This window comes from Kriegella aquimaris (assembly GCF_900103215.1).
Taxonomy (GTDB): Bacteria; Bacteroidota; Bacteroidia; order Flavobacteriales; family Flavobacteriaceae; genus Kriegella; species Kriegella aquimaris.
On the sequence record NZ_FNGV01000006.1, the window covers coordinates 57,672 to 115,342 of the forward strand.

Below are 57,671 nucleotides of genomic sequence, written 5' to 3' on the forward strand. Positions count from 1 at the left end.
GATGAAAAAGTAGATTTGGACGAACATGACTGGTTGCGGATTTTAGAAAAGAAACCATCCGTACTAGCATATCCGATAGTCATAAAAGGCAATGTTTTTTTACCGATCAAGAACCCCTCCGATTATGTGAAGTTCATTGAAAACGATAGTGCCGGAATAGATAAACCTTATGAGGAATAGTTAACAGCGATTCACAATTTTTTAGGCTATTTGGCAACGACCTGGCATTCTTAATAGATATGCTACATAGTTTAGAACATTTTCTAAAAATGGATGGATTCGTTTCTGAGAGGGGGGCGTTAATGATTTTAAATTTAGACAACAGCCATGAAATTAAGCAGATATACAAAGCGTGCCATTGCAGGGGGAATTATATCGATGTTTGTAATTCTCTTAGGTACCTTTCTTTTAGGAGCGTTAAGCGGTTATGAAGCTAAAGTTCTTATTAAAAATTCGTTGGCAGGTATCAATACATTATGTAATACCATTGTCTTGGCCTCCGCAACGATACTTGCCTTGCTACTAACGGTTTTGGGATTAAGTTCGGGGGCTGATTCTAAATTAAAAGCTGATCATTATAAACATATTTTGCAAATTGCCCAGCTCGATACTGTCGTTTTCATAACCTCATTGCTATGCTTTCTTTTATTTAACCTTCCGATTACGGAATCGGAGAATGTGCCCTCAAATTGGTTCAGTACGGTTTATTATATTTCTTTGGGGATAACCAGTATTTTAAGTGCAGCATTAATAGTGGTGGTTTTGATGCTCTATAATACGGTCGTTAATATTATTAAGATAGTAGGTTTGGGAATGCATGATCATCCGTTAGCACAGAACGACGAAGAAAAAGAGGAACAGGAGTAGTTTCTAAATTACAAAAGCAGAATAATTTCAAAGAAAAAAGGTCAAGTCGGGGGAACTTGACCAATGGTAAAAAAATTAATTAACTTTAAGTTCTAGTTGTCATCCACGGCATCATCAACTTCATCTTTGATTTCTTCGGCACCTTCTTCAATGCCATCTCCGACTTCCTCAATACCATCTTCCATCTTTTCACCTGCCGATTTATCTTCCCGACAACTTGATAGGGCGGTAGTGGTTACAAATGCGAACATAAATATATATGCTAATTTTTTCATAGTATTCTGTTATAAGGGTTTATAGTTATTATACTTTTTTTCTTCCGGAAATAAGTGAGATTACAAACAATATCAAGAAGATGAAAAATAAAATTTTAGCGATACTGGCAGCGCCTGCTGCTATACCACCAAATCCAAATATTGCGGCAATAATGGCCAAAATGACAAATGTGACAGTCCAACGTAACATAATTTTTAGTTTTAGGTTTAACAAAATAGCATTCTTGTTTTAAAGAATGTCGTAGCCTCTACTACTAATATTGATGTAAAGGTCTTGAAATAGAGTCGTTTGCCTTAGTCATATCAAATCAAAAATTGACGCATACCATAAAATGTTCATTAGGTTCGGTCAGTTATTCTAAGTTTTTGTGTTACCAAGACGGGAATGGAATAGTAGTGCAAGTAAAAAGGGATGCTTGTTTTGAGCATCCCTTGATTTACTAAGCTTCTTTTTTAAGATTATTTCAAATCTTCAAGACTTTTTATGGTATTAAGTCCACTATTTATCTTGTTCTTTTGAGACACGAGAAGGCTTGCGGTTGAAGGGGGCAAGCTGGTGTCGCCCAAAACGTCATCATATTCTTCAAGCGCAGCTTTTTCACCCTTTATTGCTTCTTCAAGCATGGCTTCGTCATTGTCAGTTGAAAAAAGAGCTTTAATGTCCATCCAAGAACGGTGTGCTTTGCTGGCAAAACTGTCACCTTTCTCCACTTCGGTGCCGAATTCGCTGATTTCCTTTTTTAAGGCATGTCCGAAATCGTAACGCTCTTGTGCTTTGCGCTCGAAATAATTCTTCAAAGGAATGTTATTTGCATTCTCTGCTGCTTTTTTAAAACCCTTTTCAGCGTCATATGTTTTCTCTAATAAGTCATTCAACTTGTTTCCTACTTTTTCTGTATATGTTATCATCTCTATAAATTTAAATTAGCAGTACATTTTATCAAAATGTGGATGCGCACTGCATTACATCCTTCTGATATAATTACAAATTTAGTTTGGGTTCTTAGATTAGATTTGCTCTAAAAGGAAGATTACTTGCTGTATTCGTAAAAAGGAAATATAAAGCTTAGTTTTTTTTCAAACCATTTGAGGAAAGCGTTTTAAAATTATCTTCGGACAGCTAGGAAAGCTAGAACTTTATAGCTGCAGGAATTCAGCCAAGCTTCTTTTCAATCATTTAGAAGCAAAAGTTTAAAAATGACTCCGGAGTATATAGGTTTCCGGAGCCATTCATAACAACCAACTAAATCATCTTATAATCATTCGATATGAACCTCAAATCGAATTGCTTAATCACTATAGCAATTTATGGCACAGGCCATTATATTATGGACTTAATCGATATTTAAATTGACGCTTTTAAATTGATTTTTGATGGTAGCAGTACTTCAGCGCGATTTATTGGGATAATAATCGTAGTGATAGTGTAATGTACTCCTTGTGAAACCACCTACCTTGTATATTGCTAAAGAGGGCATTTGGTTTTGGGATATTTCTAAAGCTTATGGAGCTAGGCTTTTTAGACCAATATCATTAACCTATAAAATTAGAGCCATTGAAAGAGCTACTTAAACCCTTGAAGAAAATTTATCATAATGTGCTAAAAAGCATTGCCTTCTATCCAGTTTTGATAAGTTTCGGGTTCTTTATGCTTTCTATAGTCATTCTAGAGCTTGAAAACACCGAAGCTGTAATGGCACTAAAGAAAAACCTATCATATTTATTTATTCAAGATTTCGAAACCGCCAGGTCTATACTCACAACGTTTATCGGCGGTATACTTTCATTAACGGTCTTTAGCTTTACAATGGTTATGGTCGTGCTCAACCAAGCATCTTCTAATTTCTCCCCCAGATTGCTGCCAAACCTTATCTCGAATAAAAAGCACCAGATTATTTTGGGCGTTTATATTGGCACACTATTATTTTGTACCATCGTACTTATATATTTGGGGGCCTATGGCATAGATTCTGAGTCGATGGGGCTTTCAACAATGTTGGCGGCGTTATTCGCCCTTGTTTGTATTGGATTCTTTGTTTATTTCATACATAGCATTTCAACGGCCATACAAATCAATCATATAACAAATCGCATTTTTGAATCTAGTATGAGACATTTAGATTCAGAGATGAATAGCACATCTGGTCAAGAAGTTTCGCTGCACTATATTGAAACTGAAAACTGGTATACGATTTATGTTACTGAGAATGGGTACTACAAAGATTTTGATGTTTCCTTAATGACAAATGCATTGTTAGAACAGAATAACCAAATAGAAGTTCTGCCATATGTCGGGCAGCATATTTGGAAGGGCATGCCTGTCTTACGAACGAAAAATATTTTCAACGAAGAAGAACAGAGAAATCTTCTTTTTTGTTTGGACATTTCGTCGAAACGGCATGAAGGTGATAAAGGCATAAGTGGTATGATCAAATTAATGGAAATTGCCGTTAAAGCGCTTTCTCCGGGTATAAACGATCCGGGTACCGCAATTGGGGCCATAGGTGACTTGGCCGAACTGCTTAGGGTGAGGTTACAGTTTTCAAAGGTCGTCTCAACTTATGTGCGCGATAGTGAAACACTATTGATAAAGAATAATATTTCGGCCTATGAAATCATGCGTATCATTGTGCAGCCCATCAGAAACTATGCTAAAAAAGACAGTGCCGTGCTCTTTGAACTAGTAGCCACCCTTCATTTTATTTCAAAGGCTCCGAATCTCTCAGAAGAAGACATGGCTGCTATTGCCGAGGAAAAAGAGGCACTACTATTTGATATTAAAGAGAATGTTAGCAATCCGATAGACCAAAAACGGATACTCGATTATTTACAGAACGGTTAATGTGAAAAAGATTATTTGCTTATTTATTTTGAGCCTATCATGGACATTTACACGCTCGTGTATTTAGGGTTGGTGTCTCACTTTTTTATATTTCAGTTCACTTTTTTCAAATATTCTTCAATACATTTAGCCTTTCATGTCAAAAGCTGGCGAATGGTGATTTCGGTTCAATTTTTATTCAGATTGAGATTGTCCTTTTAAAATAGCCTTAGGTTGCAGCATCGATATTTCAATTTTTTGTTTTTGGAATAATTTGTTAGCAGATTGAACGACCTAATGGTTATTAAGACGGATAGAAAGTGAAAATACGTCCTACCATACTTTATTAGGTCGATTTCCATTAGGGCATGTTATATTCTTGTTATTTTACCTTCATACGGAAGTATGATAGTATAAAGTGAAAGGGTTGAACAAATGAAATATCAGTTATAGAAATGCTAAAGATGCTTGATTTAAAAATGAACCATAAAGTTGTTCTTTTATTTATAATTAAGGTAGGAATCTGTTCTACAGTTCTATCCCAGACTTCGGTCGATGTTGGTGATTTGGAGATTGCATTGGGCAATCAGACCTATAGTGCCCCTATTAAAAACAAATCGATAACAGGAGAGGGATTATCTGTCGCTGGTGAAAAATTTAAGAAGGGCATTGGTGTTCACGCCGAGTCGCTGATTAAGATAAAAATGAACAACGGCTATCGATTTACTTCTAAAGTAGGCGTAAACGATTCTCAAATCGATTATTCGGGACCTCATGTGAAGACCATTCCTTTAACTGATGGCAAACGTATATTCTATAACGTCACCCCCACCTTAAAACAGTTTATAGGCGTAGAGGGCCAACAAGGCAAGGTTAACAAAGGCAGCGTTGTTTTTAAGGTTTTGCACGATGGTAAGGAAGTATTCAACAGCGGTTTGATGCATCAGGGTGATAAGGCCAAGAAGATTGATCTAGAGGTAAAACGCGGCGTATTGGAACTTGTGGTCGAAGATGGTGGTGATAGTGCAAGCGGTGACCATGCCGTCTGGATCGATCCTCAGATTGAATACATGGAAATTGCTCCAGCAATTGCCGAACAAGAATATACGGGGGAAAAACAAGAACTGTCTTCTAAGGTAAGCACCGCCTTAAAAAAAGCCATAGGAACACTTTCCGAAATTGCATTGCCATTAAAACAGCCCGATTACGATTGGCTGATCGATAATTCCAAGGTCAAAGCGAACGCTTACAAAACGGATACGGACGTAGATATTGTATTCTCCAATGGGTTGATTTCAAGAACATTTCGGTTGCTCCCAAATTTGGCGACCATCGATTATATGAACCAAATGACTGGGGAGAGCCTTTTGAGAAGTGTTTCCAACGAAGGTGTGCTGACCATTGATGGTATCAATTACTCTATAGGTGGACTAAGTAAACAACCCGAATACGGCTACACCCTAATGAAATGGGTAGATCAATTGTCCGTCGTGAACAATTCTTTTTTAATCGATAATTTTGAGGTAAAGGAACTGACCGACCGTATGGCATGGAAACGTGTACGATGGGCTTCCAACAAAGAAATGCCCAAAGGCAAGGAACTGGTCTTTACCTTAAAAAAAGACGACATAATCGTCAAAGTACATTTTGCCCTCTACGATGGTATACCGACCCTATCCAAATGGATAGAAGTAATCAATAAGGGAGAGCTGTTGGTACAGCTCAATGCCTTTAAGCTAGAACAGCTTGCCATGGTTGAAGGTGAAAATCTTGTGGGAATGCCAGATCACTGGATAAAACCGAACATCCATATCGAAAGCGATTATGCGTTTGGTGGCATGCAACAGAAAAATTCGGACAAGACCACCTATTGGGAAAGAGACCCGAGGTATACCTCACAGACAAATTATCCCTTGAATTTGCCCTGTTTGTTAGAGATAAAACCACCTTTGGGCCCCGATGTGGCGATACAGCCGGGTAAATCTTTGACCACCTTTAGGGTCTGGGAAACCCCAATCGACAGCAGGGATCAGGAACGTCGTGGGCTGTTTCTGAGAAAAATGTATCGTACCATATCTCCATGGGTTACCGAAAATCCAATTTTTCTACATTTGGTCAGTTCCGATGAAGAAGTAATAAAAACAGCTGTAGATCAATGTGCCGAAGTGGGTTATGAAATGATTATTCTAAGTTTTGGTAGTGGTGTAAATATGGAAGATGAGTCCGAAGCCAATTACGAAAAATATAAAAGGATGGTTGATTATGCCCATAGTAAAGGTATCGAACTGGGCGGATATTCGTTGCTATCGAGCCGGTGGATAAGCGATGAGGTCGATGTGATCAACCCTGAGACCGGTAAACGGGGTGGAATGATATTTGGATCTTCCCCTTGCCTGGCGAGCGATTGGGGCTATGACTACTTCAGGAAAATTAAAAAATTCTTTACAAAAACAGGGATGAACGTTTTTGAAAATGATGGCTCGTACCCAGGAAATGTATGTGCATCGACGACCCATGCCCATCACAACGACCTAGAAGATTCGCAATGGAAGCAATACGCCCAAATTCAGGATCTTTACAAATGGATGCGGGGCGAGGGAATTTACATGAACGTCCCCGATTTTTATATCAACTCGGGCAGCAATAAAACCGGTATTGGATATCGGGAGGTGAATTGGTCGCTGCCCCGCGACCGTCAACTGGTGCTGGGGCGTCAAAATATATTCGATGGACTATGGGATCGAACGCCTAGTATGTGCTGGACCTTTACTCCACTGACCCAATACCACGGTGGGGGCGCCGCGGCAACCATTGAGCCGTTGCATGAGCATTTAACCGACTATAAAAACCAAATGATCCAGAATTATGGTTCAGGGGTACAATCGTGCTATAGGGGTCCAAGGCTCTATGATACAGATGAGACCAAAGAAGTGGTAATCGAAGTAATTGATTGGTACAAAAAATATCGTGATCTATTGAACAGTGACATCATTCATTTAAAAAGGCCTTCAGGAAAAGACTGGGATGGTTTTATGCATGTAAACCCCAAACTTAAAGAAAAGGGGTTTGTCATGGTTTTCAATCCGACCGATCAACCAATGGAACGAAACCTAAAATTACCGTTGTACTATACGGGCCTGACCAAAACGGCAAAGGTTACCGAAATGGAGAAAAAGTCCAATTCGCATACTCTTGATCGAGCGTATACTATAAATGTATCGGTCAACATACCGGCCAACTCCTATACGTGGTTGGTGATTGAATAGTGGTGGTTAAAGAATGAAGGTAGTATGGTTAATTTTAAAAAAGAGTTTCAGAACTTTGAGTTTCAATGGCTACTTATTCGGTAGTTACACGACTATTTGTATATTCGATTGAAAGTTCGGCAGATGCAAAGAGATTATCTTATCCGCTTATTTTTTTATTTACTGACCTGTTCTCTTTCATGGGCTCAAGACTATAATTTCCAACACATTACGACTGTTGATGGTCTTTCCCATAATGAGGTTCGGAAAATTGTAAAAGATAGCAAAGGGTTTTTATGGTTTGGTACGCAAAATGGTCTCAACAGATTTGATGGTTATCGTTTTAAGATATTTAAACATACCCCCAATGATAGTACTACGATAATTGGAGATAAGATTTTTTCGCTGGTTTCTTCCGATGATCAGTTATGGGTAGGTACCGTTACTGGTCTAAGTATTATAAATACTAATACCCTTGATGTAATTCCTTCCAATGAATTGCTGAATACCATTGGGCGCAAAGAGATTTTACAACTTTTTTTTGATGGTGTGGGTAAAGTATGGTTGTCGACAGATACCACCAATTTTATAATCGACACCAAAACCTTTGAATCCCGTCCTATTTTAGAAGAATACATAATTGCCTGCATGGCAAAAGGGTATGGAAGTACCTATTGGATTGGAACCGATAAAGGGTTGTTATTGTATGACAATGAAAAATCTTCGATAGTAAAAGTATACGAAATCGGAAGTTTTAGCGGGTATGGTCTCGACAAGATATATACAAATTCTTATGGAGAAGTATGGCTAACCTTCGGCGATTATATTTTTAGATACGAATCAAAACAAGATAGATTTGTTCGAGAATACAATTCAAAGTTGTTAAATGCTATTGCCGAGAGCAATCATAAATCGATTTTTTTTGCAAGCTATGGTAATGGCCTGTTGAAATATGATAGGTCTACCGAACAATTTACACGATTTTTGGCAGACCCTGAGAATCACATGTCTTTAAGTAGTAATGATGCATACGAAGTCTATATCGACAGGGAAGACATTGTATGGGTAGGCACTCAAGAAGGGTTGGATTATTATGATTTTTCACGACATAAATTCAAAAGTTTAACCCATCTCCCGAATAATGAGAATAGCCTACGGAGCAGTTTCGTGCAGACGATATTCGAAGACACCGATGGTATTTTATGGGTAGGCACTCGGGAAGGTATCGACCAAGTAAGCTTTGAAAAGGGCTATACAAATCCGAAGATTAATCATTTTGAAATAAAGGAAAAGGTTTTTCAAGAGCTTAATGGCGCCTACGTATCCTGTATCTATCGAGACTCAAAGAATAGAATGTGGATTGCCACAATGAACGACGGACTGTTTTTGTGTCAAAATGGTAAGAAGGTTTCCAGGCAGTTCAAGAATATTGAAAACGATGGCAAGAGTATAGCCTCTAATTCTATTCGTTCGATATTGGAGGATCATCAGGGAAGGTTATGGTTTGGTACAGGTGGCGGCCTATCCTTATTAAAGGAAGAAGATGGTGATGACTATACTTTTGAAAACCTTGGTTATACGAAATATAATACTGGTTCGCTGCCATTGAATGATATTTACTCCGTATTTCAAGATAGCAAAAGAAGAATCTGGATTGGGATGAACAAGGGCGGTCTGGCTTTGTTACAAGAGCAGGGGGAGGGTAAAAGTTTTCTTCGATTTACAAATATTCCCGATGATCCGAAATCACTGAGTAATGATGATCTTTTCATTATTTATGAAGATACCGAAAACAATGTTTGGTTTGGTACCTCGGGTGGCGGAATTAATCTTCTTATGGAAGACGGTAGGCAAACAAATAACAACGGGTACTACTTTAAAAGATATACAGAGCTTGACGGACTTTCAGACAATGAGGTTAATGCCATTTTAGAGGATGGGGAAAAAAATCTATGGATTGCGACGAATAAAGGATTGTCGAAATTCAACCCCGATAAGGAAAGTTTTACAAATTATACCACTTATGACGGCGTTCTAAAAGGAAAGTTTAGAAAGAATGCCAGATGGAAAGCGAAAGATGGTACCTTGTTTTTTGGGGGTACCGCCGGAATAAATTTCTTTAACCCAGATGCTTTCGAAAAGAATACGATTGCCCCCAGACCGGTGTTTACCAGTTTTTTGATAGACGGAAAGAAAATTAAGGTAGGTGAGAAACTTGATGGTAGCATTGTCATGTCAAAACCTCTGGCCTCTGGATCACGGTTGACATTGCCACCTGATGATAATAGATTTGAAGTCGAATTTACATCGTTGTCCTATGCCTCTCCTTATCGTAATCAATATGCTTATAAAATAGAGGGTATTGACACTAGCTGGAATATTATTTCTGGAAAGAATCCGCATGCAGGCTATTCGAATCTTCCCGACGGTGAATTCCGTTTTAATTTAAAAGCTTCCAATAACGATCAAGTCTGGAGTGAAAACCCTATCTATTTTGATATTGTCGTCAAATCCGGTTTTTTTAATGGAAAAAGACTGAAATGGGCTATAGCATTGCTGCTTTTGACCACGGTCGTTTTAGGAGTATTGTTAGTTACTAGGTTTAAAAAGAGTTCGCGATTACGCCGATTTAATCGAAAAATAAGAAAATCGGTAAAATCAGTCGACCCCAAAACTGACAAAGAAAATTTAGAGGAAGTAGTCAGATTGAACAAGCTTATGAATACCGAACAATTATATCTCGATGCTGAACTGGGCCTAAATCAATTGGCGGAAAGATTAGGTGTTAGCGCAAATCATTTGTCGATGTTGCTCAATGAATATATAGGAAAAAACTTTTATGATTATGTCAATGCCTTTCGGGTCGAGGAAGTGCAGCGTAGATTGAAAGACCCTGCTTATAAAAAGCAAACTATTTCTTCGATAGGTGGTGATTGTGGTTTTAATTCAAAGTCGACGTTTAATAGAATTTTCAAGAATCTTACAGGTCAAACACCCAGTCAATATCAAAAAATGCATTTAAACTAGAGATTCATTGTTTTGACCTAATCTCTCATTAATTGAATTTGAATATGAAAAATAATTTTTGGATTCTGGCCTTTGGTTTGATTATGCTATCCTCATGTAAGAAACCTGAAAAGTACAATGTATCGCTTGTTGGGGATTTGTACGCTAAAAATATTGTTGGCCTTCCGTTAGATTTTCCAAATGGAAAAGAAAATCTGGAGTATAGTTGGTATATGGCGTCAGCTCCTTCGGGCGATTGGAGCGAATTGCAAGGCATTTGGACCGATGAAATTGTTTTGCTCACTTCGTACGTGGGCAATTATATCAAATGTGACATTTCCTATAATGAACAGGGTAGTGATAAAAAGAAGCGCGTCTCCGTAGTATCGTCTCAGCCTGTAGAATACAAGGGTAATGCGAATACTGATTGGTTTCAAGACGCTGGTTTCGGAATTATGGTGCATTATTTAAAAGAGGCTATTGTTCCTGACGGAGGAGCGGAAGAGTGGAATAAAATCGTTGATGGTTTTAATGTGGATAAGTTTGCCAGTCAAGTCAATGAAGCTGGGGCCCGTTATGTGATGTTTACCTTGGGGCAAAACTCAGGATACTATTGCGCCCCTAATAAAGCATTTGATAAAGCTATTGGAATTGGGGCAGGTGAGCTATGTTCGGAAAGAGATTTACCAAAGGATTTAATAAAGGCCTTGAATAAATACAATATTCCATTGATTTTGTACCTGCCAAGCAATCCCCCAATAAACAATAAACATGTTTCCGAAAAATTAAAATATGCCTTCAAAAAAGATTCGGCTACAAGCCAATTTAATCAGCCGATTTTAGAAAATATGATAAAAGAATGGAGTTTGCGTTATGCTGATGGAGTTAAGGGGTGGTGGTTCGATGGGCTGTATGCTTGGAACGATATTAGAAGTACTCGTATGAATATGTCGTTGAGGCATAATATAAGTACCCATACTCTAGCTGCAAAGTCTGGAAACAAAAAGAGTATTGTGACCTATAACAGCGGCTTCGGAAAGATTCATGGCAATACTCCCTATGATGATTATACCTCTGGTGAAAAAGCTACGATTGACGAATATCCGTCAGGCAGATGGGCGGAAGATGGGGTTCAATGGTTTTTGTTTACCTATTTGGGAGAAAAATGGGGTGGTCATGGACAACAATTTAGTACCGATTCCTTAGTAAATAAGGCAGAGATTATTGTAAACAATAAAGGGGTGTTGTGTCTTGAGGTGGTAACCGATGCAACGGGAGAGATAATCCCGGGTCATTTTGATCAGATAAAAGCGGTTGGTGAAAAATTGAGAAAGTAAGGCATCCGTTTTACGCGCAATCATTACATAAGTAGGAACTTTCATGAGTTGTTTCAAGCCTTTTTTTTGGTCGAATAGGTCAAAGTGCGATTAAAAGAACCCTCATAAAAAACGAACTATATCTTCAATAGCTGATTTGGACTTGAAAAAAAATCTTTATATAATGTTATTTTTAAGAGATTCCATGGCCTAACACTAAGTCAATATTTCAAAAGAATGCCTAAAAATAAAGTTGATCTTTGTGATATGAGATTTATTCTTATACTATTTTAATGTATTGTAAATGAATATTTTACATTCTCAATTTTTTATGTCCTAATGCTCATTAGGACTTTTTTTCAGACCTTATTTATGTCCTAATATTCCTTATAGGTCGATTGCAGATTTATTATATGGTAACATCGTAAAGTTATTTTAATCTTCTGCTTCAGATTTTCAAAAGTTCCCCTTCCGTCAATTAAACCGTCGGCAATCTGATTGCGATTTTGAAGAAATAACCAACAACTGTAATAATCAATAAAACCTAAAAATGAAAAACCTAAAAATGCACAAAAGACCAAGTGCCTTTTGTACAAGGATGCTTTCTTTGATACTTATTTTGCTGGTATCATCGGTGAGTGCAAATTCGTTTGTTAAGAGAACAACCGAAATGGTGCAACAAACAATTTCCGGATCAGTAACGGATGAAACCGGCTCCCCGCTGCCAGGGGTAAACGTTTTGGTAGTAGGGACTTCTAACGGTACCCAATCTGATTTTGACGGAAATTACAGTATCACTGCAAATCAAGGCGATATACTGCGGTTCTCTTACCTAGGATTAAAAACTGTTGACCTACAGGTGGGTAGTGCCACTAATTTGAATGTCACCATGGAAGAAGATGTCAATTCCTTGGACGAAGTTGTGGTGGTAGGTTATGGTACAACTATTAAAAGAAACTTGACAAGTTCGGTAGCCTCGGTAAGCACTGAGGGTTTGAACGAAATTCCGGCTACATCGCTTGGTTCTGCCGTGGCCGGTCGAATTGCCGGTGTAAATATAAGCCAATCGGGGGGTAAGCCCGGTAGAAGCTCCGATATAGTTGTTCGAGGAGCTACCTCGGGTGAGTTCGCAGGTAATAATGAACCGTTATATGTTATTGATAACATTATTTCCAATAAATCACTTTTTGATGCTTTAGATGTTAGTGAAGTAGAGAGTGTATCGGTATTGAAAGATGCCGCATCAGCTTCAGTGTATGGGTCGCGAGCTGCCAATGGAGTAATATTGGTAAAAACCAAATCGGGAAAAAGTGGAAAGGCCAAAATCACCTTGACATCATCGTTGGGTACTACCGAACCGACGAACGTTCCACCTATGACCTCTGCCTATCAACAAGCCTTGATAATTGGACAGGTACAAGATTTTAACAATGTGGTTCAAGACGATCCCAATAGATTTTCGCAAAGTGAATTGGACTATTTAAAAAGTCAAAATTTAGGGTCTTTTCTAGATCAGGCCGAGGAAACACCCATATTGAATAGACATGCCGTTACGGTATCTGGAGGTACTGACGACATTAGATATTTTTTATCGGGGTCTTTTATAAAAGAAACGGGTTCATTTAGTAACCTTTCGTATAAAAAAACAAATCTAAGAGCAAAGGTCGATGTCGATGTTACCGAAGATCTTAATGTTTCATTGAATTTAAGCACGAGTAATGATTTACGGGAAGAATTCTATTGGCGATGGAACGGCGATGATGAAGATTTCGGTGATTTTTATAGAACGGCGAACAGAACAGGGCGATGGGGTCCTGGTGTGAGCAATGGGGAATATGTCGCCAATTTTAATGGTTGGAACCCAGTACATCTGGCTGAAGAAGGTGCGGGCTCAAACGATCGTACTTCAAGAAATATAGGAGGTATAATTGATGTAAATTATAAATTCCCTTTTGTAGAAGGTTTGACTGCAGGCTTGACTTATAACAAGCTTAATGTTAGAAACGATCGAACCTTACTCCGAAAAGTAGTGGAGGACGAAACATTCGCAGTCGATCCCAACAATAGGTTTCTTTTAACGAACGAAGTTGTTGGTACACGGGTGCGTAGTGATGATGGTGCAGATTCAGACAGTGTTCAAGAATCGACTGAAGAACAAGATTCGTACCAGTTCAACGTTCGATTGGGTTATGAAAATATCTTTGGTGACCATACCATAAATGCTTTCGTAAACTATGAGCAATGGGAATGGGATCAGAAATCATTTTATGCACGCAGAAGGGGCTTGCAGACGCCGTTGGTGCCACAGTTGTTCGCAACAGATCCAGCAGTGGAGAATCAATTTTCTGGAGGAGGGGCATCGGAATCGGGAAGACAATCTGTGATTAGTAGCTTGGGGTATAATTTTAAGAATAAATTTTTCTTGAATTCTTCTATCAGATTCGATGGGTCTGTTCAATTTGTGGAAGATCAACGTTGGGGGATGTTTCCATCCATCTCAGCGGCATATATTTTAAGTGAAGAAGTCTTTTTTAAAGACAACGTGAATTTTATAGATTTTTTTAAGATCAGATACTCCATCGGAAACACGGGGAATGACGATGTTACGGGCAACGGAAGTACTATCTTTCCTTATATACAGAGTTACAATGTGGGAGGGTCTGGACCTGTATTCGGCACCAGCGACGCGCTTTCCAATGCTACTACTATAGGGGCAGAACCTGATTTATTTATCACTTGGGAAAAACAGACATCCTATAACCTCGGATTTGATTTTCAATTTTTAAACCAACGGTTGTCTACCTCTTTTGATTTTTTCAAGAATAAGAAAACAGACTTGTATGGAAGTAGACAAGCTTTTATTCCATCATCCTCAGGGTTGAGTTTAGGGCCTGTAAACTACGGGGCTATAGATATAGCAGGTTTCGAGGTACTCACTACTTTTAAAGATAATATTGGATCTGACTTTTCGTATGAAGCTGGTTTTAATGTAGGCTATGCGAAAGATAAATATGTAACCCTTGATGAACCTGAATCTAGAAGGCCGTATGAATTGAGGAACAACCAAGGTACCAGTAGGGTATGGGGGTTGAAATCATTGGGAATAATTCGTACCCAAGGCGAATTAGATCAACTACTGGCAAGTGGTTACACCATCTTCGGACAAGACCCGCAAATAGGGGCATTGTATTTTGAAGACCTTAGGGGCAATCCACAGGATGACCCTGAAGGTAACACACCTGATGGCATAATAGATGGTAATGATGAAGCTGTTATAGGCGCTCGAAGTAACCCGTTGATAAATTATGGTATTCGTTTGAACCTGCGCTACAAGCGATTTAGCCTGCAAGCGTTTGCCCAAGGTTTCGCAGGGCATCAGTTATACCAACCCCAAAACAATAGGTTTCAATTGGCCAGGGTTGGTCAAGCAGCTCATACACAATGGTTGGATGCTTGGACCCCGGATAACATAAATGGTTCTTTTCCACGATTTGGATCTCCTAATGGAGATAGGAATTCAACACTTTGGTTAGATGATGCAGACTATTTGAGACTGAAAAATCTGAATTTTGCTTACGATATTCCAGAAAATATTATCCAAAAGATTGGCGTCGAAAGGGTCAGTCTGTTCGCTAACGCAACGAATCTATTTATGATTTACAGCAAGATTAAGACCTTTGATCCCGAAACGAGCGGAAGAGGTATTCCAGTAAATAAAAGCTACAGTTTGGGACTCAATATCACATTTTAAAAGAAAGCATCATGAAGACAAAATATATAAACAAATTCGTAATAATATGTTTCCTACTGTTCGCGAGTTGCAGCCAAGACCCTTTAGACAAGAGACCCTTGGGCGCAATTAGTGAAGATGTAGTTTGGAACGATGAAAATTTAGCCAAAGGGTTTTTAAACAATATCTATGATGATGCCTTGCCCGGCTGGCCGACCACCGCATCGCAGCAATCAGATGATGCACATGGCCAAAATAGTGTGATTTATGGGGAAGCCCAACCTGGTTCGCAAGATATATATGGAAATATGTATCAAACAATCAAAGACATCAATTTGTTATTGGCCAATATAGATACCGGTACCATAGATGTGGAAGCCCAGAATCTTATGGTAGGTCAAGCTATGTTCTTTAGGGCCTATCTTTATTTTAGGTTGGTGTCGACTTATGGTGGTGTTCCTTTGGTGTTAGAAGTAAAAGATAAATCTGATGTAGATGTACTTCGGGTACCAAGAAATAAAACATCGGAGTGTATAGCACAAATATTAAAAGATTTAGACGAAGCGGCCAGTCTACTGCCCGAGGTCTATGAAGATGCCGGATCTGATTATGGAAGAATAACAAAAGGTGCCGTAATGGCCTATAAGGGAAGAGTGCTCTTGCACTATGCCAGTGAGCAATTTGATCCTGCTCAAGACAAGGGAAGATGGCAAGCGGCCTATGACGCCAATAAAACGGCCAAAACCACTTTGGAAGCAAATGGTAAAGGATTACACCCAAGTTTTGTCGATCTGTGGTTTGATGAAAGCGATGCCAACCCCGAAGCGGTTATGATAAAAAGATATAACTTGGATTTATCCCATATAAGGGATGCCGGCGTACGTCCCTTTATTGTAGGTACCAATGGTGAATCGTATGACAAAGCTACATTAAACCTTGTTGAATCGTTTCCAATGAAAGATGGCCGTTCGATTGATGATGCAGCTTCCACATATACCTATGACCCGACTACGTTTTGGTTGAATAGAGATCCAAGGTTCGAAGCCACCATTGCCTGGAATGGATCAGATTGGCCTTTAAACAATCCAGCCCCGAACAGAACAAGTGATTTGGAATGGACATTTGATGAAAGCGCTATTGAGGCTCAGGCCAACAGCAGAATAAGCCCAACAAGTTTTAGCAACAGAAAAGCGGTCGACGGATCAATAGAAGGAGGTGCCGCAAGTTTATCATCTCCCACAGATTGGATTGAGATAAGATTTGCCGAAGTATTATTGAACTTAGCTGAAGCGGCCAATGAAGTTGGGCAGACCGCCGAGGCTTATGATATATTGATGCTTGTTAGGGCGCGTGCTGGAATAGATGCTGGCGGAGACAATCTCTATGGCCTTCAAGCGGGTATGGGCCCCGATCAAATGCGGGATGCCATTATGTTGGAAAGAAGACTCGAATTCGTTGGAGAAGGCAAAAGGTCATCCGATTTAAGGCGCCGCAGAATGTATGGCACTATCAATGGTACCCATAGAGCGGGTTATAGAATTACGAGAACCGCTGCTTTCGATGCCTTAAATCCTTCCGCTGAAATATTGGACGATCGAATTGCTTTGGAACAGGGCATTCTTGATGGTTCGATCGATCTGAACGACCCAGTAGTATATAATACATATTTTACCACGGAACTAAAAAGTGTAGAGCGCTTCGGTAGTATAACCGATGATGGTGACCCCATCAATTATTTAGAACATTATTACTTTTTTGATATTCCGCAAGACGATCTTAATAAAAATCCAGAGTTGGAGCAAACCTCAGGGTGGCCGGGAGGTAATTTCGATCCCTTGCAGTAAACGAACAACAATACTAAAGTCAGAGTTAGTAGTTTATAGTTAGTTTGAAAAGGGGGTGGTTTGGTCTGCCTCCTTTTTTTAAATACGTTGACGGGGTGTCGCGAGCAATCACTGAAATTGTTAAATTCAAGATGAATCTAAAATTGTTTTAAAAATGATGTTTTTTAAAATGGAAAATAGGGTTGATTTTTTGACGATGCTCATATGCTTTATTTTTACGGTCAATTCCATCGGACAACGTTCTGCCTCCCATACGTCATCAAGCGAATTGTTTACATTGCTTGATGCCTCCGAGACCAATATCGGCTTTCAAAATACGTTGGTTCAAACTTCAAAGGATAATATTTTTGTTTATAAAGGATTTTATAAGGGTGGCGGAGTTTCGATCGGTGACATAAACAACGATGGGCTTCTAGATATTTATTTTACAGGAAATCAGGTAGGTGATAAACTGTACCTTAATAAAGGAAATTTAACTTTTGAAGATGTTACTGATGCTGCGGGTATTTTGAACAAAGGAGGATGGTCTACGCATGTAAGTATCGTCGATATCAATAATGACGGATTTAAAGATATTTATGTATGCAAAAGTCTTTATGATAATCGGGAAGATTTAAGGCAGAACGAACTTTATATCAATAATGGTGACCTCACTTTTACCGAGTCTGCGGCAGATTATGGTTTGAATGATAGCAATAGAACAACGGAAGCTAATTTCTTTGATTTTGATAGAGATGGTGACTTTGATGTTTTTCTCGTAAATCAACCTAAAAATGCATCTTTTTTGGCACCGGCGAACGATGAAAAGAAAATAAGCCCCGAAGAAAATTACCGGTTACTAGAAAACAACAACAATCATTTTGCTGAATTCCCCAATAACGGAGGGGTAAGTAATTTCGGGTATGGATTGAGCTCGAGCATTGCAGATTTTGATAATGACGGTTGGCAAGATATCTACGTTGCCAATGATTATAAAGGGCCTGATTTCTTCTATGTCAATAATAAGGGAAGCTCCTTTACCAACAAAATATATCAAAATACAAAACATACTTCCTATTTCAGTATGGGCTCCGATGTTGGTGATATTAACAATGACGGTTGGCTTGATTTTGTGGTATTGGATATGGTTGCAGAAGACAACTATCGCCTAAAAAGTAATATGAGTTCCATGAATCCCGCAGAATTTTGGAATAACGTAAGCCGTGGTGGTCATTATCAGTATATGTTCAATACCCTACAGCTTAACAATGGCGTAGATGACCAAGGCGAAATGCTCTTTAGCGAAATTGCCCAAATGGCCGGGGTTTCAAGTACCGATTGGAGCTGGTCTCCCTTGTTGGCCGATTTTGATAATGACGGACTGTTAGATCTATTTGTTACCAATGGCATCCGACATGAAATAGGTAATACCGATGCCCTGAAAAAACTGGATAGTTATGTGGGAGAAATTGATAAAAAATACAACAGTGAAGACAACAAAAATTTTGATGCTTGGAAGTATATAGCACTTGAGAAACTATTGTCGTTTTTTCCATCCGAAAAAATTCAGAATTACATGTACCGTAACACAAACGGGCTACAATTTGAAAACATGGCCACTTCGTGGGGGCTTTCCCAAAAGACATTTTCCACAGGTGCGGCGTATGGCGATTTAGATAACGATGGTGATTTGGATCTTGTCGTCAATAATATCGATGAGGTTGCCTACGTCTATAAGAACAACGTGTCAGAAAAGAAAAACAACAATTATCTAAGGATAAAATTTGAAAAAAGTGGTGAGGAGCAGAGTTTTTTCGGAACAAGAGTAACCTTGTATCACAAGAATGGAATACAAACTTCACAATTGACCAATGCACGCGGTATCAATTCCTCTAGTGAAGAAGTCGCGCATTTCGGGTTGAACACCCTATCGGTTGTCGATAGTCTAAGGGTAGATTGGTTTAACGGAAAATCTTCTTTGTTGAAAAATATCAATGTGAACCGTACATTGATATTGGATATCGATAAGATGGAAGAAGGCCGATTGCATGATGCTATACGCCCCAAGTATCACTTCGAGGAAGTTACCGATTTGGCTAAAATCAACTTTGTACACAAAGAAAATAAATTTGATGACTATGAGCGTGAGGTTTTACTGCCCCATCGCATGTCTACCTTAGGATCTGGTCTGGCCGTAGGTGATGTCGATGGCAATGACCTTCAAGATTTTTACATCGGGGCCCCCAATGAAGGTCTGGGAAAACTTTACAAACAGCAAGAAAACGGAACTTTTGAAGAACACCCAGTAAAACTGATACCCGATTTGAATAGGGAGGATATGGGTGCTGTTTTTTTTGATGCAGATAATGATGGTGACCAAGATTTATACGTGGTTTCAGGGGGCAATGAATTTGAAGTTGGTTCAGAAGCGTATCAAGACAGGCTTTATCTAAATACGGGCAAGGGTGATTTTGAGTTGTCCGGCGATGCGCTTCCCAAAATCAATGCCAGTGGGTCGAGAGTGAAAATGGCCGATTTTGATGGAGATGGCGATAATGATTTGTTCATTGGGGGTAGACAGGTGCCGGGTCGCTACCCCGAACCTGCAGAAAGTTACCTGTTAAAAAACCAATTGATGGAAACCGGTAATCTTATGTTTGAGAAAAGTGATGAAACGCTTTTTAATGATTTAGGTATGGTCACCGATGCGGTATGGACCGATTTTGATGGAGATCAAGATTTAGATTTAGTTGTCGTTGGCATGTGGATGCCCATTACCGTACTCGAAAATATAGGGGGTAACTTCTCTAACAGTACCGGTAAATTTGGTCTTCAGGAAACCTCGGGCTGGTGGTTCAGTATTTCAAACGATGATTTGGATGGCGACGGAGATGACGATTACATCGTTGGAAACTTGGGACTAAACTATAAATACAAGGCCAAAAATAATGAACCTTTCTCGGTGCATTATGGCGATTTTGATGAAAATGGAAAGAACGATATTGTATTAAGCTACTATAATTATGGAACCCAATACCCACTTCGTGGTAGGTCATGTTCCTCCCAACAAATCCCGGATATAAAAAAGAAATTTAAATCGTACAACGCGTTTGCATCATCAAGTCTTACAGAGGTATACGGTAATGCAAACTTGGGAAATGCATTGCATTACGAAGCCAATACTTTTGCGAGTGTCAGCATTGAGAATTTAGGAAATGGGGATTATACTATTAAATCGCTTCCCAACTTGGCGCAGGTGTCAAATATTAATAGCTCGGTAATCTGTGATGTAGATAATGATGGAATTAAGGATGTCATTATCGCAGGTAATTTATATGGATCTGAAATTGAAACGACTAGGAATGATGCCAGTTTGGGTTTGTTTTTGAAAGGGAAAGGCGATTTTGAATATGAAGCGAAACCTATGGGTGCTAGCGGGTTGAATATTCCTTACGATGTAAAGGAAATCAAGCTTATTGAATATAACGGGGGTATGGCCATACTTGTCGCCGTAAATAATGGGCGCGCCCGATTGATACTTATGAAAGAGTGATGATTTTTAGTTGTTGTCATTAACGTCCTAATGCTTAGTAGGTGTTTTTTATACCTTTAAATAGGTACTGTTCTTCCTTTAAGGTCTAAATTATTAATAAGGTCGGTTATAATTGTACAAGATTTTAAAAAGTGATTTTCTTAAAAATTAAGAAACCGTTTCTGTGAACATAAGAAAATATTTTCGTGCATTATTTCTTTTTAGCTGTTGCATAATTTCCATACAGAAGTTAGCTGCCCAAGGGAGCGAAATAAATATATCGACTTTGTTAGAGGAGATGATCGACCGTGAGGCCATAACTCGTTTCCCACTCAATGGCTATCAATCAAAACAGGCAAGTAGTTACAATAGGGAGTCTGTTTCCCCTGATTTGCCAGGTTGGTTTGCAGATAGTGATGGAGTATCATTTGTCAGGATCGAAGAAACCAATGGTAAAAAGGAATGGGTACTTATGGAAGACAATGGCCCAGGGGTTATCACTAAAATCTGGGCGGTTTGTTTTTATTACGGTCTCGACAATACCACCGGGGCCAATATAAATATCTATCTAGATGGCAACCCTAAACCGGTAATTTCGACCAATTTTTTTGAGCTTGTAAAAGGTGAAGATTTTATTAAACCACCATTTGCCGATTATTCCACAAGGGCAGGTAATTTATATTTTCCGATACCCTATGCTAAAAGCTGTAAGATAACTATGGATCAAAAAGCGTTCTATAATATTATTAATTATAGGGAATATCCAAAAGGCACCAATGTAAAAACATTTTCGAAGAAAGACTTTGAAGAAGCACTCGAGACTAGAAACAAGGTCGCAAAGACCTTAATCGCTCCCAATCAATCCGAAGGAAATGAAATAATCAAAAAAAAGGTTGTTGCACCACGAAAATCCTTGGCCATTAAATTACCTAAGGGAAACAATGCGGTGCACGAATTGCGTATTAAAATGTCCGCGACTTCCGATTTTTCTCAGGCATTACGATCCTTGGTGTTGAATGCCAGTTTTGATGGGGAAGAAACTGTTTGGGTCCCGGTAGGTGATTTTTTCAATAATGTGGGGAAAGTACAAAGTTATGATATGTGGGAACGTTCGGTAACTCCCGATAGTACGATGATATGTCGATGGGTAATGCCATATGAAAAAGAAGGGGAGCTAAGTGTAAAGAATCTAGGTAAGAACAATGTGAACATTCAAATGACCGTTGTCACCGATAAAATGACATGGATGCCAAATTCAATGCATTTTTATGCTACTTGGCAGATGGATGAACCTACGCCTACTTTTCCCTTGTACGATTTTAATTTTTTAAGTGCCGAAGGAAAAGGCGTGATTGTGGGAGATGAGTGGGCCGTACTTAATCCGATTGAAGGATGGTGGGGAGAAGGTGATGAAAAAATATATATCGATGATGATTTAAAAAGAAATTTCCCATCACATTTTGGTACCGGAACAGAAGATTACTACGGATGGGCCGGAGGTGTCGTACCTACGCCTTCAGACCAATTTTCGAAACCTTTTTTAGGAAATATTATTGTAGGGGAGAACTCAAAAGGTTACAACGTGTGTACAAGAACCCGGGTTTTAGATGCCATACCATTTAAAAATCAAATCAAATTCGACATCGAATCGTCATGCGGCAAAAGAAGCAAATCCCATTTTCTACAATACGCCCAAACTACCTTTTGGTACGCAATGCCCGGGGTTAAACATAACAAACCTGCCTTACCGAAATTTGCCTCTGCGAAATTACCATCGGTCAATGATTTGAAAAAGGAAATCAAAAGAGCGGAAGGTTCACAATACATTGTTGAAAACGCTCTCGAGGCCGAAATACTTCCAATTGAGGGGAAAAGTGAAAAAGTGAAAGAAAACTTTGCTGAAATTCCAATGTGGGGTGAAACGAGTTCGGGTGCCCTAAAAAATATATGGTTCGAAGAACCTGGTGATTACGCCGAATTAAAGATTAGCGAACAGTTTGAAACTTCTAAAATTAGCCTTTGCACAGCGGTAGGGCCGAATAGTGGAATTTTTGACATCTATGTTAATGGGGTCAAAAAAACAACACAAGATTTCTATTCCAAGCACGAGGGCATCTCAAACCCCTATCTAGACCTTGGCGAAAATAAGCCGGTAAACAATGCCTTTATCATTCGGTTTGTATACAAGGGCAGCAACTTGGCATCAAGGCCGACAGAAAATAAACAGGCACTCGGACTTGACTTCTTCTTGGTCAAGAACAACTTTCTAAAAAATAAATGAAACCAACCCAATATCGAATGAAGTCAAGAAAATCAGTTTATAGTATTATTGTGCCAATAATCATCTTTCTATTGGTGAGTTGTGCTAGTAAAACCGAGTTCCTTATCGAGAACGAATCATTGGCAAGAACCATCGAAATTACCGATGGCAAGCTTCATACCGCTCAGATCTTTAATAAAATTGGAGGAAAGAAAATAATTCCCAATGATAAACAGGAATTTAAATTACGAATTTCCCAAGGTACCCATCTGGAAGGAACTGATGTGGAGCTGACTTCAGAAGATTTTACATTTGTGAAGGTACTTCATGAAGGAAATTCCTCTTTAGGCTTTCTTTTAGAGAATTCGAAATATGAATTACAACTGGAATTATACTATGAACTAGAAAAAGATGATTTTTACATTCGAAAACATTTGAAAATAGAATCGGCTAAACCGGTGACTTTAGAACGCATCGATGTTGAATCAATGGTAATTGAAGATATTTACCAACCCTATAAACTCAAGCAAATTACGGCACAAGGTGTTGCCGAATGGAAGCCAGGGTTGGGCCAACCACTTTATACCACTAAATCGGCTACGTTTTGGGGAATGGAGTTCCCCGCATCGTACAATTATGTGAAAGAGGGGAGAGGCCTTTGCGGTTATTTATGGGGCAAAGAAATCAAGCCGGGGGAAACGTATACTTCCTATAAATCAGTTATCGGTGTATGTGATGATCCCGAATTCGTTCAAGATGCTTTTTTTGAATATATCGATAGAATTCGGATACGTCCGCTACGATTACAGGTACAATATAATAGTTGGTTTGATTACTACAGTGGCGTAAATAGAGAGAAATTTATAGAAAGCGTTGCCACAGTACATCAAAAGCTAGTGGCTGAAAGGGGAGTGGTACCTTTGAACGCTTATGTTATTGATGATGGTTGGCAAGATACCAATGCCGATTGGTCTGATAAGACTTGGAAAGTAAACCAGAAGTTCGATACTGATTTTAAATCGTCTAAAGCACAAGTTACACTTGCGAAATCGAAGCTTGGCCTATGGATGAGCCCCGGTTGTTTATTGGGAGCAGAACCGGCTGCCAGAAAATATAAAGAGCAGGGGTTCGAGGTTCTAGCCAAATGGATGTCCTTGGCTGGCCCTAGATATATGCAACTGCTGGAAGATCGAATTCTTGAACTGACGGGGAACGGGGTATCCTATTTTAAACTCGATGGTCTCTTCGGACATCTTAACACGCGCGAATTCGAACTTCATGGTGATACGTATGGTATTCCGTATATGCCGCAATTGGGGACCGCAGATTTAATGGCTTCGGATTCTATTTTGAATAACCATAAGTTCGATGAACTAAAGACGTATTACCTAGTTGCCGGTACCGAACGTTTGATGCAAATCTTTGAAAAGCAGCATGAGGTGGATCCCGACGTATATGTTGTTATTTCCAATGGAGCTTATTTAAGTCCCTGGTGGTTAATGTATATCGATGCCGTATGGATGATTAATGCCGGGGATGCCGCCGGTGGAAGCAACAGAACAGAAGAATTGGTCTATAGAGATGGGGTTTACTATGACACTTGGCAGAAAGAAAATACACAGTTTCCCATCAATTCGGTATTCAATCATGAACCCAAAAAAACCAGCACGGGAGAATCACAAAAAGCCTTTAGTGAATATCTTTGGATGAACCTTTCTCGAGGAACAGGCTTTATAGAACTCTATATAAAAACCAAACAACTTTCAGAGACGGATTGGGATGTTTTGGCCCGTGGCTTAAAATGGGCCCGAAAGTCTTTCCCATATTTTAAGAGGTCACGAATGCACGGAGGTAATCCTAAAAATTTGGAAGTATACGGCTATTCTGGGTGGAATGAGGATGGAGGTTTTATATCCTTTCACAATCCTTCTGACGAACAAAGAAATTATACGGTCAAGCTTGACAGAAAGTTAGGTGTTTTACCCGAGAAAGAAAATTATAAAACTATGACGCCTTTAGACAATGCTGAGGAAATGGTAGGAAAAATCCAAACCTATGGCAGTGAATTAGAAATAAAGCTAGCACCGCGAGAAGTAAAAGTTTTGGACTTTAAATAAATACAGATTTCAAACCATTGTAAAACTGCTAAACCTTGTACATGAAAAATCAAATTTTAAAAATAACGGTATTTTGTTTCTTGATGATTTCCCTCGGTTGTCAAACCGATGCCAATAAAGTATATCCGGCAGGTAATTTAGATATTGCCTTTGATCAACAAGGCAAGGTTTCTATGTTGGCCGATAATTCAACCGGAACGGACTATCTGTACAAGAGCGCCGAACCTAAATCAATGTTGGCCATAAAGGTCAATGGTACTTTAGAATATCCATCAGCTATAGAAGTAGGTGATAGTAGCGATTTACTAAACCTAAAGTATGCCACAAATAATATTGATGCCGAGGTCAGAATAGTACAAAAGGAAAAATATATCACTTTGGAACTTGTCGCTATCAGTAATGAAGATGCAGTTGAATTGGTATTATGGGGGCCGTTCGAGACCAACATAAAAGAAACCATAGGGGAAACTGTCGGTGTTGTTAGAAACAAGGATTTTTCCGTAGGAATTCAAGCCCTGAACAAGCGAACCCTTGGCGGATACCCATCTAGTGATGATTCAACACCCTCGTATGATATTTTTGGTACGACAAGTTTAGTAGATGTTTCCGATTCATTGAATATTCTGTATCGGGGGCACACGGCTATGCCCAAAGAATATGGCAGCACTTTGCAGGCGTATACCAGAAATAGAAAAAAAGAGCGCATCGTCGCTTCAATGAACCATGAAAACTATGTGGCGCCTGCATACAATGATGAAGGTATTGTAGGTTCAAAAATTGCCCTGTTTGGCTGTGCGCCCGACGAAGTGTTGAATACTATTGAAGCTATTGAGCTGACAGAGGGCCTACCGCACCCTATTTTAGATGGCGTATGGAGCAAACGTTCGCCGACCGCTACTTCGGCTTATTTGATTCAAGATTTTGGCGCCCAATCTATTGATGATGCCATTGCGCTTACAAAAAAAGCGGGATTGAAATATTTGTACCATTCCGGACCTTTTGAGAATTGGGGGCATTTCGATTTGCATAAAGATGCCTTTCCCAATAATTGGGAGAGTATGAAAGAATGTGTCGATAAGGCGGAAAAAGAGGGCATTGAGTTGGGGGCACACACCTTATCGAATTTTATAACAACAAATGACCCCTACGTGACACCCGTTCCCGATAGCAGATTGGCTAAGGTGGGAACTAGCGTTTTGGTGAAGAATATTACAGCTGATGATAAGAATATCGAAATAAAAGATCCGACCTATTTTAACCAAATGAAGAACAACAGTCTTCATGCAGTGGTCGTAGGTAATGAAATCATCCGTTATGAAAGCGTTTCTGAAACAGCCCCTTGGATATTGATAAACTGCCAGCGAGGTGCTTTCGGTACCAAGGTGAGTGCGCATGCCAAAAATGAAAAAATATCCAAATTGATAGATCATGCCTATAAAACTTTTCTTACCAATACAGCAATGGGTATAGAAATGTCGGGCCGAATAGGGGACCTCTATAATGCGACGGGGTTAAAACAAATATCTTTTGACGGATTGGAAGGTAATTATTCCACGGGTATGGGTAGTTACGGTGAATTGCTTTTTGTCGATGCATGGTACAACAAGTTAAAACCGGAGATTAAGAACGATTATATTATGGATGCCAGTAGGCCCGGTCACTATTTCTGGCATATGTTTACCCGCATGAACTGGGGAGAGCCTTGGTACGCCGGGTTTCGGGAAAGTCAAACGTCATACAGATTGTTGAATCAAGATTATTTTAGAAGAAATTTTATTCCCTGTATGTTGGGTTGGTTCAGTATGCGCGACAATACAAGTATCGAAGATATTGAATGGATGTTGGCCCGGAGTGCCGCTTTTGATGCGGGCTATGCCTTGGTGACTTCAGTAGAATTGGTGGATAAAAATGGATTTGGCGATGCGATATTAGAGAAAATCAAGCAGTGGGAAAAAGCAAGAATGTCCAGAGCTTTTAGTGACGATCAAAAGAAACGAATGGAAAATATTTCTGATGAATTTTCATTGGAAAAGGTGTCTAACAACAGTTGGAATCTAATACCTTATTCGGTTCAAAGGTTTGAACACAAACTAAAAATACGACAACCAGGAGAGCTAGTATGGTCATCCTTCACCTTTAAAAATAACAATGAGACGCAGCCTTTACAATTTATTTTGACAACGAAAAGTACTTCGGTATCGGCCATAACATTAGAGATTGACAATTTTAAAAAATTACAACTAAATATATCTATAGGCCAAGATCAATATTTAAAATATGAAGGAGGAAAAGTAGCAGTATTGTACGACAAGTCTTGGAATAAAATAAAAAGCATTCCTATAGATCAAGAAGCCATGACCTTGAATAAGGGCGTACATGAAATCAAAGTAGATTGTAAATTTTCGGGGAAGGAAGAAGCCTCGCTAAAATTGGAAATGAAAACAGCCGGTGACAAAGAATTAGTACAAATGAGTGAGATACCTTAATAACCAATGGAGGATATGCCCCATATAGCAGGTATTATCCTCCATTGGTTATATGAAATGAATCTTACAAGCCCTTAATCTCTCTGATAAGTACATTCAGCATAGGGTTCTGAAACATTTTAGGTGTCTGTGAGGGTGTCAAAATAAAAACAAGTTAGACTTATAACAAGAATCATAAGTCTATCTTACGATTATTACAGGATATTTCTTAAATTGACCTATGTAAACTAAAAACGGTCTTGAACGATACTTCCCCTTAAGAAAGATAGTTTTTGGAACGGTTTACCCATTTATTTTCCCCCGATTATCAGCTTTAAGCAGTTGAAAGGCGTCTATTTTTTTAGAATCGTTTTTCATTTTGTTTGAGACTTTCTAAGAAATTTAAAAACCAACATCATGAGCACAATCTATCTCGGCAGTTGTGATACTGCCAAAAGACCCGCAGATCTGGTAAAATTTCTTTCACCGTATCATCGCGACGGTGTATTGAAAAATACAAGTTCATTTAGAGATGACGACCGCACCACGTGGCGTCGCTTTCGCGATTCACCCGGTGAGGAAGTAACTCGATTACAACAGTTTCTTTCTGAGGCAGGTTTTATGCCCAGGGGTGTGGTCGATGGTATTTTTGACTATGTGACACAGGCTTCGGCTCGCCTATTTCAAGAATATGTGAGAACTGTTGAGGGGGTTGAAGACATGGTTCCCGATGGTATTGTCGGTCAGGGCACTTGGAGCCATATTGATCGTTGGAAAGCCACAGGTACGGTTTCCGATTGGGGCGTAACTTCGACCGCAAAACCGACAGCTGAATACACAAAATGGATTAACCTATTACATAGGTCAAAGGAGCATTACCAACAAAATCTTCCCCCGATGTTGGCACAGGTAAACGATTTTACAAAACCAACGGATACGTTGAAAATAAGCGATTGGGCTTTCGATCCAAACCAAGTACATCTTATTGGAATTCGAAGAGGACAAGATTTGCGTCAGGAAAAGCGGATGAATGATGATATTTTTGTCCTCTTAATTCGGGGAATGGTCTTCAAATTTTGGGGGTCAACAGATGCCAGTCAAGGTATGTCTTCGAGAAGGGATGAGGCTTTTCTTGTAGAAGGGCAACATAAATATCGCTTCGGATGGCATAAAGTTTCGGTGGAGAAGAAAATCTATCGGGCACTTAAACCTTTTAAAAACGGGGTTTTGGTCTATCGGGATCGCGACGACGACAACGCGCTGACCGAGGCCGATTTGGTAAAAGGATTGGATGGCACGCCCAATCAGACCATAAATATACATTGGTCGGGTATGGGCACTTCAAACTGGTCGGCGGGCTGTCAAGTAATCGCCGGCAAAAGTTATATCAACCATTCGGGTAAGGTGGTCGATTGTTCGGGTTTTGCGGCTTCAAATTACAGTGCCTTGAATACTTCGGTAAAAAAGACAAAGGGAGCCTACAACGTTTTGGCCGATCTGATCGTCAGTTTTTCGCCTCCTGGAGTCAATCATATTTACTATACCTTGGGTAGAGAGGCATCTCTTAAGTTGGATGCAACCCTCGGGACTGATTATGCCAAGGAGACGCTAGACCGAATGCAACATATTTAAAACTAAAATAGTGGCAGCAATTACCATGGGTTAAATAATCACTTTTATTTCATATAGTCATACAGATGACGCTTTGGTAGCTACCATTACAAAGCTTTTGCTTACCCAAGGTTGAAAGGTTAGCTTGTTCAAGCTCTCGATTCGGTTACAAAGACCTGCGCACCTTTTAACCCAAAAATAGACGGGCTTCATTTTAACAGCTGTATTAGATTGTCTCTAGGCATTTTATCTTGTAAAAATTAGTATAATGGTTCATTTATTTGCGCTGGCAGCATTCAAGGCACTTCGTAGTTCTGCAATATAGATGGTAAGCTTGTCCTTGGAAATTGAGTTTCCGATGGGGGAGAAGCTAGTTGATTTTCCTTTCGCCTTATTCAAGGCATGGATAAGAAATTGAAGGTGCTCCAATTCCGCTATTTTTTTGGCTTCAGATCCCGCTTTTTTCCAGATTACCTTGAAATTATCCTCTAATTCGTTCCATTGTACACTATCAGTCTTTGTTTCAAATAGGAGCAAGCAAAGGTCAATGTTCAATAAAGCCACCATATTCCAGTAATCAAGTGAATAATTCTCTGTTTGTGCAATCAATTTATTCCTATGTTCTTCAAGCAATTTTTTGCTTTCATCGAACGATCTCAATCGATAGCTCATTTTGTCTACGGTAAAATCCCCTCCTGGTTTAACGCTATTGCTAAGATTTAAGAGTGCAGCTATTTCAATCGAATTGGAAAGGGAATATATCTTGTTATTGTTTGTTTTTTTTGCGTAGGCCATTTCATAATGCGCTATGGCGGTTTTATAGGCCCTAGTTCGCTTGGCTTCGTCAGGGGCAAGCATGGCTAAACGTTTATAAGCGCTCCCCAACAGATTTTGCCTTTCCGCCGTTTGGCCGGTTGACAATAGCACCTTTAAATCATTGATAACACTCTCTGTTTTTTGATACCCTTCTTCCAGCGCATCGTCATTAACTTTGTTTTCAAAAATGTCCCTAACAATCCGTTTTATTCTAGTATTGCAATAGGTCTCCATACATGAAAAGGAAAAATCGGCTTTCTCGGTACAGAGTAGCTCTTCAAATTTTTCGATAGCCTCGGTATACATAGCTAATTCTTGATAGATTCGTGCCTCTTTTTCGCGTATGGCGGGTGTTTTAAAATTATCATGTTCTGAAACGGCTTTCATAATCGTGAGTAGCTCATCAAGGGCTTCTTTTTTGGCCGTGGTTCCCATTTGCAAGTGATTGAGTAGATTGTCGAGATGTATTTCGGCTTCTTCTGGCACGATATAGCTCGGTGACCAAATACTCTTGGCTGAAGTTTTAAGTTTAAAAAAGGGATCGCCGTAACATTGGTAGGCCCCCCATGTATTAGTTTCCGGGAACTTGGCATATACATTACCACGCGCTACTTTCACCGCATCACCAAATGTTTTCCCGTCGAGAATATGTTCGTAAAATACGTTGGCAAACTCCAATGCCGCATTATCATTAACGGCCCAACCAGCTGCAATCACGGCTTTTACGCCAATCCGTATTAACTCTGTTCCGATATTGGCTGCCAGTTTGTACCGATTTTGATACAGCTGCTCATCTTCATTGTTACTGTAACCCAAATGGCAACAATTAACAAAAACGAGTTCAGGAACTATGGGCATTTGCTGAATTTCAAAAACGGTCAAGAACAATTCTTTTCCTATAACCATTCCCGATTCTTTGGGCGATTTGGGCTTGTATACCCCATGACCTGCCAAATGTATGATGGAATAATCTTTACAAAACAGCTCTCTGATTATTGTCGAAGCATTGGATCCGATGAGGTCGTTCACAGGATAACCCGACCGATCAAGTAATTCTTTTACCATTTGACCCTCTTCCCTGGCACCGGGTAATTGCCCGATATACTTATTAAGTATGGGATCGGCAACGATTAGGGCCTTGTGCTCTGAAACGCGTTTTATGGAATGACGATACTGGGAGATGGAGAGTTGTCGAATCATTCCCGAATTGACACAAAGCGGTTTCGCGTTGGCTGCGCTATCCTGCAATAATTCCCAAGGGTAAGACGCGGTTTTCGTGTCAAGTACCCAAGAAATGTTACCTTTTCGCTTTAATTTGTCTTTCAGCTGATTGGGAATCAATAACTCGAACAGCGTCTTCGCAGTACAACTAGACCATTGATTATTGGTCGATACTTCGGCTATAAATTGATTGATTAATGGCGTACTGCTATATATCTCATTTTCCTCTTCACGTGAGTCGCTCGTAGAAGCTCCGAATACCATGCTTTCAAGCTCTCCACTATCTTTGTTCACCTTTTTGTGTTTAACCGTTATTCGGTTCCACCAATCTTCGGTGACGTCTAAAGGAATCCGTTTTCTACTTCCTAGAAGTTGCTTTATTTTTTTACTGCCCAAGATAATGTTGGTGGCCGTATCTGCCCTTTGGGCTATTTGATTAAGGGCGTAGAGGCAATTGAGTGCCTTATCGGCATAGAGTTCAACAAATTCAATGTGCTGTATAGTGCCATAATCAGTTGAGGACAAGGTTTTTATTTTTTCATTTGCGCGATTCACCCCCGAAATCGTAGCCATCATAGAACTTTCGATACTTAGACCGCCATATCCACTTGAAATAACAAGTGAAGCTATTCCTATTCCGTTCGTGGGTGCCTTTTGCCCTCTCAAGTCGAGTAAATAGTTTAAAACCCCCTGTTCGACCGAACGGGCAAGTTGAAATGAAGTTAGTTGATCGGGTTCGCCCATTCCTAGAATAATGGCACCTTTAAAATCACTGTCCTCCATTTTTTTGAAAATGGCATTACTTCCTATTTCACCGGGATACAATCCTAAATTATGTTTAGAACGCAGGCTTCCTTTTAAATAGTTGTCAATTGCAATTTCTGCATTAAGTATCCCGTCGTTTAAAAAGTGACCGGCGAGTATGGGGTAAGAAGCATATCTTAAATCGCCATTGCTGATAGAGACCGTAATAGGTATCTGACTGCCGACGGGTTCGGTTTCATGGCGCAATCCCAAAACAGTTTCTGTGAGTCCGGTTTCTGAAAGGTCAAAATCGATGTCGGGTTCTGCACGAAAGATTTTTTCATCTCCGCGTACCATAGGTTTTGTATTGCGGAGTAATTTGGTTTGTCCTTTTGACAAAACTTCTTCAATGCCGTTAAAAATGCTCGTATCATTTGCAAGCGCACCGTGTGATACCCGAGTGTAGTAAACTGAATTTTCATTTAATTCTTTCGGAATTCCTGATTCCCAAGTGACGCTCTGGTCACCCTGTCCTGTATATAAAAAATAGAGTTCTGTAGGGGCAACATCATCTAAATGATAGCCGCAGGGAGTCATTTTATCCTTACCTGCGATATAGCTTATATTGGTATAATCGTCTAAGTTCTTCCAATCTTTTAGAACCTTGTCGCGATATTCCTTGAAGATTTTTAAGTCGTGTTCATCTGGTAAAGGCCAATCGGGTTTATTAAAGGCATCACGCATGTCTGTCCAGGTCTTCAATTTCGTAAAATCGTTCTTTGAATCCGTAGTCAAGGGCAATAAACTCAGAATACCCGGAAATTTCGAGAACATTTTAAGTAGCCCTTTTTTGGTGTGGAAAAGATCGAGCTTCGCTAGATTTTTGATAATGTTGTCTTGCCCGAAAAGTACGGTAAGTATGCGGTGGGATCCACCAAGGGGAGCACCCAGAAAAATGAGTCGGAAGTCTTTAGAAGCATTCAATTTTTGCCAAGTATCTCTATGATAGACCATAAAATCCCTTACTAGAACTCCGCCCATGGAATGTCCGATAATTTTTATAGGTTGGCCGTGACCCATGAGGCTAGTTATTTTTTGATTCAATGCTTTCGTACTCTCAGATAACGGCTTACGCCAATCGAACGGAAAAATGACCACATCATATTTGCCCGATAGCCACTTGTAGAGTTTGTAATAGGAGGTTTTTACAATAGAATCGGCCCGTATTTCGTCAACAAGGGTATATTTTAGATCCATAAGGCCTCCGACCAAAGCGTGGCCATAATTCAACCAAATTTCTTTATCACCTTGGGTAAGGTTTGAGCCCATGATACCCGGCAATAAAATAACAATGGGTTTGTTTCCGGTAGGAATTCCCGGTTGTGGCGGTAATTCACCATGTTCGATTATAGCGCGGTCTGTGGCAGGAACCGCATATTGTTTGACCGAAGTAAATCCTGGGATGGCTTCACCTTCATCAGTTTTTAAAACAAGTTCTATGGCTTCACAGGTCTTGCTGTTCGCAAAGTATTTAACATGGTTTACATCGGCCCCTTGATCGAAAAAATATTGAATATTGTTCTTTCTTTTGACCCCCAGATACATCGAATCTGTGTTTACCACCAAGTCATTGCGCTGCCAATAGAAAAGTTTGCCTAAGATGGTCAAAAGACCTTGCCCAGAAAAACTTACCCGGCCGTTGCCTGATATGACTGCCAAAGGTTTCCCGTCGATGGCATTTTTAGGATACGGGTCGTTCAATATTTTGATAAAAGGAGATTCGGGGTTCATGGCTTCCAGTCCGGGAAGTACATCAACATTATCCTTGCTATCGACCGCTGCCGAAAGTAATTCTTTTAAGATATCCCCAAAAACACCTCCAAAGAGGTTAAAGAAAACGTTAAGTATATGGTCTAAACGTTTTGAGGCTAATTTCGTACCTGCAGCGGGACAGGCCACCCGAATGAATTTAGTGATTTTAATCTTTTTTTCCTTAAACAGGGCATTAAGGGCATAAATATTGGCGATGTCATTTTCCCGATCTTCTTCTTTCTCTAAAAGGTCGGTATGTATATTGTTGAAGCCCGCAGGGGCATCTGTGTTGCTACTATATCTATTCAGAATATCCCCGATAAGTCCACCACGGGAATGGCTCAAGATATGCAGTTCTATATTGTTCGGAAGTAATGCGGCAAGTTCAGCGGTATTTTCCAGCGGACTTTTGGTAAGGGTGCGGTGTTGAAAGGCAATCACATTATTCCCATAAATATCATGTAGTGTAGACCAAACAGCACTGGATTGAAGATCGATAAATGCCCCACGGGTGTCTGAATTGGTTCCGTGAATAAAGAGAAAGTAGGGCTTGCTACTCGCTACCGTGTCTTTAAAAATATGAAATTTAAAATCTTTGTCGACGGTAAAAATGGCAGCATCTTTTTTAATAGCACCCTCTTTGTCGACTATTTCGTGCCATAGTTCACTTTTTTCGGTAATACCGTACTGTAGATGTTTGTCCTCAAGTTTTAGGGCGATTTTTTTTACCCCAAGGTCAATTGCCTTTTCAAAGGCTTTTTTGACAAAAACCCGAAGTATTTTGACCGCAATTTTACCGACGATTCCTCTTTCTGTGGCAGGTGCATCAACTGTGCTGGGCAGCACAAATGTTTCCGTATCCGAATCGCGTTTGCCGGCAGGTCTAAGCGCTGGGTCAAGCTCGGGGTAGACTTCATGCAGGGTAGATGCATCGCACATCCAGGTAGTGCCGTCTTCCAATTCAAATTCCAATAGCTTGTCATTGTTCTTTAAGCCAATATCGTGTTGATTTTCGGCATCACGGGTGCTTCCTGTCAAATCATAGGCTACTCCTTCTTTTTGCCCCGTGCTTTCGTCCGCGACAATTGCTTGTTTCGTGCCGAATACTATTAGTTTTTCAATGGGTTTCATAATTCTGGTATTGGATATTTATTCGCGCTGCATTGTTTTTAACGTGTGCTTTTTTTTATAAACTATCGATGATTTTTCCGTAAAACCGCCTACGCTAAGGTTCAGTATTATTAGGGAATAGGCCAAAAAGTCGGCGTACAACTTTAAGCAAGCCATATGCTCTTGACCAATAAAATGTGGGGGAAGATTTCTTTCTAAAGTTAAGGAAATTCTTAATAGGGTAACATACTTACTTCTTGACGCTTTCTTTTTAGGAATTGAAGGTCGACCAAGTCAGAAAAATTAGTTCTATTCAAACACTTTTTCTATATCCTTTATAAAATTCAGATTTACGGTAATATCCATAAAGTTGATATGGGTGTAGATCGGCGGAACTGCATCATAGGAAAAAGCCACAGGCAAAACGGTAATTAGTTTTTCGACGGAGCGTTTGTAGGCTAAATCCATTTCATTGCGGCAATGATTTTTGCCATAGTATTCTTCAGAAAAAACAGGAATAAAAAAGCGGGAGTCAACAATGGCCCACATATATTTTGCGGTAAAGGCTTCGCCAATACCAATACTATCCCTATCAAAGAAAATATTCAATTTATCGCCATTCGGTTTGCGGAATGCCTTTAGTGGTTCGTAAATATTCTTAATGACCCAATCACTATTACCACGTGAATAACTTATAAATACATCATATTTTTGGGAGCCTTCGGCAACCCCGGTCACCAAGAATTTATAGGCAAACCGCCAAGATAATATAGCCGACAGTAAAATGGCCATCAAGGGTAGACCCATTGGAATCACCTGCCCCATAGCGAGTATGGCGGCACCAACACCCAATAATAAGGCTATACTGGTAAAAAACGATAAAAATGCGATAAGCAGGGGCTTGGTTTGTAATCTTTTAAAGTATTTAAAGAACAAGGCAAACAGCAAGGCTGTAAAAAGCGCAAAAAATAGGATTAGGCCTACGTAAACAAAAGGCTGAGTGAGGGGTTGCTTTGCCAGGGTATTACCATTTAATTGATCCAACAAGGCCCAGGCCACCAAATGGGTCCCGGTTTTGTTGATTTTAGCAATTCTGTCGGCGGCCAAGCTTCCTATAATAATAATATTATCATCAATGGTCAAAGGGGAGGAGAAACTGCCTCCAGCGGTATTGTCACCAGTATGAAGAAATTGAACCGTTTGCTGTGCAATACTTTTTTCATTGCCCAACGGCAATACAAACCCCCGAGGTTCAGAAGGAGGTGTGTCTTTCAAGTTAACATTAACATCACGAGCTACTTTTGAGGCCACGGCTTCTATAAGTTCGTAACCACCGCCCTCTCTTGGGAATGACAATTCAGATTCATAAAACAAAACACCCATTCGCTCTTCGAACATCGAATGTAATCGAAACCCATCGAGGTAATTTTCATAAATGTCGACGGCCTGACTGCTCTCGTTTTTTTCAAAAGTGATTTGTTCATATTCACGCATGTCATATACGCCGTAGACTTTTGTTTTTTCCCGAATCCGTTTTAAAGAATTCTTTAAGGTCTCCAACTCTTGGGGCTCGTTCTCAAAATAGATATCCAATAAAACTGCCCTAGGGTTGTCTTTTGAGGCGGCTATGGTGTCTAAAAGATTGCTTAGTCGTTTTCTGTAATTGGCACGATCATAACTGGTCTTATTCTCGGCATGATGTGGTATGTCGATAAGAAAGATGCGTTTGGGAAATTCAATTTGCTCTGAACGATCTAAATAAAAGGTGCGATAGACATAGTAGTCCAATGATTGCCAGAAATTGGTAAGGGTAGCGACGGCACTTAAAATTACAACAAAAATCAAGAGATAAACCGCGAGACGTTTTAGGGTAGTCATCGTTTCGTTAGTATTGTTTCAGTTGGGCTTCCATAGCTTCGGCCATGTCATAGAATTTGTCGCTTTCATCATAATTGTTCAAAATATCATAGCACCAGCCCAGATTGTCGTAATTGTCGACTATATCCAGTCCGATACTCCAAGCGGTCTCATAATCTTCGATGCTTGAGAAATATTCAAAATCTTCTTTATTGAATTCAAGGTCTTCCGAAATTATAGCCAAAGCAATGTTGCAATGTTTAACGCCTTTATCATAGTTTTTTAAGTTATAGTTTGCCTCGCCTAGACCAATATGGTTTTCTGCTATACCGGGGTCATCGGGGTCCAGTTCATCCTCATAAAGTTCAATAGCAGTTTCAAAAGCTTCTACAGCGGAAGTTGGGTCGGCTGCATCGAGATAGAGTTCCCCTAGTAAAGTGTATTCGCCTACTATGGTTTCGGCATCAACGCCATTTTCGTAGGCCCGTTCTAATTCTTGCCCGAAAAACTGTATAGCTTGGTCGTATGATTCATAGGGCACTTCCTCTTCATAGCTATGATTGAACAGTTCTTCAGGGTCTCCAGCGTTTATAAGAGTGGTTTTAGTAGCCGTTAATTCACGCTGTTTTCTCAAGTTGTTTTTAGATTTTTCCTGAATATTTAATTTTACCTGTCGCTCAATGGCAACCGTCCCTTCTTGAGTGCTAAATTTGACGTCTTTCCCAATAGCTTCCACCGTAAAAATAGTGCCTTTTACAGCTCCTTGGTGTTTGCTGCTAGGGCCGCTGGCCTTGTAAAAATTAAGTTTGTTGCTTACGAAGTGCTCAACTTTTCCCCAAAAGGTCTGGTGCGATTCCCCTTTTGGCCCTGCTGATGCCAAATGTTTTGAACCCGGACCAAGGCGCTGTTTGTTGCCGTTACTAGCTAGCCATACCACCGTTTGGGCGGGTATTATAAATAAAGTGCCTGAATCGAATTTTTGATTTACCTGAACAGTGGCCACAGCCGGTTTTTGTTTAGGCAGGGCATAGCTTATGTTCAAGGTGTTTACCGGCTCGCCGTTGAATTCAAGTTTGGCTATGGTAGATTGTGCCAAGGTCAGGGAAGTTGATAGACAGCATATAACAGCTGCCATGGTCATTCTATAGCACGAAGAAATAGTGATGTTATGAACTTTAAAATGAGTCATTATTCTGATTGTTTAAATGTTGGACAATAGTTGAAAAACAAAAGGTTGTAGAGAAATTGATCAGCCCTAAGCAATGCATATTGCAGTTTTTATATCTTTTACTTTACCTTCTTTAAGCCACCTTATCATTCAAATGTTTTTCTGATCTTGACTTAGAGATTAATAGAATTACTCCCCGTTTATAATTATCGTATTGGGTACGTCACCGAAATTAACATGGGTGATATACGTAAAAAGACCAGTTCTCGAACCATGTTATTCATGGAATATCACAATTGAACCTTTATGCAAAAAAAATACGGGGGATTATAATTTTTAAAGTTATAGAAATTTTTGGAAAATGTCCGCCGTTCGAATAGGTATTGTAAATTCGGAAATAAAATTCTAACTTGGAAAGAATTAAACGGTGTCGGTACAGCCACCTACAGTTTGTCTCCCCCGTATTTGCTGTATTCATTTTGCGTCCTATAATCTTTAAATCAAGGAAATTTGTATGGAAAGTATTTTTCTTTCATATCATTTTGATCAAAATGTAGAATCATTGGCGGGTAGTATTAAAAGATTGATTCACAGCCATGATCTTGAAGTTATCGATGGCCATCGGTTAGAGGGGCAACAATTGACCGATGCGGTAGCGGAGCGTATTCAAGGTGCCGACGCCATGGTCGTATTGCTTTCGAAACGTGGAGAAGGAAAAACGAATGATTGGGTGCAGCACGAACGAACAACGGCCTTTACGCATAAGATCCCTTTTATAGCCTTAATCGAGGAGGGCTTACCTAATAATGGACCCTTTCAAACCTTCGAGTACATACGCTACAAGCCAGATGATTTGGTTGAAGCGCTTTTAAAGGTTTCTGAAACTATTTTTAAGTGGAAGCTAAGATTGGGAGAGCGGGTAGAGGCATATTTAGAGCCTGAGGAGATTGTAGCTTTAGTCAGATCTAATTATAACCAAAAGGATATAGTAAAATACCGATTTTTTAGTAGTAAGACCGGATGGAGTACGTGGAAGGAAGCACTTATCAAACCACAATCAGGAGGTTTAAGTCTTTTTCTTGAGGGGGTGGGCAAGAATACCGAAATGCAAATTCAAGTGACCACTAAAAATGGAATTTACACTTCTGATGTAATCAATAGAAACCTAAGAATTTCAATGTCGTTATGATTTACGCCAAAGAATTTACTATAGGACAGAGTTCTCAAAGAGACAAAAAAAGCAAGGACTATTTTGAATGGTCCATTTGGATCGAGAATGGGGAGCTTGATGTATCCGAAATCGATTATGTTGAATACTTGTTACACCGCACTTTTAAGAATCGGCTGCGTAAAGTTACAGATGTTTCGACAGGTTTTAAATTAAACTCTAAGGGATGGGGTGAATTTCGAATTGAAATATCCATTATCAAAAAGAACCGGGAGACCATACAAATGGCGCATTGGCTTGTGTTAAGGGATTCGTATCGAAGTGCCGAAGGGGAGAATGATATACCAAAGGTGAATCCGAAAAAAATATATATATCACATGCCGATGTCGATACGCGTACAGCGCAGCGGTTAGAGTTTATATTGACCGATTTGGGAATGGAGGTTATTTCGGCCAATGATTTAGAATCGGAAGGGAGTCTACAAGAAAATATCGTTAGTTCGATAAACGCATCCGACGCAATTATCACCATTAATTCAGGAACGGAGAATGAATGGCAAAATGCCGAGATTAATATTGCAAAAGAACTTTCAAAAACAATTATCCCTATGGATTCAATTATTGATTCCGACATAAATAAAGCCGACAGCAATATTTCTTCCCGCTTGAATTTAGACGAATCTTATGGTAAAACCCTAAAAGCGTTAGGGAATCAAATAAATAAATTGAAATTTTAAGAACACCAAAGTTTAACAAAACCAAACTTATGCCAACTACAACTTCTCACCTTTGGGGCGATTTAGCCGACCGTTATGAAAAGTCAAAAACCCATAAAATTCTCGCTTTGGATGGCGGTGGTATCCGAGGGGTCATTACCCTTGAAATATTAGCAAAGCTAGAAAACGATTTAAAAAACAAGTTGGGTAAAGACGATAGTTTTCGCTTAAGTGATTATTTCGATTACTTCGGTGGTACGAGTACGGGTGCCATAATTGCTGCCGGCCTTTCAATAGGAATGTCGGTTGCCGAATTGTTGGAATTCTACACCAAAAAAGGCAAAGATATGTTCGACAAGGCGTCTTTATTAAAAAAGTGGAAATCACTTTATGAATCGGGACCATTGCTCAATATGTTACAAGACACTTTTGGAAAAGACACCAATATGGATATTGCAAATGGCAAGTTCAAAACTCTTTTGACCGTAGTTACTATGAACCGTAGCACAGATTCCCCTTGGCCGATTAGCAACAATCCCCTAGCGAGGTATAATGGTAAAGATCGTCCTGATAACAATCAAAATATTAAGTTGTACCAACTGATTAGGGCTAGTACCGCCGCCCCTGCTTATTTTCCGCCAGAAACCTTGGAATGGGATGCGAAGGACCCATCAAAGACTTTTGTTTTTGTCGATGGTGGAGTGACGCCTTATAACAATCCTGCTTTTTTACTCTATCGTATGGCCACGCACTCGGCCTATAAACTGAATTGGGAACGTGGCGAAGACAAACTGTTGATAGTATCGGTCGGTACGGGTAGTGCAACCTCAGAGGGCGAATATCGTAATCTAGGAAATACGTTGATGGAACTACCCACAAACCTTATGTATGCCATACAAATCGATCAAGATATCAATTGTCGCACGTTCGGTAAATGCACATACGGCCCCGAAATAGATCGAGAACTCGGTGATATGGTTCCTGCGGCCAGTGAAGATACCAATAGAGATTTTACCTATGTGCGCTATAATGCCGACCTTAGTGAAAAGGGACTAAAAGCATTGGGTTTGGAGAATTTAGATGCAGAGAAAGTACAAAAAATGGACTCTGTTAAGAATATTAAAGACCTCCAATTGGTCGGCGCTAAAACAGCTATAGAACAGGTAAATTTGGACCATTTGGGAACTTTTGTTTAACATAGGTCAACAATGAACGCATTTATAGTTAGGCCCTTTGGGGAAAAGAACGGAGTGAATTTTGACGAGGTGCAAGCAAAACTTATTCTGCCTGCATTAAATAAGGCCGGTATAAACGGTTGTACCACAGGCGTTATCTTAGAGGCTGGTAACATACGCCAAGACATGTTTCAATTATTGCTTACCAGCGATTTGGTCATAGCTGATATATCAATTCATAACGCCAATGTCTTTTATGAACTTGGCATTCGTCACGCCTTACGCGCCAAGAAAACATTATTGATCCGCTGTCGTAAAGATGAGGTTCCCTTTGATTTGAAGACGGACCGATATTTGGCGTATGATAATGGTAATCTGGGAAAGGACGTTGATTTGTTGAGCGAGAGCATTAAGGCAACAATGCGATCGAACCAGCCCGATAGCCCGGTTTTTATGATGCTCCCTAAACTCGTTTCGCAAAACCCGGAAGATTTTTTAGCGATCCCAGCAGATTTTTCCAAAGAAGTATATGTCGCCAAAAAAACGAAAGATCAAGGCAAATTGGCCTTACTTGCCACCGAAGCGGCATTTTTCTCTTGGGAGTTACCTGCGCTACGGATAATTGCCGATATTCAATTTAGGTCAAAACTCTATGAAGATGCTAGACAGACTTGGGAAATAATACGAAAAAGGAAGGCTAACGATATTGAAGCCAATGAACGCTTAGCGACTATATATCATCGATTGGCAGAAAAGGAAACAAAGAATAATCCTGAGATTGCGGAGCAATTGTATGCCTTGTCCGATGAAGCCATAGATTATTTATTCAAAGAGTTTAGTACGCTTGATAAAAACAAACGAGCCGAAGTATTTGCCCTCAAGGCGCGCAACGAAAAAGCCAAGTGGATAGCCCAGTGGATCGATTCAGATTCTGAATTTAAAGCGTCTAAAGCACTCCGGCCTCAGGCATTACATGACGCTTACAAAAACTATTCTTTGGGTTTTCAAGAAGACTTGAACCACTATTATTCGGGAGTGAATGCTTTGGCGATGCTTAAGTTAATCATTTCATTGGCAGATAGTGAACCTGAGATGTGGGAAGCGAAATATGGTGATGAAGCTAAGAGTACCTTGCTGACATACAAAAAAGAGTTCAATGATTTGGCCATGGTCGTTGATTGGGCCGTTAATTCAGAAAAAAAAGCATTGGAGCGCAACAATCAATCTGATCCTTGGGTAAATATGACCATTGCCGATTTGGCGCTTTTGACCAGTGACAATCCTCAACGCGTTGCCCATCTCTACTATACAGCCATTGAATCCGGTTCGGGATTGAACTTCGATGCGGCCATGCGCCAATTGCATTTATATAAAGAGTTACAAATCATGACCGACAATGTGACGGCAGCCTTAAATGAGTTCCGAGACATACTAGTGAGTGAAAATGTCGAAACAAATAAAAAGGCAATTGTGTTCTCCGGTCATATGATTGACAAGGAAGGTCGTAAGGAACCCCGTTTTCCTAAAGAGCGGGAAGGAGCGGTTCGCGAAAAAATAAAGAATAGTGTAAAAGAAATTTTGGGCAACGAAACACCCAAAGATTTCATTGGTATAGCTGGGGGGGCCTGCGGCGGAGATATCCTTTTTCATGAGGTTTGTAAAGAGTTGGGTATCAAAACCGGATTATATCTCGCCTTGCCAAAAGAAAAATTTATAGGTGAGTCGGTACGATTTGCAGGTAATTCATGGGTCGATCGGTTTTATGCGATACACGATGATGCAAATACGCTGGTTCAGCTATTGTCAAACGATATGGACTTACCGATTTGGCTACAGGGAAAAAAGGACTATACTTTTTGGGAGCGAAATAACCTTTGGATTTTAAATTCAGCCCTTTCATACGGTGGTCGTAATCTTACCTTTTTAGTGTTATGGAATGGAAAAGAGGGAGACAATCCGGGAGGTACAAAACACATGATAGAAGAGGCTGACAAAAGAGGCGCCAAAAGTATTGTTATCAGCCCTTGAATTCGGGTAAAAAATATTGCAGAATAACCAACCAAGTTAAAATTTTAAGTATGGAAGCAGAAGACTATGTAACAGAACGCCTAGATGCCCAGCAGAAATGGTATAGCAAGAAAAGTGGTATTAACAAGGATTACCATAACCGCATGAAAATTGCGACGATTATATGTGCCGTTCTGATCCCTTTGCTATCTGGCCTTGAATTGTTTGGGGTAATAGCGGGAGCATTAGGTGCCGTGGTGGCCATATTGACTTCCGTTTCAGGGGTGATGAAATTCGAACAAAAGTGGATCAATTACAGAACTGCTTCCGAACGATTAAAACGAGAGAAACTTCTTTGGCAGACCAAAACCCCTCCTTATGACAAAGACAAGGCTTTTACCCTGTTAGTGACACGGGTAGAGACTATTATAAATGTTGAGAATGGTGATTGGGGCGATTATATAGCCAGTAAGGAAAAGCCAGAGTAGTAGCTTCATTCGAACGAATATTTATAATCTCGCGTACACGCTTCCTTTTCACTTTTCCAAGTTTATCTTGGTGATTACAATGCTACAGCTATGGCAATCCATCCCCTCATTTTAATTGCTAAAAAGAGCGAAAATTTTATTTTCTGTATATTGGGGCGCTTTTTGGCATGAAATTGCGTTGACTATAAAGTAGATAATGTTATTTCTATATGCTAGCCTCGCTTCTATGAGTTATAAAAATTCCCCCATGAAATTTGAAATATCAGAAAAGTTGGCCATTGTACAGGCCGTTGATTCGGTCATCCTCGCTGATGGCAAGGTACATAATGGTGAAATAAATGCCCTTAGTGAATTGATGTATCGAATTGATTTCGAAACCAATTTTATCGTACAGGCAAGAAATGTAGAGCCTGAACAAGGTATTGTTATTTTAGATGGTATGCCAGATATAAAAAAGCAGGCTTTGGCTGGTATTTTAGAGGATATGGCGAATGCCGATGGCTTCTTCCATGAAAAAGAAATGACGCTTATACGAGGCATATTGGCCTCCATCGGCATTGGTCGTGAGTTGAATTAATGGCGTAGTACCATAACCATAACATTTTCAAATATCAAGATGGGCTGGGCCAGCGTATTCCTAGAGGTCTCTAAAGACGCCGTTGAGCATCACTTTTTCGACCGTATTCATAGCTTTGAGGTCATCCAACGGATTTTGGCGCAATAAAATTAAATCGGCAATCTTTCCTTTTTCGATACTTCCCAGTCTTTCGTCTATTCTAAAAAATCGCGCGTTCTGAAGCGTTGCTGCGCTAATAACTTGCATGTTGGTCATTCCTGCCTCTTTCAACAGCTCCATTTCCCGATAATAAGCATTTCCCAAATCTGCATAGGGTACAAAGGTATGAGAGCCTACAACAATCTTGGCGCCTCCTTTTTTAGCTTTCCCTACAAATTTAAGCATATTGGCAAACCCATTGACTTCAACACTGTCGCCTTTATCACTTTGGCGTTCAAAGACGGCCAATGTAGGACTAATGAAGGTTTCATTTTCTACCAAGAAGGGTATAATAGAGTCGACTTTGGCATTGTTGTCAATATCTAAAGTATTCCATACTTCATATCGACCCCTTCCCCGTGCACCATTATCGCCCAGAATTAGGTTCTTATAGTCTTCGGCCTCCCGCGGTGAAAGTAGTGCCGTACCGAACGAGGTAATATGTTCAATACCATCTAGGCCGGCATTGATCGCATCAATGGCATTGGTAATTTCTAGATGAGCTGTGACGGGTAGGCCTCTTTTAGCTGCGGTTTCGCAAATGGTTTGAATCATTTCGGTGGAAATTCTGAAATATACTTTAATGGCCGTAGCACCCTCGTCGGCAAATTTATTTACTGCAATCTCACCTTCCATGGCATCTTGAATAAGGTAAGAATTTTTAGGATATGCCGGCGGATAACTGTCAATATGTGGCCCGGTAAGGAACAACCGTGGGATAGCTTTTCCCGATAGACGGGCATCATCATAGGAAGCATTCCAGGCCCCTGGATCACGCACCGAGGTCACCCCTTTTTGTAAGAACATGGTGGTCATTTTTTCAGAGTCCCCATGAAAATGAGCATCGATAAGACCCGGAAGGAGTGTCATTCCAGTGGCGTCAAAGATTTTAGCGTCTTCCGGAATTTCATCTTCAGACGCATTTCCTACAAAATCTATAGTATTGTTTTTAACGATGACCAAGGCATTCTCAATAGGTTCTGAACCGTTACCGTCAACCAAGGTCGCACCAGCGATGGCAATGGTCTTATCTCCTTCCCTGATTTCATTGGTATTCAATGAATAGAGGGGCTTTACCACTTCTTTTATAATGGTTTCCTGCTTTGTCTGAGGCTGCTCAGCACAAGACACAGCTAAGATCAGGCAGATAAGATAGGTTGGTATGGTTCTCATTTCGAAAGGTGTATGGTTTGTAGTTGGTCGTATGAAATTACAAATTCGACTAAAGATAAGGGTAAGTTTTATTATATGGCTATTCTAGTTTATTTGTTCTTGTTTAGTGTTTTGGATATTACTCTGCAAAAGAACTTTTGGCATTAGAATGTATGGGGACATATTTCTCGATTATATACGGCGTTATCTCATCTAGCGTTTTTCCGCTAATAGGATGCAACCCCGGAGCGGTAAAATATTCTATTTCCCCTTTCTTAGTTTTGTGGTACCATATCAAAGGTCGATTGGTGTCTTCGGAAAAGAAAGTCGTGGCCATGGTAACTTCAATTTTTTTAAAATTGGAAAACCGTATGCGATCAAAAGGTTCGACTTGGGTGCCGTATTTTGAATACGGACTTATACCACAAGCGATTTCTTCATAATGGGTTTTCGCCCAGGTCATGCAACGGTTTTCAACAGAAATTTGGTGGTTGTTTGTAGTTTTTGACCATAGGCTTATGAGTATGATTGCTCCAAGTACAATTGAAATCGTAAATGATAATTTCCATTTGTTACTGCGCTTGGTTGTTTCACGCTTAGGAGAATTTAGAAGGATCTTTTCTTGATTCTTATTGTTATCATTCTTAGTGTTGTTACTGACTACTTGATTCTTTTTTACATACTCTTTATAGCCTTCAATCCCCAAATAGGTACAGAATAAATCTACGCTTTCAGCAGAGGGTCTACCATATTTTCTTTTGTTATTGATATATCTATCGTAGGCCCTTTCCAGTGTTTTGGCATTTATACGATTATATTTCTCGTTTAGTGTATCGGCTATGGCTTTGGATAAAGCACTTTTAGCATGGGAAACGCTTTCAATTTTGGCTTTCTCAAATGCTTTTCGAACAATTTCACCGATTCTTTTGTCTTCCATTGCATTAAAAATACAAATTTTAAACGGACAAATATTCGACACAATACCCAGCAGACTCTTTATTTAACGGGTGTCTAAAAGATGTCTAAAACAAGTCGATTCTTTGTCTGTAATACTCTTTTGAACTTCCATTTAATTTGTCCTCAAGAATGATTTTCGCCGTGTTAAGCTAACATAGCGATTCTAGAAAAAATCACTCTTACGGAAATCCACAATGCGGTCGGTGATTAATCCGACGAGAAGTAAGTTATGAGCTACCGCATTTGGATTTCTACTTCTCGAACAAGGGAGACGTCTCTTCACTTTTTAGCGCGATAAATCATCGCAGAATTCACGGAGTATTAACTCGGACGGCCACTGGCATGTCCAATTTTTAAGATAATAATTATGAAAAAAGTAATCATAGCCGTAATGGCATTAGTTTTTAACACGTTCCTATTTTCTTGTACCGACGACTCCATTGCAGAAAGCGATTCTCTTTATGAGACTCAGGCAACAGAGGGCGACGATGGAGATGTAGATGATGGAAGGGGCGATGGTTAATGCCATCGACCAATAATGAAGCGAGCCATATCTTCGGATATGGCTTTTTTATTTTATTACATTTATAGTCAAACTAATTTTGACATGGCATATGCCCGCGTTTTCTTCTTGATGATTTTGTTGGCTTGCATTGGATGTAAGAATTCGGAGGATTCTGAAACTTCAAAAATGAACGACAATGGAATTCAAGAAGTTTTGAAGCACAGTAAGAATACCGAACTTGATTTTGAGCAAAGGTTGAAATGGATCGATAGTGCTTATGCGAACAAACAAAAAACTGCACTAGATAAATTAACGCTCGCCCTTCTTTACGATAAGAGTGCCCTTCACTATAAATTAAAGCAAATGGATAGTGCTGCATATTATGATGCACTATTGTTTAAAAAGTCAAGTTTGCTGGGAGACGACTATTTTGTAGGAAGAGCAAGTCATCGATTGGCATATGATTTTAAAAATCGTGGTGTTTATGATAGCGCCTATTTCTATTATAACATTTCAAAAAATGCTTTTCAGAATTTAAGGGATAGCAGTCAAGTGGGCAGACGGTTGTTGAGTATGGGGCTTATTCAAAAAGATCAAAACGATTTTTTCGGAAGCAAGGAAACCCTGACCGAAGCTTTGCAATTCCTGAATCAGTATAATGATACCAAATATATTGCTTCTTGTTTCAATGCACTCGCCACCAATCATAGAAAACTCTTGAATTATACCGATGCCGTTGACTACTATTCGAAAGCAATAGAATTCACCGATTCGGAAAATGACAATTTAATCTATGCCAATAATTTGTCCGCTACCTATATCGACCACGGGGCATACGCAAATGCCATCGGCCTACTGCAAAAGGTGTTAAAGGATTCGTTACTGCAGCAAAAACAAAGGGAATATGCCAGGGTCGTTGATAACCTGGCCTACGCCCAATGGTTGTCTGGGGACAATGATACCCCAAATAGTCTTTTCCAGGCTCTGGGCATCAGAATTGCCGATGGTGACAAGCGCGGGCAAATAGCCAGTTATACCCATCTGGGGGAATACTATGCGGCAAGCGATCTTGAAAAGGGCCGCGCCTATTTTGATTCGGCAATTCGGTTATCTAAATCGTTAAGGATACCGAGAGCCGAGCAAGATGTTCTAAAATTCCTTATTGACTTGAATCCTAAAAATATAGCATTCAGAGACCGGTATACCTTTCTACAAGACAGTATGTATGCCCAAGAGCTCAAGGTAAAAACCCAATTTGCCAAATACAAATACGACGATAGGTTAAAACAAGAATCGATACTAAGGCTTCAGACCGAAAAAGCGGTTCAAGAGCTTGAAGTGGTCAAAGAACGAAACTATAAGATAACCTTTGTTTTTGCCTTTTTTGTCGCTTGCCTGGGGCTAGGATTTATTTATTACTACTTCAGACAACGAACTAAAGACCTTAAGAAGAAGGCAACCTACTTAGAGCAACGTAATAAAATTGAAAAGTTGGAAGCCGTTTATGAGACCGAAGCACAATTATCGAGACGGCTTCATGATGATTTTGGGGCGCAACTGAACCATACAATGCTTTTAATTCAGAACAATACCGAAAAATCGATACTACTTGATAAGATAGATGGTCTTTATCAACAAAGCAGAGACTTTTCTAGAGAAATCAACAATGTCGATACGGGAGCCTCTTATAAAGACGAACTTTTTGAAATGCTTAGGTTGCAAACACCGCCAACAACAAAATTATTTACTACAGGAAGTAAAGAAATCGACTGGTCGGTAATAAGTGGATTGAGTAAAACGGTGCTTTATAAAGTACTTCGCGAAATAATGATGAATATGGCGGCTTATAGTGAAGCATCTCTGGTTGCCATAACTTTTAATAGGGATGTAGATTTCTTGCAAGTCAAATATTCCGATGATGGGGTAGGGGCTTCCGAAGAAGCGCTGAATTCTAAAAATGGACTACGGAATACGGAAAAGCGTATTCAGGCGATTGACGGAACAATTATATTTGAATCGGAAAAAGGAAAAGGATTTAAGGTGGAGATCAACATCCCGAATTAAAAACGATTTATACCATGTTTAAAAAAGTTTTGATTGCCGAAGATTTTCAAGATACCAATAGAGGTATTGTCGATGCTTTACGCAATAAATTAAATATTCTCGAAATACAAGAAGAACTCTATTGCGATACGGCCTTTAATAGGCTTAAGCTTGCCCAAGAAAAAGCGATTCCTTTCGAACTACTGATTACAGACCTTTTTTTTAAGGAAAGCCATATAGATAGGAGGCTTTCTTCCGGCATGGAACTTATCAAAGCGGCTAGAACCTTGCAACCCGGGTTAAAGGTCATCGTGAACTCGATGGAAGACAACCCCGTTAAAATCAAGACACTTTTTCAAGAACAGAAAATAGATGGGTATGTCTGCAAAGGTCGGCACAGCTTGATTGAGCTGGTAAATGCCATTGACGCCATTCATGCCGATAAAACGTATGTTTCCCCACAAATAAATTTAAGCACCGCCAACAATGTTTTTGAGTTGGATGCGTTCGACCTGAAGATTTTAAAAGACCTTGCCGATGGTTTTAGTAAAAAGGAAATCGTCGAAAAATTTAAGCGACAGAATATTTCGCCGAATAGCGAAAGCACCATTGATAAAAGGGTTGGCAAGTTATTTGATGAATTTGGGGCAAAAAACACCACACATCTTATTGCCAAACTTACCCGGGAAGGAAAAATATAAATAGCAGTTTTCAAGAAAATGGCCGAACAAAAGTAAAGTTTAATCCCTTACGGATATCTGTAAGGGATTGTCTTTTTATGGGAGTAGGTTTGGGACGCAATTAATCTATAATCATGGAAATACAAAATCAACTTAAGGCACTTGCTGAAAAAATTGAACAGCTCAAAGATAAAATCGATACTGAAGAATCTACCAAACACGCTTTTGTATTGCCCTTTATCAATTTGTTGGGTTACGATACCTTTAATCCACTAGAAGTGGTGCCAGAGTTCACGGCAGATTTAGGGCTCAAAAAAGGAGAAAAGGTTGACTATGCTATTTTTCAAAATGGTCAACCGATAGTTATCATCGAGTGCAAAAATTGGAAAGAGAAACTAAATGCACATAATTCGCAGTTGTTTCGATATTTTCACACTACGAAGACACGATTTGCACTGCTTACAAATGGCATTGAATATCGCTTCTATACCGACCTAGAGGCAGCCAACAAGATGGATGAAAAACCTTTTTTGGAATTTAACATTACTGAGCTAAAGGAAAGCGCGGTACATGAAATTGGCAAATTTCATAAATCTAATTTTGATGTTGAGAAAATAGTCGATAATGCCAGTTCTTTAAAATACACCAAAGAAATTAAAAAGTTGATTGCGGAAGAATTATTAGCACCTTCGTATCATTTTGTAAAACTTTTTGCTGGTAAAGTGCATTCAGGTAGACTTACCGAAAAAGTGATGGCCGAATTTACAGACTTGGTAAGCAAAGCGTTTTTGCAGACCATTAGTGAAAAAGTAAATGACCGTTTAAATGCGGCGCTAAACAAGGAGTCTGAGAAACAGCAAGAAGAAGTTCAGGAACCTGAAGCTGTCAGTAAGATAATCACCACGGAAGAAGAGCTGGAAGGCTATCGAGTTATAGTGGCGATATTAAGAAGAAAATTAGCTGTCGAGCGTATTGTACACCGCGATACCCAATCGTATTTTGGCATATTGCTAGATGATAATAATAGGAAACCACTTTGTCGACTATATCTCGGAAGTTCCACCAAATACTTGGCACTAATGGACGAAAATAAACTTGAGATTCGTAAACCATTACAAACTGTTGATGACATATATCAATATGAAACGGAACTATTAAATACCGTTGATTATTATGAAAGTTAAACGAAAAGAAATGTTGCTGCGGTATACATAAATATCATTTTTAATCCAATTCTTTCTGCAGATGTATCGTAGGTCAAGGGTGTAATATGGGTAGTTTATATCACGGAATTGAAAACTCCAAAAAAACCGGCAGATGATCTGAAAGCTTTCGGGCTTTTTCCAGATTGTCACAAAACCTTACAAAATCAATTACACCGCTTTTTATTTTATAGATTCCTTGGGAATAGAAAATATTATCGATAGGGTGATTGAGGTAACCAGTGCCATTGCACCCTCTTTTAAGAGTTGTCTTTTGATCAGAAATGGCGGCTCGAAACCCTTTTGCCCTAAAATCATCAAAAACATGTTTAGCCTCGTCTACATTGAAATCGCCCGCAAGAATTAACGGGGCGACTAAACTAGTATCTATATACGTGGTTAACGCCTCTATTTCCGCTTCGGGATTTTTATCAAAAGGCCTTGAATGGAAATTCACCAAGGTCAACTTTTCCTGATTTATATAAAATTCCATTAAATAGGGTTCTCTGTCGATTACCGAATCTAGGGCGCTGATTAATTTACCTCTATTTTTTATTTTGATATGTCGGGTCTTCCAAATAAAAGCGTAGCGCTCGGTGACATATTTTGAACTTTTGGTAGGGTTGCTGATGACATAATCCCATTTGGCCCCTTTTCTATTAAGAATATCAGAAAGTTTTGCGACCGCTTGCGCACCACCGTAGCCGGATACTACTTCTTGAATGGCCAAGATATCAGTATCTTTTACAATGTCGGCAATTTGATTTAATTCTTCGCTGTTTTTAGTTTTGCCAAAATCGCGAATATTCCATGAAATTAAGCTGATGTTGTCAACTTGCGAAAAAAGAGCAAAATGAAAAAGTATGAAAAATAGAAAGGAAAGTTTTTTAATCATTTGGTCGTGGTTGTAGCATCACGAAAATAACGAAAAAAGGAATGGTTATTTACAGATAACCGTAATCTGACCAAAAGTGATGGGAGCTGAAATGTGCTATCTTTTCATCACTTGCATGATAAAAAAGACGGTTATTGAAATGATCAGGCAACTGATGGCTGCTATGATATTATCTTTAGTGAATTCTTTTTTGATGTTAACTAAGATGGCTTTCATGACATTTGTTTCCTACAAAATTAGTGCGAACTTGAACTTTTGAAGAAACTAGTCGTTCTAAGTGAAACATGTTCGTTTAAAGGTGTTTAGCACTGTTCTTGACGAAGAAAAAGGGTGTTGGCCGAAAAAGTGTGAATTTTAATTCTTTGTAAATTTTCTGCTATGAAATACTAAAAAAGTATGGGAGATAGTGAAAGTAGATGTAAATAATAATATTAGGAATTTCTATTTCTGTTAGGGACTTTGGTAAGCACAATTATCATTGGCTACTAATAAACGAGATAATCAAATTGATATAGTACTTATTTGTCACTGAGAACGGTTTTTTCAGTTTCTATTGACTCCGAAACGTCCACTTGTTTTACCGTTCTTCCCTTTGTGGCTAAAAGTCTGATATCTTCCAGAGTTAAGTAAAGACAGGGTACGATGACCAATATGATCGCTGTGGCAAATACTATTCCGAACCCCAATGAAATGGCCATGGGAATCAAATAGAACGCTTGGCTCGAGGTTTCTAGAATAATCGGGGCCAGACCCCCGAAAGTGGTCATCGTGGTCAACATTATTGGACGGAACCTTCGGAGTCCTGCTTCGTGAATGGATTTATAAATTGGGTCGCCCGCCCTGCGGCGTTTATTGGCATAGTCTATCATAATCAACGAATCGTTCACAACAACCCCTGATAATGCGATAACCCCCATTAAACTGACCAGTGAGAGATCATATCCTAACAAAATATGGCCTATTACGGCCCCTACAATCCCGAAAGGGATGGCGGTCATAACAATGAGAGGCTGCGTGTAGCTACTAAAAGCTATAGCAAGCAGGGTGTATATCAAAAGCATCGCAATGGCAAAGCCCGACCTAAGCGTATTGGTACTCTCTCGCATATCGGCCTGACTGCCCTCAAAAGTCCAGGTTATCCCGGGAAAATCTGCGCGTAGTTGCGGTAGCACTTCTTCTTGTACCGAAGCTATCACGCGATTGACCGTATTGGCAGGTTCTACATCCATGCCTACATTGACGACTCTGCGGCCATCCCTGCGGTTGATGCTGCTAAAGGCTTCACGTTGTTCCACTTCTACCACGTCCATCAGTGGAACCTCTATACCATTTGGGGTACGTATTAAAAAATTTTCCAAGTTGTTGATGTCTTTCCGTTCTTCCAAAGGCAATTTGACCCGCACCTCTATTTCGTTCATGCCCCTTAATTGACGCATTGCCAAAGCACCAAAAAAACCATCACGGACTTGCTGGCCCACTTCATTTGAGGTCAATCCAAGATTTCTTCCTTGCGGTAATAACTTGAAGTCGAACTGCATTTTTCCCTTATTGTAATTATCGGTGACGTCACGGGTGTTGGAAAACGCTTTCATCTTGTCCACAAAAGAAGCACTGGCCCTGGCCAATACATCAATGTCGGAATGGCTAAGGTCGATACTGATATCTTGTCGCGCTCCACCTGGACCCCGCTCCGCTTCGAAGGTAATTTGGTCTACTCCCTCAATATCCCCAATATTATCACGCCATAGGGCAATAACTTCCGCAGCGCTAACATCATGTTGATCAGGTGGCAGCATTACAATTTCGACATCAATAAAATTTTGTCCGCGTACGTTGGTCTTTATGCCCTCAGCTACTTCATAAAGATTGTGTTCTTCAAACATGCGTTGTGTAGAACTAGAAATAGCGTGTGCTACTTTTGCTGCTTGATCGGGTGTCGTACCTACGGGCAAACGAACACCGGCCTCAATTTCATCCGCGGCCACTTCGGGCATCATAATCATTCCCATATGGCCGCTAAGACCAAATCCTCCCACAATTAGCAAAAGGGTTATGGCCGCACTAAGGGTGATGTATCTGTATTGTAAACAGAGATCTAGAAAAGGGCGGTATCTTTTTTCAACAAACCGGTCGAAACTTTTGGCGAAAGAACGTTGCCACCCTTCCAGTTTAAGTACCCATTTACTTTTGTTCTTTTCTTGTTTAAGATGACCCAAGTGGGAGGGTAGAATGAAGAGGGCTTCGAGTAGGGAAACTGCCAAAATAACGATAACCACGGCAGGCAAAGGTTGCCAGAATTTTCCGGTTTCACCGGGCATGAAAAGTAAGGGAACAAAGGCGATAATGGTGGTGACAATACTAAAAATTACAGGAAAGGAAACATCTTTGGTTCCAGCAATTGCGGCTTCCATCGGGGATAGCCCTTTTTGGCGGTATTCATATACGTTTTCGCCAACCACGATGGCATCATCGACCACAATACCTAAAACGACCAAAAAGCCAAACATGGAAATCATATTTACGCTAATGCCAATTAGGGGCAATAAGATTATTCCGCCAATAAATGAAACGGTCATGCCCATCATCACCCAAAAGGCCAAACGATATTCTAAGAAAAGTGTCAATATGATAAGAACGATGACTATGGCAAGTATTCCATTTTCGGTTAATAATGAGAGCCGCTCCCGATAATCAGCTGCACGATTGCTATCGGTGCGGTATTTGACATCAGGTGGTAATTGAAAGTCTTTCAAGATGCTTTCTACTGCATCGGCAATCTCTAAAGGGGATTGGTTTCCAATACGATAAATACGGAGCTCCACATAATTTTCTTGGTTGAACTGTCCGTGAAATCCTGTTTCTTCAAAACCATCGGTTACGGTTGCAATATCCTTTAAGGCGATCTTTGCACCAGATTCTGAAGATATAACAGTAATATTCCCAAATTCTTCAGCCCATTGCTTTCGCTCTTGCATACGAAGCAGAATTTCACCGCTTTGGGTTTGAACAGCACCAGCGGGTACATCGTTACTACTCTGTTCGATAATATCGGCCACTTGGCCAAGGGTTAGATTATATTTTTGAAGATTGCGACGAGGGATTTCGATTCGGGTTTCATAGTCCGGTACATTACCAAATTCAATTTGGGTGATTTTAGGGTTGCTAAGCAATACATTGCGCAAGCGTTCTGCAAGTTGGCGGAGCGTCCAAATATCAGCTTTACCGTAGAGGCCTACCCGCAATACATCCCTTTGGCGCGATTGCAGACTTACTTCAGGTTGTTCAATATCATCGGGGAAGGTGCGAATGCGATTGATGGCCTGATCAATATCTTGAAAAGCTTTCATTCGTTCGGTACCGGCAACCAGTTCAATACTTACTTCAGCTGAGCCCTCGCTGGCTTCGGATACTATTTCCTTGATACCTTGAACAGCGCGAACGGCTTCTTCCACAGGTTGTAAAATACCTTGCTCTACTTCAGCAGGGGAGGCACCAGGGTAGGCAACGGAAACCTCTACAAAATCGAGCTGAAATTCTGGAAATACTTCTTTCTGAATTTTGAACATGGTAAAAATACCTCCGCCAAGTAATACCAACATGAGCAAATTGGTAGCAATGGAGTTTCTCGCCATATAACCAATGGCGCCCTCTTTTCTGGGATTTCCCTTTTCTTCTATTTCGCTCATGCTCTTCCTATTGCTTCATTTCTTTTTCGGGCGTGTCCGACGCGGTTCGTAAACCAATGCCACTACTCACGGTACTTAAATCGGTAATGACTACTTTTTCACCGGCCACCAAACCTTTGCGGATATAAGCATATTCATCATCGTTCAATACGATATCAACTTCACGGATTTCCAATTTACCGTCTTTCATCACCCATACGGTTTCATTGCTTCGAATGTAGTCTCTACTAAGCCGCACGACTTCTGCAACCGGGTTGGCCTGTATATATACCTCTACAAAGGTGCCTATCATCAGAGTGGGCATTCCTTCTTGATCTGCTTCATTGGCCAGAGGGTCGGTAACTTTTACCAGCACCCTCGCCAGACGGGTCTGATTATCAAGAGCTCCGATTTGCTTGTCTAAATATCCTTCTCGATAGGTGTCGGTAGACCATGCGGTAGAATTTTTTATACGTACAGGGGATCCTTTTTTAGAATCACTCTTCGGGAAACTTAACCATTGCAATTTAGACACGGGCACAGTTGTCATCACCCAATAATAATCGGTACCCACGATACGTCCCAAATTATCACCTTGCGCGACTTGAGAGCCTTCGGTTACATTTTGGCTTAAAATATGGGCGTCAAAAGGAGCGCGTATGGTGGTTCGCGATAGATTGAGCTTGGCTTGATTTACCGAAGCCTTAGCCCCGCCTATAGTCGCTTTCACCGCGTTAAGCTGTGGTTTTCTTAAGACAAGTTGTCGTTCTCCTTCGGAAAGCGGGTTGTCGCCGAAAAGGGAATCATCTGCAATAAGTTGCAAGTCTTGTTCTGCTATTTGCTGTCTTCCCATTTCAGTTTCCAGCGTACTCTGCGATTGTAGTAGTTCACTCTTTCTGAGTTCAAGGGTATTGCGATAGTCCGACGGGTCGATCTGCAAGAGCACTTGGTTTTTTTTGACGAAACCACCTGGAGTAAAAGCGGGGTCTCTTCGGATAACTTGCCCCGAGACCAGTGGACTCAAAGTAACATCTTCAACAGGTTGTACCGTTCCTGTTGCTACAATAATGGGTTCGTAAGTACCTTGCTCTGCGGAAATCACTTCTACCAACATGGCCGTCTCAATGCTGGCACCTTCCGTTTCTGCTTCCGGTTCCGTGGAAAAAATTAGTATGGTAATGGCCAGTCCGCCAACAAGAATGGCCAAACAGATGCCCACTATTTTTTTATTGCTCATAGTGCTATTTTGCTTTTTCTATCCCTAAAGACATTTCAAAAATCTTAATAATCGATGTTCCTATCCGTATCAAATCCCCCTGCCAAAGCCCGATACAGACCGATGCGTATTTGAATTTGCTGTGACTGTGCCGAGACGTAATCCCTGCGCAATTGTTGTTCTTGATCTAAACCGAGGAGGACATCCAAATACGGACTGAAACCATTCAAAAATTCTACCCGCAATTGCTTGTTGCTTTTTTCGGCTAGTTCGAGTTGACGACCAATGTTTTCCAAGCGCTTCTTTTGCATGATGTCTCTTACAAGTCCATCTTCGACATCTTGAAAAGCTTCCAAGGTGGTTTGCCCGTATTCATACAATCTTTGTTGTTTTATGGCTAGCGACCTTTCAACTTCTGCGCTTAACTGCTTACCATAAAACAGGGGGGCTAGAATATTACCTGCCAAAGAGTAGGCCCAGTTTTCAAAAAGGTTGTCAAAATTATTGGCACGCAGTTGGCCTCTACCGGATATCGAAATTCTTGGATATTTGCTGCGTACGGCAGCTGCCATATCGCGATCTGCAGCGAGTAAAATTGAAAACGATCGTTGTAGGTCGGGTCTACGCCGCACCAATTCCAAAGGGAGTCCGGTTTCGGGAAGTACCGGTAATTCAGGCAGATCGATATTTTCGAAAGTCATATCTAACTGAGGCTGTTTTCCTAAAAGAACGGCCAATTGATTTTCTAAAAGACGCACATTGGTACTAAAGATAATCTGTTGTTCTTTGGTGCTTTCCAGTAATTGGGCCTGTCGCAGAATGTCGACTGCCCGAATTTGGCCACCAACGAACCGGGAGCGGATCAATGTGATAATATCTTCGTTGGTCGTAATCTGATTTTCGGTAATTCTCAATTGCTTTTTTGCTGCCTGGAGTTGGTACCACGTGGATGCAATTTCTGCCGAAAGCGATATTGCAGCCGTACGATAATCGAACAGACTTGCTTCGGCCCTGAATTTTTCAGCTTGGACGGCGGTTCGTATCCTGCCCCATAAATCTAGTTCATAGGTTGCGGAAAGCCCTAACTGTGTGTTCTCTCCCCCGGTAAAATCATTTTCGGGAAAATTTACTGCCGACTGTGCAGAGGCTTCAATTTGCGGCCATTTGTTCGACGCTTCCCTGCTCACTGTGGCCCTCGCCGCCAAAAATTGTTGCCAAGTTGCGGCCAAAT

35 protein-coding genes (2 of these 35 cut by a window edge) are annotated in these 57,671 nt (G+C 40.1%); 23 read left to right on the plus strand and 12 right to left on the minus strand.

The window, feature by feature from the left end; genetic code table 11:
* Both BLS33_RS13255 and BLS33_RS13260 read left to right on the plus strand, forming a co-directional pair.
* Nucleotides 1-180, plus strand: partial view of an arsenate reductase family protein gene (locus BLS33_RS13255; protein WP_089889910.1) — the final stretch only. It extends 234 nt beyond the left edge of the window; only the last 180 of its 414 coding nucleotides appear in the window; its start codon lies beyond the left edge, outside the window; its stop codon occupies nt 178-180.
* A gap of 147 nt (nt 181-327) precedes the next feature.
* Nucleotides 328-867: a hypothetical protein gene (locus BLS33_RS13260; protein ID WP_089889913.1), complete on the plus strand. Its 540-nt coding sequence runs from the start codon at nt 328-330 to the stop codon at nt 865-867.
* Nucleotides 868-959: 92 nt separating this feature from the next.
* Here BLS33_RS13260 and BLS33_RS13265 read toward each other — a convergent pair whose 3' ends face one another.
* The 3 genes from BLS33_RS13265 to BLS33_RS13275 all read right to left on the minus strand — a co-directional run bounded on the left by BLS33_RS13265 (nt 960) and on the right by BLS33_RS13275 (nt 2,051).
* A complete protein-coding gene (locus tag BLS33_RS13265; protein WP_089889917.1) occupies nt 960-1,142 on the minus strand; it encodes a hypothetical protein in 183 nt (60 codons plus the stop codon).
* Nucleotides 1,143-1,170: 28 nt separating this feature from the next.
* Nucleotides 1,171-1,332: a DUF1328 family protein gene (locus BLS33_RS13270; protein WP_089889919.1), complete on the minus strand. Its 162-nt coding sequence runs from the start codon at nt 1,330-1,332 to the stop codon at nt 1,171-1,173.
* 269 nt (nt 1,333-1,601) lie between these two features.
* A complete protein-coding gene (locus BLS33_RS13275; RefSeq protein ID WP_089889922.1) occupies nt 1,602-2,051 on the minus strand; it encodes a ferritin-like domain-containing protein in 450 nt (149 codons plus the stop codon).
* A gap of 646 nt (nt 2,052-2,697) precedes the next feature.
* Between BLS33_RS13275 and BLS33_RS13280 the strand changes: the two genes are divergently transcribed.
* The 11 genes from BLS33_RS13280 to BLS33_RS13330 all read left to right on the plus strand — a co-directional run bounded on the left by BLS33_RS13280 (nt 2,698) and on the right by BLS33_RS13330 (nt 29,089).
* Nucleotides 2,698-3,984, plus strand: coding sequence for a DUF2254 domain-containing protein (locus BLS33_RS13280; protein WP_089889925.1), 1,287 nt, complete (start codon nt 2,698-2,700; stop codon nt 3,982-3,984).
* Nucleotides 3,985-4,442: 458 nt separating this feature from the next.
* Nucleotides 4,443-7,229 carry an NPCBM/NEW2 domain-containing protein gene (locus BLS33_RS13285; protein ID WP_089889927.1) on the plus strand — a complete coding sequence of 929 codons (2,787 nt, stop codon included), beginning with the start codon at nt 4,443-4,445 and terminating at the stop codon, nt 7,227-7,229.
* A 123-nt stretch (nt 7,230-7,352) separates the two neighbouring features.
* A complete protein-coding gene (locus BLS33_RS13290) occupies nt 7,353-10,235 on the plus strand; it encodes a ligand-binding sensor domain-containing protein (protein ID WP_089889930.1) in 2,883 nt (960 codons plus the stop codon).
* A 44-nt stretch (nt 10,236-10,279) separates the two neighbouring features.
* Nucleotides 10,280-11,551, plus strand: a complete 1,272-nt coding sequence (locus tag BLS33_RS13295; protein WP_089889932.1) for an alpha-L-fucosidase — start codon at nt 10,280-10,282, stop codon at nt 11,549-11,551.
* A gap of 529 nt (nt 11,552-12,080) precedes the next feature.
* Complete coding sequence (locus tag BLS33_RS13300) at nt 12,081-15,281, plus strand: SusC/RagA family TonB-linked outer membrane protein (RefSeq protein WP_089889935.1); 3,201 nt, start codon at nt 12,081-12,083, stop codon at nt 15,279-15,281.
* 11 nt (nt 15,282-15,292) lie between these two features.
* Entirely contained in the window at nt 15,293-17,104 is a 1,812-nt protein-coding gene (locus BLS33_RS13305) for a RagB/SusD family nutrient uptake outer membrane protein (protein ID WP_089889938.1), read from the plus strand.
* 169 nt (nt 17,105-17,273) lie between these two features.
* Nucleotides 17,274-20,636, plus strand: coding sequence for a VCBS repeat-containing protein (locus BLS33_RS13310; protein ID WP_176801387.1), 3,363 nt, complete (start codon nt 17,274-17,276; stop codon nt 20,634-20,636).
* Nucleotides 20,637-20,799: 163 nt separating this feature from the next.
* On the plus strand, nt 20,800-22,896 hold the full coding sequence (locus tag BLS33_RS13315; RefSeq protein WP_143017608.1) for a glycoside hydrolase family 172 protein: 2,097 nt from the start codon (nt 20,800-20,802) through the stop codon (nt 22,894-22,896).
* Between the two features lie 17 nt (nt 22,897-22,913).
* Entirely contained in the window at nt 22,914-24,992 is a 2,079-nt protein-coding gene (locus tag BLS33_RS13320) for an alpha-galactosidase (protein WP_143017609.1), read from the plus strand.
* 41 nt (nt 24,993-25,033) lie between these two features.
* Nucleotides 25,034-27,478 (plus strand): hypothetical protein, encoded by a 2,445-nt coding sequence (locus BLS33_RS13325; protein WP_089889953.1) that lies wholly within the window; start codon nt 25,034-25,036, stop codon nt 27,476-27,478.
* A 396-nt stretch (nt 27,479-27,874) separates the two neighbouring features.
* Nucleotides 27,875-29,089, plus strand: a complete 1,215-nt coding sequence (locus BLS33_RS13330; protein ID WP_089889956.1) for a peptidoglycan-binding domain-containing protein — start codon at nt 27,875-27,877, stop codon at nt 29,087-29,089.
* Nucleotides 29,090-29,341: 252 nt separating this feature from the next.
* Here BLS33_RS13330 and BLS33_RS13335 read toward each other — a convergent pair whose 3' ends face one another.
* The 3 genes from BLS33_RS13335 to BLS33_RS13345 all read right to left on the minus strand — a co-directional run bounded on the left by BLS33_RS13335 (nt 29,342) and on the right by BLS33_RS13345 (nt 37,817).
* A complete protein-coding gene (locus tag BLS33_RS13335) occupies nt 29,342-34,792 on the minus strand; it encodes a CHAT domain-containing protein (RefSeq protein WP_089889959.1) in 5,451 nt (1,816 codons plus the stop codon).
* Nucleotides 34,793-35,080: 288 nt separating this feature from the next.
* Nucleotides 35,081-36,649 carry a TIR domain-containing protein gene (locus BLS33_RS13340; protein WP_089889962.1) on the minus strand — a complete coding sequence of 523 codons (1,569 nt, stop codon included), beginning with the start codon at nt 36,647-36,649 and terminating at the stop codon, nt 35,081-35,083.
* A gap of 7 nt (nt 36,650-36,656) precedes the next feature.
* Nucleotides 36,657-37,817 carry a tetratricopeptide repeat protein gene (locus BLS33_RS13345; protein WP_143017619.1) on the minus strand — a complete coding sequence of 387 codons (1,161 nt, stop codon included), beginning with the start codon at nt 37,815-37,817 and terminating at the stop codon, nt 36,657-36,659.
* Nucleotides 37,818-38,310: 493 nt separating this feature from the next.
* Between BLS33_RS13345 and BLS33_RS13350 the strand changes: the two genes are divergently transcribed.
* The 6 genes from BLS33_RS13350 (at nt 38,311) to BLS33_RS13375 (ending at nt 43,927) form a co-directional block, all read left to right on the plus strand.
* The gene (locus BLS33_RS13350; RefSeq protein WP_089889968.1) at nt 38,311-38,985 is read left to right on the plus strand and encodes a toll/interleukin-1 receptor domain-containing protein; all 675 of its coding nucleotides are present in this window, start codon (nt 38,311-38,313) and stop codon (nt 38,983-38,985) included.
* Nucleotides 38,982-39,701, plus strand: coding sequence for a pYEATS domain-containing protein (locus BLS33_RS13355; protein ID WP_089889973.1), 720 nt, complete (start codon nt 38,982-38,984; stop codon nt 39,699-39,701). Before BLS33_RS13350 ends, BLS33_RS13355 begins: the two co-directional genes overlap by 4 nt.
* 29 nt (nt 39,702-39,730) lie before the next feature.
* Entirely contained in the window at nt 39,731-40,876 is a 1,146-nt protein-coding gene (locus tag BLS33_RS13360) for a patatin-like phospholipase family protein (RefSeq protein ID WP_089889976.1), read from the plus strand.
* Between the two features lie 12 nt (nt 40,877-40,888).
* Entirely contained in the window at nt 40,889-42,883 is a 1,995-nt protein-coding gene (locus tag BLS33_RS13365; protein ID WP_089889980.1) for a tetratricopeptide repeat-containing protein, read from the plus strand.
* 50 nt (nt 42,884-42,933) lie between these two features.
* Nucleotides 42,934-43,350 carry a DUF4231 domain-containing protein gene (locus tag BLS33_RS13370; RefSeq protein ID WP_089889983.1) on the plus strand — a complete coding sequence of 139 codons (417 nt, stop codon included), beginning with the start codon at nt 42,934-42,936 and terminating at the stop codon, nt 43,348-43,350.
* Between the two features lie 247 nt (nt 43,351-43,597).
* The gene (locus tag BLS33_RS13375) at nt 43,598-43,927 is read left to right on the plus strand and encodes a tellurite resistance TerB family protein (protein ID WP_143017610.1); all 330 of its coding nucleotides are present in this window, start codon (nt 43,598-43,600) and stop codon (nt 43,925-43,927) included.
* 60 nt (nt 43,928-43,987) lie between these two features.
* Here BLS33_RS13375 and BLS33_RS13380 read toward each other — a convergent pair whose 3' ends face one another.
* Together BLS33_RS13380 and BLS33_RS13385 are read right to left on the minus strand one after the other, a co-directional pair.
* On the minus strand, nt 43,988-45,298 hold the full coding sequence (locus BLS33_RS13380) for an amidohydrolase family protein (protein WP_089889990.1): 1,311 nt from the start codon (nt 45,296-45,298) through the stop codon (nt 43,988-43,990).
* Between the two features lie 118 nt (nt 45,299-45,416).
* Entirely contained in the window at nt 45,417-46,214 is a 798-nt protein-coding gene (locus BLS33_RS13385) for a hypothetical protein (RefSeq protein WP_089889993.1), read from the minus strand.
* A 387-nt stretch (nt 46,215-46,601) separates the two neighbouring features.
* On the opposite strand from BLS33_RS13385, the gene BLS33_RS24865 reads away from it, so the two are divergent.
* From BLS33_RS24865 to BLS33_RS13400, 4 genes are all read left to right on the plus strand, one after another.
* A complete protein-coding gene (locus tag BLS33_RS24865; RefSeq protein WP_176801388.1) occupies nt 46,602-46,757 on the plus strand; it encodes a hypothetical protein in 156 nt (51 codons plus the stop codon).
* A gap of 84 nt (nt 46,758-46,841) precedes the next feature.
* Nucleotides 46,842-48,803, plus strand: coding sequence for a tetratricopeptide repeat-containing sensor histidine kinase (locus BLS33_RS13390; protein ID WP_143017611.1), 1,962 nt, complete (start codon nt 46,842-46,844; stop codon nt 48,801-48,803).
* Nucleotides 48,804-48,817: 14 nt separating this feature from the next.
* Entirely contained in the window at nt 48,818-49,483 is a 666-nt protein-coding gene (locus BLS33_RS13395; RefSeq protein ID WP_089889999.1) for a helix-turn-helix domain-containing protein, read from the plus strand.
* 113 nt (nt 49,484-49,596) lie between these two features.
* Nucleotides 49,597-50,646, plus strand: a complete 1,050-nt coding sequence (locus BLS33_RS13400) for a type I restriction endonuclease (protein ID WP_089890004.1) — start codon at nt 49,597-49,599, stop codon at nt 50,644-50,646.
* Nucleotides 50,647-50,746: 100 nt separating this feature from the next.
* Here the strand turns inward: BLS33_RS13400 and BLS33_RS13405 are convergent, their stop codons facing one another.
* The 4 genes from BLS33_RS13405 to BLS33_RS13425 all read right to left on the minus strand — a co-directional run.
* Nucleotides 50,747-51,559 (minus strand): endonuclease/exonuclease/phosphatase family protein, encoded by an 813-nt coding sequence (locus BLS33_RS13405; protein ID WP_089890007.1) that lies wholly within the window; start codon nt 51,557-51,559, stop codon nt 50,747-50,749.
* Between the two features lie 518 nt (nt 51,560-52,077).
* Nucleotides 52,078-55,245: an efflux RND transporter permease subunit gene (locus BLS33_RS13415; RefSeq protein ID WP_089890013.1), complete on the minus strand. Its 3,168-nt coding sequence runs from the start codon at nt 55,243-55,245 to the stop codon at nt 52,078-52,080.
* Nucleotides 55,246-55,252: 7 nt separating this feature from the next.
* Complete coding sequence (locus tag BLS33_RS13420) at nt 55,253-56,461, minus strand: efflux RND transporter periplasmic adaptor subunit (protein WP_089890017.1); 1,209 nt, start codon at nt 56,459-56,461, stop codon at nt 55,253-55,255.
* 44 nt (nt 56,462-56,505) lie between these two features.
* Nucleotides 56,506-57,671, minus strand: the 3' portion of a protein-coding gene (locus tag BLS33_RS13425; RefSeq protein WP_089890021.1) for an efflux transporter outer membrane subunit. It continues 229 nt past the right edge of the window; 1,166 of the gene's 1,395 nt are visible here — the last part of the coding sequence; the start codon falls outside the window, past its right edge; it ends in the stop codon at nt 56,506-56,508.

Coding starts and splice junctions, on each gene's coding strand:
- BLS33_RS13310 (WP_176801387.1), top strand. CDS start 17,274: ATGGAAAATAGGGTTGATTTTTTGACGATGCTCATATGCTTTATTTTT.
- BLS33_RS13360 (WP_089889976.1), top strand. CDS start 39,731: ATGCCAACTACAACTTCTCACCTTTGGGGCGATTTAGCCGACCGTTAT.
- BLS33_RS13335 (WP_089889959.1), bottom strand. CDS start 34,792: ATGAAACCCATTGAAAAACTAATAGTATTCGGCACGAAACAAGCAATT.
- BLS33_RS13275 (WP_089889922.1), bottom strand. CDS start 2,051: ATGATAACATATACAGAAAAAGTAGGAAACAAGTTGAATGACTTATTA.
- BLS33_RS13415 (WP_089890013.1), bottom strand. CDS start 55,245: ATGAGCGAAATAGAAGAAAAGGGAAATCCCAGAAAAGAGGGCGCCATT.
- BLS33_RS13330 (WP_089889956.1), top strand. CDS start 27,875: ATGAGCACAATCTATCTCGGCAGTTGTGATACTGCCAAAAGACCCGCA.
- BLS33_RS13300 (WP_089889935.1), top strand. CDS start 12,081: ATGAAAAACCTAAAAATGCACAAAAGACCAAGTGCCTTTTGTACAAGG.
- BLS33_RS13295 (WP_089889932.1), top strand. CDS start 10,280: ATGAAAAATAATTTTTGGATTCTGGCCTTTGGTTTGATTATGCTATCC.
- BLS33_RS13355 (WP_089889973.1), top strand. CDS start 38,982: ATGATTTACGCCAAAGAATTTACTATAGGACAGAGTTCTCAAAGAGAC.
- BLS33_RS13340 (WP_089889962.1), bottom strand. CDS start 36,649: ATGACTACCCTAAAACGTCTCGCGGTTTATCTCTTGATTTTTGTTGTA.
- BLS33_RS13380 (WP_089889990.1), bottom strand. CDS start 45,298: ATGAGAACCATACCAACCTATCTTATCTGCCTGATCTTAGCTGTGTCT.
- BLS33_RS13265 (WP_089889917.1), bottom strand. CDS start 1,142: ATGAAAAAATTAGCATATATATTTATGTTCGCATTTGTAACCACTACC.
- BLS33_RS13390 (WP_143017611.1), top strand. CDS start 46,842: ATGGCATATGCCCGCGTTTTCTTCTTGATGATTTTGTTGGCTTGCATT.
- BLS33_RS13420 (WP_089890017.1), bottom strand. CDS start 56,461: ATGAGCAATAAAAAAATAGTGGGCATCTGTTTGGCCATTCTTGTTGGC.
- BLS33_RS13370 (WP_089889983.1), top strand. CDS start 42,934: ATGGAAGCAGAAGACTATGTAACAGAACGCCTAGATGCCCAGCAGAAA.
- BLS33_RS13285 (WP_089889927.1), top strand. CDS start 4,443: ATGAACCATAAAGTTGTTCTTTTATTTATAATTAAGGTAGGAATCTGT.
- BLS33_RS13260 (WP_089889913.1), top strand. CDS start 328: ATGAAATTAAGCAGATATACAAAGCGTGCCATTGCAGGGGGAATTATA.
- BLS33_RS13305 (WP_089889938.1), top strand. CDS start 15,293: ATGAAGACAAAATATATAAACAAATTCGTAATAATATGTTTCCTACTG.
- BLS33_RS13320 (WP_143017609.1), top strand. CDS start 22,914: ATGAAGTCAAGAAAATCAGTTTATAGTATTATTGTGCCAATAATCATC.
- BLS33_RS24865 (WP_176801388.1), top strand. CDS start 46,602: ATGAAAAAAGTAATCATAGCCGTAATGGCATTAGTTTTTAACACGTTC.
- BLS33_RS13270 (WP_089889919.1), bottom strand. CDS start 1,332: ATGTTACGTTGGACTGTCACATTTGTCATTTTGGCCATTATTGCCGCA.
- BLS33_RS13375 (WP_143017610.1), top strand. CDS start 43,598: ATGAAATTTGAAATATCAGAAAAGTTGGCCATTGTACAGGCCGTTGAT.
- BLS33_RS13345 (WP_143017619.1), bottom strand. CDS start 37,817: ATGACTCATTTTAAAGTTCATAACATCACTATTTCTTCGTGCTATAGA.
- BLS33_RS13405 (WP_089890007.1), bottom strand. CDS start 51,559: ATGATTAAAAAACTTTCCTTTCTATTTTTCATACTTTTTCATTTTGCT.
- BLS33_RS13385 (WP_089889993.1), bottom strand. CDS start 46,214: ATGGAAGACAAAAGAATCGGTGAAATTGTTCGAAAAGCATTTGAGAAA.
- BLS33_RS13290 (WP_089889930.1), top strand. CDS start 7,353: ATGCAAAGAGATTATCTTATCCGCTTATTTTTTTATTTACTGACCTGT.
- BLS33_RS13325 (WP_089889953.1), top strand. CDS start 25,034: ATGAAAAATCAAATTTTAAAAATAACGGTATTTTGTTTCTTGATGATT.
- BLS33_RS13350 (WP_089889968.1), top strand. CDS start 38,311: ATGGAAAGTATTTTTCTTTCATATCATTTTGATCAAAATGTAGAATCA.
- BLS33_RS13395 (WP_089889999.1), top strand. CDS start 48,818: ATGTTTAAAAAAGTTTTGATTGCCGAAGATTTTCAAGATACCAATAGA.
- BLS33_RS13365 (WP_089889980.1), top strand. CDS start 40,889: ATGAACGCATTTATAGTTAGGCCCTTTGGGGAAAAGAACGGAGTGAAT.
- BLS33_RS13400 (WP_089890004.1), top strand. CDS start 49,597: ATGGAAATACAAAATCAACTTAAGGCACTTGCTGAAAAAATTGAACAG.